This is a genomic window from Vibrio sp. T20 (assembly GCF_007858795.1).
Classification (GTDB): Bacteria; Pseudomonadota; Gammaproteobacteria; order Enterobacterales; family Vibrionaceae; genus Vibrio; species Vibrio satsumensis.
Genome location: NZ_VFEB01000219.1, coordinates 57,672 through 115,342, shown reverse-complemented (window position 1 = coordinate 115,342; position 57,671 = coordinate 57,672). Strand labels below are relative to the sequence as shown.

Annotated in this window: 53 protein-coding genes (2 of these 53 cut by a window edge); 25 read left to right on the top strand and 28 right to left on the bottom strand. The window is 45.7% G+C overall.

Features of this window, described 5'->3' with window-relative positions; genetic code table 11:
- The 10 genes from rpe to pilM all read right to left on the bottom strand — a co-directional run.
- A protein-coding gene (rpe, locus tag FTW16_RS21980) for a ribulose-phosphate 3-epimerase (protein ID WP_017068835.1) crosses the window boundary here: on the bottom strand, nt 1–249 show its 5' portion. The gene continues 426 nt to the left of window position 1, outside the view; the window shows 249 of its 675 coding nt (coding positions 1–249); its start codon is at nt 247–249; the stop codon falls past the left edge of the window.
- A gap of 204 nt (nt 250–453) precedes the next feature.
- Nucleotides 454–1,299: a Dam family site-specific DNA-(adenine-N6)-methyltransferase gene (locus FTW16_RS21975; RefSeq protein WP_017632098.1), complete on the bottom strand. Its 846-nt coding sequence runs from the start codon at nt 1,297–1,299 to the stop codon at nt 454–456.
- Between the two features lie 69 nt (nt 1,300–1,368).
- Complete coding sequence (locus FTW16_RS21970) at nt 1,369–2,886, bottom strand: SPOR domain-containing protein (protein WP_146492436.1); 1,518 nt, start codon at nt 2,884–2,886, stop codon at nt 1,369–1,371.
- Nucleotides 2,887–2,965: 79 nt separating this feature from the next.
- On the bottom strand, nt 2,966–4,054 hold the full coding sequence (aroB, locus tag FTW16_RS21965; protein WP_017061124.1) for a 3-dehydroquinate synthase: 1,089 nt from the start codon (nt 4,052–4,054) through the stop codon (nt 2,966–2,968).
- Nucleotides 4,055–4,079: 25 nt separating this feature from the next.
- Nucleotides 4,080–4,598, bottom strand: coding sequence for a shikimate kinase AroK (gene aroK / locus FTW16_RS21960; RefSeq protein WP_017061125.1), 519 nt, complete (start codon nt 4,596–4,598; stop codon nt 4,080–4,082).
- Nucleotides 4,599–4,774: 176 nt separating this feature from the next.
- A complete protein-coding gene (locus FTW16_RS21955; RefSeq protein ID WP_146492435.1) occupies nt 4,775–6,493 on the bottom strand; it encodes a type IV pilus secretin PilQ in 1,719 nt (572 codons plus the stop codon).
- A gap of 35 nt (nt 6,494–6,528) precedes the next feature.
- A complete protein-coding gene (locus tag FTW16_RS21950; RefSeq protein ID WP_146492452.1) occupies nt 6,529–7,047 on the bottom strand; it encodes a pilus assembly protein PilP in 519 nt (172 codons plus the stop codon).
- Complete coding sequence (locus tag FTW16_RS21945; protein WP_146492434.1) at nt 7,034–7,663, bottom strand: type 4a pilus biogenesis protein PilO; 630 nt, start codon at nt 7,661–7,663, stop codon at nt 7,034–7,036. Before FTW16_RS21945 ends, FTW16_RS21950 begins: the two co-directional genes overlap by 14 nt.
- Entirely contained in the window at nt 7,656–8,270 is a 615-nt protein-coding gene (locus tag FTW16_RS21940; protein WP_146492433.1) for a PilN domain-containing protein, read from the bottom strand. Before FTW16_RS21940 ends, FTW16_RS21945 begins: the two co-directional genes overlap by 8 nt.
- Entirely contained in the window at nt 8,254–9,279 is a 1,026-nt protein-coding gene (pilM, locus tag FTW16_RS21935) for a type IV pilus assembly protein PilM (protein WP_146492432.1), read from the bottom strand. Before pilM ends, FTW16_RS21940 begins: the two co-directional genes overlap by 17 nt.
- Before the next feature lie 151 nt (nt 9,280–9,430).
- Between pilM and FTW16_RS21930 the strand changes: the two genes are divergently transcribed.
- Nucleotides 9,431–11,992 carry a penicillin-binding protein 1A gene (locus FTW16_RS21930; RefSeq protein ID WP_186728101.1) on the top strand — a complete coding sequence of 854 codons (2,562 nt, stop codon included), beginning with the start codon at nt 9,431–9,433 and terminating at the stop codon, nt 11,990–11,992.
- A gap of 93 nt (nt 11,993–12,085) precedes the next feature.
- On the opposite strand, the gene oxyR is transcribed toward FTW16_RS21930, so the two are convergent.
- Complete coding sequence (gene oxyR, locus FTW16_RS21925; protein ID WP_146492430.1) at nt 12,086–12,979, bottom strand: DNA-binding transcriptional regulator OxyR; 894 nt, start codon at nt 12,977–12,979, stop codon at nt 12,086–12,088.
- A 220-nt stretch (nt 12,980–13,199) separates the two neighbouring features.
- Between oxyR and FTW16_RS21920 the strand changes: the two genes are divergently transcribed.
- Nucleotides 13,200–13,928, top strand: a complete 729-nt coding sequence (locus FTW16_RS21920; protein ID WP_048659171.1) for a glutathione peroxidase — start codon at nt 13,200–13,202, stop codon at nt 13,926–13,928.
- Between the two features lie 278 nt (nt 13,929–14,206).
- Nucleotides 14,207–15,673, top strand: a complete 1,467-nt coding sequence (locus FTW16_RS21915; protein WP_146492429.1) for a dihydrolipoyl dehydrogenase — start codon at nt 14,207–14,209, stop codon at nt 15,671–15,673.
- A 254-nt stretch (nt 15,674–15,927) separates the two neighbouring features.
- On the opposite strand, the gene FTW16_RS21910 is transcribed toward FTW16_RS21915, so the two are convergent.
- A complete protein-coding gene (locus FTW16_RS21910; protein WP_004729674.1) occupies nt 15,928–16,275 on the bottom strand; it encodes a RidA family protein in 348 nt (115 codons plus the stop codon).
- Nucleotides 16,276–16,362: 87 nt separating this feature from the next.
- Here FTW16_RS21910 and FTW16_RS21905 point away from each other — a divergent pair, with 87 nt between their 5' ends.
- Complete coding sequence (locus FTW16_RS21905) at nt 16,363–16,611, top strand: DUF3624 domain-containing protein (RefSeq protein WP_146492428.1); 249 nt, start codon at nt 16,363–16,365, stop codon at nt 16,609–16,611.
- Between the two features lie 254 nt (nt 16,612–16,865).
- Here the strand turns inward: FTW16_RS21905 and argH are convergent, their stop codons facing one another.
- The 4 genes from argH to argC form a co-directional block, all read right to left on the bottom strand.
- Nucleotides 16,866–18,740: an argininosuccinate lyase gene (argH, locus tag FTW16_RS21900; protein ID WP_048659175.1), complete on the bottom strand. Its 1,875-nt coding sequence runs from the start codon at nt 18,738–18,740 to the stop codon at nt 16,866–16,868.
- Nucleotides 18,741–19,087: 347 nt separating this feature from the next.
- Nucleotides 19,088–20,299: an argininosuccinate synthase gene (locus FTW16_RS21895; protein WP_146492427.1), complete on the bottom strand. Its 1,212-nt coding sequence runs from the start codon at nt 20,297–20,299 to the stop codon at nt 19,088–19,090.
- Nucleotides 20,300–20,412: 113 nt separating this feature from the next.
- A complete protein-coding gene (gene argB / locus FTW16_RS21890; RefSeq protein ID WP_146492426.1) occupies nt 20,413–21,201 on the bottom strand; it encodes an acetylglutamate kinase in 789 nt (262 codons plus the stop codon).
- A gap of 12 nt (nt 21,202–21,213) precedes the next feature.
- Nucleotides 21,214–22,218 (bottom strand): N-acetyl-gamma-glutamyl-phosphate reductase, encoded by a 1,005-nt coding sequence (gene argC, locus FTW16_RS21885; RefSeq protein WP_017063685.1) that lies wholly within the window; start codon nt 22,216–22,218, stop codon nt 21,214–21,216.
- Between the two features lie 153 nt (nt 22,219–22,371).
- Here argC and argE point away from each other — a divergent pair, with 153 nt between their 5' ends.
- The 3 genes from argE (at nt 22,372) to FTW16_RS21870 (ending at nt 27,285) form a co-directional block, all read left to right on the top strand.
- On the top strand, nt 22,372–23,508 hold the full coding sequence (gene argE, locus FTW16_RS21880) for an acetylornithine deacetylase (protein WP_009848891.1): 1,137 nt from the start codon (nt 22,372–22,374) through the stop codon (nt 23,506–23,508).
- A gap of 251 nt (nt 23,509–23,759) precedes the next feature.
- A complete protein-coding gene (gene ppc / locus FTW16_RS21875) occupies nt 23,760–26,396 on the top strand; it encodes a phosphoenolpyruvate carboxylase (protein WP_170960799.1) in 2,637 nt (878 codons plus the stop codon).
- Between the two features lie 349 nt (nt 26,397–26,745).
- On the top strand, nt 26,746–27,285 hold the full coding sequence (locus FTW16_RS21870; RefSeq protein ID WP_146492425.1) for a PadR family transcriptional regulator: 540 nt from the start codon (nt 26,746–26,748) through the stop codon (nt 27,283–27,285).
- A 153-nt stretch (nt 27,286–27,438) separates the two neighbouring features.
- On the opposite strand, the gene metF is transcribed toward FTW16_RS21870, so the two are convergent.
- The 3 genes from metF to FTW16_RS21855 form a co-directional block, all read right to left on the bottom strand.
- Nucleotides 27,439–28,338: a methylenetetrahydrofolate reductase gene (gene metF / locus FTW16_RS21865; RefSeq protein WP_004729683.1), complete on the bottom strand. Its 900-nt coding sequence runs from the start codon at nt 28,336–28,338 to the stop codon at nt 27,439–27,441.
- Between the two features lie 255 nt (nt 28,339–28,593).
- Nucleotides 28,594–31,005, bottom strand: a complete 2,412-nt coding sequence (locus FTW16_RS21860; protein WP_017632081.1) for a bifunctional aspartate kinase/homoserine dehydrogenase II — start codon at nt 31,003–31,005, stop codon at nt 28,594–28,596.
- 2 nt (nt 31,006–31,007) lie between these two features.
- Nucleotides 31,008–32,189, bottom strand: a complete 1,182-nt coding sequence (locus FTW16_RS21855) for an O-succinylhomoserine (thiol)-lyase (protein WP_146492424.1) — start codon at nt 32,187–32,189, stop codon at nt 31,008–31,010.
- A gap of 208 nt (nt 32,190–32,397) precedes the next feature.
- Between FTW16_RS21855 and metJ the strand changes: the two genes are divergently transcribed.
- Complete coding sequence (gene metJ / locus FTW16_RS21845) at nt 32,398–32,718, top strand: met regulon transcriptional regulator MetJ (RefSeq protein ID WP_004415993.1); 321 nt, start codon at nt 32,398–32,400, stop codon at nt 32,716–32,718.
- Between the two features lie 207 nt (nt 32,719–32,925).
- Here the strand turns inward: metJ and FTW16_RS21840 are convergent, their stop codons facing one another.
- Together FTW16_RS21840 and rpmE are read right to left on the bottom strand one after the other, a co-directional pair.
- A complete protein-coding gene (locus FTW16_RS21840; protein ID WP_146492423.1) occupies nt 32,926–34,233 on the bottom strand; it encodes a malic enzyme-like NAD(P)-binding protein in 1,308 nt (435 codons plus the stop codon).
- 332 nt (nt 34,234–34,565) lie between these two features.
- The gene (gene rpmE / locus FTW16_RS21835; RefSeq protein ID WP_076656772.1) at nt 34,566–34,784 is read right to left on the bottom strand and encodes a 50S ribosomal protein L31; all 219 of its coding nucleotides are present in this window, start codon (nt 34,782–34,784) and stop codon (nt 34,566–34,568) included.
- Nucleotides 34,785–35,115: 331 nt separating this feature from the next.
- Here rpmE and priA point away from each other — a divergent pair, with 331 nt between their 5' ends.
- From priA to rraA, 7 genes are all read left to right on the top strand, one after another.
- Entirely contained in the window at nt 35,116–37,317 is a 2,202-nt protein-coding gene (gene priA / locus FTW16_RS21830) for a primosomal protein N' (RefSeq protein ID WP_146492422.1), read from the top strand.
- Between the two features lie 240 nt (nt 37,318–37,557).
- The gene (cytR, locus tag FTW16_RS21825; protein ID WP_017103629.1) at nt 37,558–38,562 is read left to right on the top strand and encodes a DNA-binding transcriptional regulator CytR; all 1,005 of its coding nucleotides are present in this window, start codon (nt 37,558–37,560) and stop codon (nt 38,560–38,562) included.
- 122 nt (nt 38,563–38,684) lie between these two features.
- Nucleotides 38,685–39,224: an SPOR domain-containing protein gene (locus FTW16_RS21820; RefSeq protein ID WP_146492421.1), complete on the top strand. Its 540-nt coding sequence runs from the start codon at nt 38,685–38,687 to the stop codon at nt 39,222–39,224.
- A gap of 223 nt (nt 39,225–39,447) precedes the next feature.
- Nucleotides 39,448–39,996, top strand: a complete 549-nt coding sequence (hslV, locus tag FTW16_RS21815) for an ATP-dependent protease subunit HslV (RefSeq protein WP_004729692.1) — start codon at nt 39,448–39,450, stop codon at nt 39,994–39,996.
- 58 nt (nt 39,997–40,054) lie between these two features.
- Nucleotides 40,055–41,395: an HslU--HslV peptidase ATPase subunit gene (gene hslU / locus FTW16_RS21810; RefSeq protein WP_048605412.1), complete on the top strand. Its 1,341-nt coding sequence runs from the start codon at nt 40,055–40,057 to the stop codon at nt 41,393–41,395.
- 155 nt (nt 41,396–41,550) lie between these two features.
- Nucleotides 41,551–42,468 (top strand): 1,4-dihydroxy-2-naphthoate polyprenyltransferase, encoded by a 918-nt coding sequence (locus FTW16_RS21805; RefSeq protein ID WP_146492420.1) that lies wholly within the window; start codon nt 41,551–41,553, stop codon nt 42,466–42,468.
- Between the two features lie 73 nt (nt 42,469–42,541).
- Nucleotides 42,542–43,060, top strand: a complete 519-nt coding sequence (gene rraA / locus FTW16_RS21800; RefSeq protein WP_017071322.1) for a ribonuclease E activity regulator RraA — start codon at nt 42,542–42,544, stop codon at nt 43,058–43,060.
- Nucleotides 43,061–43,153: 93 nt separating this feature from the next.
- Here the strand turns inward: rraA and zapB are convergent, their stop codons facing one another.
- Nucleotides 43,154–43,396, bottom strand: a complete 243-nt coding sequence (gene zapB / locus FTW16_RS21795; protein ID WP_008219652.1) for a cell division protein ZapB — start codon at nt 43,394–43,396, stop codon at nt 43,154–43,156.
- A 324-nt stretch (nt 43,397–43,720) separates the two neighbouring features.
- Here zapB and glpX point away from each other — a divergent pair, with 324 nt between their 5' ends.
- The 3 genes from glpX to FTW16_RS21780 all read left to right on the top strand — a co-directional run bounded on the left by glpX (nt 43,721) and on the right by FTW16_RS21780 (nt 46,017).
- Entirely contained in the window at nt 43,721–44,728 is a 1,008-nt protein-coding gene (gene glpX / locus FTW16_RS21790) for a class II fructose-bisphosphatase (protein WP_146492419.1), read from the top strand.
- Nucleotides 44,729–44,926: 198 nt separating this feature from the next.
- Nucleotides 44,927–45,547, top strand: coding sequence for a helix-turn-helix transcriptional regulator (locus FTW16_RS21785; protein ID WP_146492418.1), 621 nt, complete (start codon nt 44,927–44,929; stop codon nt 45,545–45,547).
- A gap of 122 nt (nt 45,548–45,669) precedes the next feature.
- Nucleotides 45,670–46,017, top strand: a complete 348-nt coding sequence (locus FTW16_RS21780) for a DUF3135 domain-containing protein (protein ID WP_146492417.1) — start codon at nt 45,670–45,672, stop codon at nt 46,015–46,017.
- A 61-nt stretch (nt 46,018–46,078) separates the two neighbouring features.
- On the opposite strand, the gene FTW16_RS21775 is transcribed toward FTW16_RS21780, so the two are convergent.
- Nucleotides 46,079–46,507, bottom strand: a complete 429-nt coding sequence (locus tag FTW16_RS21775) for a DUF805 domain-containing protein (protein WP_060983409.1) — start codon at nt 46,505–46,507, stop codon at nt 46,079–46,081.
- A gap of 45 nt (nt 46,508–46,552) precedes the next feature.
- Nucleotides 46,553–46,900, bottom strand: a complete 348-nt coding sequence (locus FTW16_RS21770) for a 5-carboxymethyl-2-hydroxymuconate Delta-isomerase (protein ID WP_086715831.1) — start codon at nt 46,898–46,900, stop codon at nt 46,553–46,555.
- 249 nt (nt 46,901–47,149) lie between these two features.
- On the opposite strand from FTW16_RS21770, the gene tpiA reads away from it, so the two are divergent.
- Nucleotides 47,150–47,920 (top strand): triose-phosphate isomerase, encoded by a 771-nt coding sequence (gene tpiA / locus FTW16_RS21765; protein ID WP_146492416.1) that lies wholly within the window; start codon nt 47,150–47,152, stop codon nt 47,918–47,920.
- A gap of 151 nt (nt 47,921–48,071) precedes the next feature.
- Here the strand turns inward: tpiA and pfkA are convergent, their stop codons facing one another.
- The 3 genes from pfkA to FTW16_RS21750 form a co-directional block, all read right to left on the bottom strand.
- Nucleotides 48,072–49,034, bottom strand: coding sequence for a 6-phosphofructokinase (gene pfkA, locus FTW16_RS21760; protein WP_017061160.1), 963 nt, complete (start codon nt 49,032–49,034; stop codon nt 48,072–48,074).
- Between the two features lie 315 nt (nt 49,035–49,349).
- Nucleotides 49,350–50,258 carry a CDF family cation-efflux transporter FieF gene (gene fieF, locus FTW16_RS21755; RefSeq protein WP_146492415.1) on the bottom strand — a complete coding sequence of 303 codons (909 nt, stop codon included), beginning with the start codon at nt 50,256–50,258 and terminating at the stop codon, nt 49,350–49,352.
- A gap of 163 nt (nt 50,259–50,421) precedes the next feature.
- Nucleotides 50,422–50,931, bottom strand: a complete 510-nt coding sequence (locus tag FTW16_RS21750) for a CpxP family protein (RefSeq protein ID WP_146492414.1) — start codon at nt 50,929–50,931, stop codon at nt 50,422–50,424.
- Between the two features lie 178 nt (nt 50,932–51,109).
- Between FTW16_RS21750 and FTW16_RS21745 the strand changes: the two genes are divergently transcribed.
- The 4 genes from FTW16_RS21745 to trmL all read left to right on the top strand — a co-directional run bounded on the left by FTW16_RS21745 (nt 51,110) and on the right by trmL (nt 54,429).
- Nucleotides 51,110–51,799: a response regulator gene (locus tag FTW16_RS21745; protein WP_146492413.1), complete on the top strand. Its 690-nt coding sequence runs from the start codon at nt 51,110–51,112 to the stop codon at nt 51,797–51,799.
- Nucleotides 51,799–53,178, top strand: coding sequence for an envelope stress sensor histidine kinase CpxA (gene cpxA, locus FTW16_RS21740; RefSeq protein ID WP_146492412.1), 1,380 nt, complete (start codon nt 51,799–51,801; stop codon nt 53,176–53,178). The genes FTW16_RS21745 and cpxA overlap by 1 nt, the downstream gene beginning before the upstream one ends.
- Nucleotides 53,179–53,254: 76 nt before the next feature.
- Nucleotides 53,255–53,872 (top strand): superoxide dismutase, encoded by a 618-nt coding sequence (locus tag FTW16_RS21735; protein WP_146492411.1) that lies wholly within the window; start codon nt 53,255–53,257, stop codon nt 53,870–53,872.
- 77 nt (nt 53,873–53,949) lie between these two features.
- The gene (trmL, locus tag FTW16_RS21730) at nt 53,950–54,429 is read left to right on the top strand and encodes a tRNA (uridine(34)/cytosine(34)/5-carboxymethylaminomethyluridine(34)-2'-O)-methyltransferase TrmL (protein WP_060983415.1); all 480 of its coding nucleotides are present in this window, start codon (nt 53,950–53,952) and stop codon (nt 54,427–54,429) included.
- A 167-nt stretch (nt 54,430–54,596) separates the two neighbouring features.
- Here the strand turns inward: trmL and FTW16_RS21725 are convergent, their stop codons facing one another.
- Entirely contained in the window at nt 54,597–55,121 is a 525-nt protein-coding gene (locus tag FTW16_RS21725) for an FxsA family protein (protein WP_060983416.1), read from the bottom strand.
- A 284-nt stretch (nt 55,122–55,405) separates the two neighbouring features.
- On the opposite strand from FTW16_RS21725, the gene aspA reads away from it, so the two are divergent.
- Nucleotides 55,406–56,857, top strand: a complete 1,452-nt coding sequence (aspA, locus tag FTW16_RS21720; RefSeq protein ID WP_146492410.1) for an aspartate ammonia-lyase — start codon at nt 55,406–55,408, stop codon at nt 56,855–56,857.
- A 180-nt stretch (nt 56,858–57,037) separates the two neighbouring features.
- Nucleotides 57,038–57,671 carry the 5' portion of an anaerobic C4-dicarboxylate transporter gene (locus tag FTW16_RS21715; protein WP_017630904.1) on the top strand. It continues 674 nt past the right edge of the window, so only the first 634 of its 1,308 coding nucleotides appear in the window; it begins with the start codon at nt 57,038–57,040; its stop codon lies beyond the right edge, outside the window.

Here is a 57,671-nt window from a genome sequence, read left to right as displayed (position 1 = left end):
TTTTGCAAACTCAGGCACGATGCTGTCGACTGGTTTAACCATTAGGTGAACGTCGATAGGAGCAGTAATGCCGTAGTCGCGCAGCGCTTTACAGATAGGCGCGCCAAAAGTCAGGTTAGGTACGTAGTGGTTGTCCATCACATCGAAGTGCACAACATCAGCACCAGCTGCGAGTACTTTTTCTACGTCTTCACCAAGACGAGCAAAATCTGCAGACAAAATCGATGGAGCAATTAGAAAATCTTTCATACCAAACCTCTTAAGAGTGAGTAAATTGCGAATGTCACCGCCTTAGTGAGCTCTCATACACAAATACAAGACTCAAGCCCAAGACTATTTGGTGTGCAATTCTACCTAAGCACCTAAGCAGATCCTAGCAGTTCGAAAGATTAGTTTAAGAAAGTATCCGTTGGTCACTCAATTTAATGAGTTTAGCGGTGATTCTGACCAGTACTATTCCGCTGATACGTGTTGCTGGTTTTTCTCTTTATGGAAAAGCGCCAGTAACTCATCAACTTTATTACGCCCAGCGCCGTTACGGCTGATGGTGCGCTTCACCTTCACCACGTTCAGTTCCGCACCATGATATAAGCGACGCGTTAGTGTCGTATCGTGGTTTGAAATCAAAACTGGAATACCACGTTCCATTGCGGCTTTTTCAGCGACATCAGCCAAGGCTGCCTGATCATCTAAGCTGAAGCCATTACCTGCGTAAGAGGTAAAGTTAGCGGTATTTGATAGCGGTGCGTACGGAGGGTCACAGTAAACCACGCAGCCTTTGCGAGCACGGCTAAAGGTTTCATGGTATCCCTCACAGACGAAGGTGGCCTTTTTCGCTTTCTCAGCAAAAAACTCCAGCTCTGCTTCTGGGAAGTAAGGTTTTTTGTAAGAACCAAACGGAACGTTAAAACCGCCCTTCTTGTTGTAACGACACAAGCCATTGAAGCCAAAGCGGTTCATATACAAGAAGGCAAGCGAACGATACATGACGTTGTCGGTATCGTTGAACTGAGCACGAATATCTAGAAAGGCTTCTTTGCGATTGTTCTCAGGACAGAACCAGCGCTTCGCTTCCGTGATATAGGTTTCAGGATCGGTTTTAAGTAGATTGTACAGGTTGATAAGATCGGGATTGATATCAGCTAGTAGGTACTGTTCAAAGTCAGTATTCAGAAATACTGAGCCGGCACCGACAAACGGTTCTACCAATTTACGAGCAGGTGGCAGGTGACGTTGGATGTCTTCAACTAGGCCATATTTACCACCAGCCCATTTTAGAAAGGCACGCTGCTTTTTCATTTACTGCTCTATCTATCAACTCAAAAATAAGGCTGCGGAATGTAACATATTTTGAGGCTAAGCTCAGGGTTATTTCGCACGTTCTATCTCTCGATGTACTTGATTCATCGATTTTGCCCAAGGTTCCAACTGTTGAAGTGGTTTTGATAACGCACTTACCGCATCTCGCGCCACTTGAATCGTTGGGTAATCTTGATAAGTGATAATAAACCACTTGGTGTCGTTACGAAGTGTTGGGTAAATACGAACCTTGTTCTCAAGGTCATACTCTTCAATGAAAGATTGTACGTCTTCCAATGAAGTCATCGCACTCAACTGCAAGGTATACGCGCGCGGCGAGATAGCTTGCAACTCTTCACGAGCAAATGAGAAGGTGATCTTTTTGGTCGGCGGTGTTGAGTCAGTTAGGTCTGATTCTTCATCGACTGTTGGTTGTGGTTCGGCTTGTGCAGAATCAGGTTGCGCGCTAACCGCTGCAGCTGTGTTTTCTTCAACTGCAGCATCAATCGCACTGGTATCCGCACTCTCAGGTTTATCATCAAGCAGAGCATCAACCACGTCAGAGGTGATCACAACACGCTGCTGATCTTGTTCGACTTCTCCAACACTCGCGGTATCTTCAACGACAGTCGGTGGCAGAGACGAACTATCATCATCGGCACCTTGGTAACTCATGTCGGTTTCAGCTTCCGAATCAACAGAACCATCGACGCCAGTTTGTTCAGTGCCACTTTCCACTTCAAAGGTTGGAATAGCCGTCTGTTCAATCGGTGCGATAAGCGACTGCGCTTTATCGTCTGGTGTTGGTTGACTGAACATCCACCAATAACCACCACCAATTAACAACAATAACAAAGCCACCACGATCGCGATATTGATGGGTGAGCCAATGATTGAGCGAATAATAATCCTTTTTTCCACTTTCAATTCTCCTAAAGCCATTAACTCGCCGGGCAGAGGTTGCGCTTTACTAAACGCACGTCGCACGCGAGTTTCAGACTCATCATCAACATATCGAATCACCAGTGATTCAAAGAAATGTTCAGCTTCTGGTTGCGAAAGGTCATCGATCTCAAGATCGATAGGCTTGTGTTGTTGACCGTAACTCAAACGCGTTAACAACGTATCTAAGTGGCCAGGTTCCGAGAAGAGAACGATATTGATCGTCCATTGAGGGTTTGATTGAGCTTCTAGTACCAACATCCATAATTCGGATACCAATAGCTCAGAAAGTCGTTGGGCATCATCAACGACGATAACCACATTGCACGGCTCTCCATCCAGTAACCTTGTCAGGCTATCTGATAAAGAATCATGTTGATTAAACAGGGGGTCAGAAACAATTTGGCTAAGAATAAGTGCGCGACGTTGTTGATCGTCCTGGCTTGGATGACAAAGCAGTAAACACTGATTTTTTTCTGTCGACCATGCTTCAAGATAACGCTGAGCCAACCAAGATCGGCCAGAGCCAACTTTACCAGCAACCGTCACAAGGTTTGAACCAAAGTTAGTCAAAAGCTGTAAGCGCTCTAGCAGCTCAACTTGAGACTCTAACTCTAATACTCTTAATTCATGAGCCAAACTCATTGGGGATCCCTACTGATAAGATCGATCAGTAAAACGCTTCAGTTGCCTAGAGTTTAGCTAGGCAACCTCACAACCAAATTTAAAGAGTACGGCAGAAATCGATCGCTTGTTTAATGATGTCTTGAGGCACATCAGCAACCACTTCAGCAGTACCAATACTTGTTGGTAATACCAAACGTAACTGACCAGACAGCACTTTTTTATCGCGCATCATATGCTTCATAAAGTCTTCAAAAGACATGCTTTCTGGCGTATGGATTGGTAGTTTCGCATTCTTGAGTATAGAAATAATTCGCTCAAGTTGCTGCTGAGAGATCAGCCCCTGTAATTGAGCTGTTTTAGCTGCCATTACAGTGCCTGACGACACAGCTTCACCATGTAGCCAATTACCATAGCCTAGTTCTGCTTCAATCGCATGACCAAATGTATGACCTAGGTTCAATAACGCTCTGATTCCTGACTCTTTTTCATCTAGAGCCACCACTTCAGCCTTAATTGCACAACAACGAGCAATCGCGGTGATCAGTGCTTCTTCATCAAGTTGATAAAGTTTCTCTAGATTCTGCTCCAACCAATCAAAGAAGGCTTCATCGTAAATGATGCCGTATTTGATCACCTCAGCAATGCCCGCTGCAAACTCACGCTCTGGAAGCGTTGATAAACAGTTGGTATCGATGATCACAGATTTCGGTTGGTAAAAAGCACCGATCATATTCTTACCAAGAGGATGGTTTACTGCGGTTTTACCACCAACAGAAGAGTCCACTTGAGAAAGAAGGGTCGTCGGGATTTGAATGAAATCAATACCGCGTTGGTAACAAGAGGCAGCAAAACCGACCAAGTCACCGATTACACCACCACCTAAAGCAATCACCACCACATCGCGGCTGTAATTTCCTTCAAGCATGTAGCTCATCACTGAATTGAACGTTTCAAGGGTTTTGTACTGTTCACCGTCTGGCAGCTCGAGAAGAGATGTCTGACAGCCGACTTGATCCAATAGCGATAAAATTTTATCAGCATAAAGAGGCGCTACTGTCACATTACTGATAACAACAACTTTCTGCTTACCTGATAAAAAAGAAAGGTACGCCGGGTCTTCAAATAACCCGGCGCCAATAGAGATAGGGTAGCTACGCTCAGCTAGATTGACCGTAATCCGTTCCATGGGTTTGCTCTCCGAAAAAATGAACTTAACGTTCTTCTAGCATTTTTACGATCTGGTTGGCTACCACTTTTGCACTTTGGTCGTCAGTACGAACTGTGTAGTCCGCCACTTCTTCGTATAGTGCGTTGCGAGATACAGCTAGATCTTCTAGCACATCACGCGGGTTGTCTGTTTGAAGTAGAGGGCGTTTCTTGTCGCGGTTAGTGCGAGCAAGTTGCTTTTCAATTGTTGTCTCTAGGTATACAACAATGCCTCGTGCAGATAGACGGTTACGGTTTTCTTTGCTCAACACTGAACCACCACCTGTCGCAAGAACAATACCTTGTTCTTCTGTCAGATCATTGATTACAGATTCTTCGCGCTTACGGAAACCTTCTTCGCCCTCAACATCAAAAACCCATGCGATGTCTGCGCCAGTGCGCTCTTCGATCACAGTGTCAGAGTCTAGAAACTCCATATGAAGTTGGGAAGCTAGGTGTCTACCAATTGTACTTTTGCCGGCGCCCATTGGGCCAACAAGAAAAATATTGCGTTTCTCAGCCATGTTTTTAGCAGTAATTTACAACGTTAATTCAATGACATCGCCACAAGGTAGGTCAGTACAAGTACTGAAATTAAAAGGCCCGTGGCACCGATTCCTCACAGATAATTCGTGATAAGACCCGAAATTATCAAGGTTAGGTGCCACTAATGCAACTTTATTTTTAATCTAATTGTTCATTACTGAATCACAACTTTAGGTGTGACAAAAATAAGCAGTTCACTTTTACCCACATTTTCATAGCTGCGACGGAACAATGCACCCAAAACTGGCAGGTCTCCTAACAGAGGAACTTTATCCACCGTACTGCTCACGCTGTGTTGAAATATCCCGCCAAGCACGACAGTTTCACCATTATTAACAAGCACTTGCGTACCTATTCTTTGCGTATCAATTGCGACCGCCTCACCGGTTCCGGTTTTTACCACTTGCCCTGGTCTATCTTGAGTCACGCTCAAATCCAATACCAAACGATTGTCGGGCGTGATCTGCGGTGTCACCTTAAGACTCAACACGGCTTTCTTAAACGCGACCGACGTAGCGCCACTTGAAGAGGACTCTAAATAAGGAATTTCAGTACCTTGCTCAATATAGGCGGGCTTTTTATTGGTGGTGATTAAGCGTGGGCTCGAAATAATTTCAGCTTTCGACTCTTGTTGCAGTGCTGACAATTCAAGATCAAGCAAGGTATCCGAACCCAACTTGGCTACCTGAAACGCAATACTCGAAGCGTTCGGCGATGTTGCTCCTAAATTTACGTTGAGATAGTCATCAATCACGCTGCTGCCGCTATCGTCGTCATACGGCGTAATCGCTGATGGGTGGTTACCTTCAATTGAACCGCCAACGGTGAAGCTTCCGTTGGTTGATGAAACACCCCAGCGCACACCAAGCTCATCCAGGTTACCCTCGGTAACAGTGACGATACGCGCCTCTATCTGTACTTGCTTCACTGGAATGTCTAACGATTCAATGATGCCTCGGATCACGGCAATGTTTTCTTCCAGCTCACGAATGAGTAGTGAGTTGGTGCGCTCATCAATAGTAATTGAGCCACGATCGGACAACATACTGACCGCGCCTTCACCGCCAATCATGTCGGCAATGTCGGTGGCTTTAGCAAAGTTAATCTTGATGATTTCCGACTTAAGCTCCCCTAACTCCTCTTCCAAGCGAGATTTCTCTAACGCTTGTTGCTCTCGAAGATCGAGTTCCGCTTTCGGCGCGACCAAGATAACATTGCCATCAACACGCTTATCCAAGCCTTTAACTTGCAAGATAATGTCGAGAACTTGCTGCCAAGGTACGCCATCTAAACGTAACGTCAGGTTTCCGGCTACCGAATCAGACACCACGAGATTGAAATCGTTATAGTCGGCAATCAACTGCAGGACATTTCGTACTGGGATATCTTGGAAGTTAATCGATATCAACTTGCCCTCTTTCTCTAGAACGCTTTTTTCTTTGGTCACTTCATCAATAACCGGTTTGCTGATCACCACCTCAATAAAGCGCCCCTTTAGATTATATTCATACTGATAGTCATTGCTAATCGTCGCTAGAAGCCGAGTGCTTGGTGTCTCTTTGTAGACCTCAATACCTTCAACCAAGGTGGCGAAGTCTTTCACATCCAGTAGGTAAAGCTTGTCATCATCAACCTGAGTATTGATTAACTCGATACTTAACCCTTCCTGAGCACGTTGAACATCCACCACAGCGGTACTGGTCGCCAGCTCAATGATGATGACGGCGTCTTTATCCTTGTTCACTCTAAAATCAATATTCTCTAATTTATTAGGTAAGCTCTCGGCATAGCTGAGCACGCTAACAACCAACATCACAGACACAGCAAAACCTTGTAGAGCCTTGCTTACTAATCTACTTATTCCTTTAATCATATTTACATCTCATATCCACATCATGTGACATTGGTTTACTTCAGAGCCAGCCTAACGTTGCGCTTATGCCAACAACCTAAGCCATCTGGAAGAGTTTCATTAATCTGAACGTACTGGCTCGTCACCTTAGTAACTCGGCCATTGTTTAAGCCGATAAACTGGCCTTTCTTGACGTTTACCACGTTGCCTTTGGGTGTTTGCACTAAGCCAAATACACTTGTTCCGCTTCCCATAACGCCTCTTAAACGAAGCTTACTCAACGGGTACTTCTCTAACTTGCCATTGCGAGAACGGGCGCTGGGTTGCCAACAGTCTTTTTTCACCAAGGGTTGATTTTGCACAATGGCTTCTTTAGGCAGTTCAAAGGGAGGACGAAAAGCTTGGCGCTGATAGGTCGCCGCCGTGAATTCAGTTGCTGGGACAAGTTGCTCAACGTCTTTTCTGGCCTTGGCTTCAACTTGCGTGACAAAGTCTGGCAGTGAGTCTTGATTAGCCTTGCAGCCTGATAACGCAAGCAGCAACACGATTGAGTAAAACGCACTATTGGGTTTCATCATTGACCTCCGATTTAAACTGGTAGGTATAAGCTCGAACCCTAAAGTGCAGCGTGCTGCTTTCTTGACTGACTCGCTGCCAATTCACATCATCAAAGCTGATAATGCGCGGCAGCTTGGCGATGGCAGCAGAAAAGTCACCAATCTCGTGATAGTCACCTGTCAGCTCAATATTGAGAGGCAATCGATAGAGGAACTCCTTGTTCTGCTTTTGCCCCCAATCAATTCGCGTGAAGGTCAGCGAGTTATCCAAGCCGAGCTCATTCACTGAGGCCAACATGCTCGCCAACTCCTTTTGAACGGGCAGCTGCTCTAACAAGTAATCGTAACGGCTGGTTAACTCCTCTAATTGGCTCTGGAGTTTAGGTAAGGCTGCAACCTTATTCGCCTTTATTCGCAAGGTCGTTTTTAAGGTGTGCTCCTGTTGCTTCATCTGTTGCAGTTCATCGTCGAGCGGCAGCACATAAAGCCAAGTGCCAACACCTTGGATTAACACTATCAACACCAGAATCACGAGAAGCTGAGGCAACAATGGCCATTCGGTGATCTCATCAACATCGAGGTCTTGCAAGCTCATTCTATTTTGCCAACTAATCCTATTTTGAAGGTTAGCCATGATGTGCCCCCTTCTCTTTTCTGCTCGCGGCAGTGCTCTCTACGGTTGTGTTTTCTAAAGACACTGGGCTGAACACAAAAGAGACCTTGAAGGTCTGAAACTCTTTATTGAAGCGTTTGCGGTTATGAACGATAGAGTGCATCTCAACCCCTTTCAGAGAATCTGAACGCTCGAGGTTATCCAACATGGTAGCGAGACGAGCCGTACTGTCGCTGATGCCCGACATTTCAATCTCCTGACCATTCATCTTTATCTTATCGACATACACGCCCTCAGGAATCAGATCCGGCATCAAGTTCATAAAGTCGGTGGTCTTATTGCGGCCAAGCTGCAGCGACTCCACTACATCAAGTCGAGTCAGAATGGCTTTGTGCTCTTGCTCTGCGACTTTTAATGACTGAATTTGTCGGTCGAGCTCAGCGATGTACTGATTGAGGTAATTGAGGCGAGTTTGCTGCTTGGCTTGTTGGTCTTGAAAATAGTGGCCAACCGCCCATTGCCCTGTAAGCGCTATGATGACGCCAAGAATGACCAGATGGATAAAGCGCTTCTTGTGCTGAGCACGAATCTCATCACGCCACGGCAGCAGGTTAATTTGATGCAGCATGCTTTTCTCCCTGCCACTTGAGTCCATTCATCGCCATACCCGCGGCAATGCCAAAGTGTTGCAAGTCCATTGGCAGTCGACGTCTCTTGGCGACCTTGTTCTCAAACAGAGACAAAGGATTCAATGACTCACAGCTCAACTGAAAATGGCGCTCTAGCTCTTCGGTTACCATAGGAATGCTGGCACCCTCACCCATCAGCCAGATCCCAGAGATAGGTTGCTGCGCATTTCCCGATGAATAGAGCTGTAATTGACGCTTGAGCTTCTCAATCAAATTAACAATGAATTGATGGGTATCTTCAGCCGTGCCGAGCACACCTTCTGTATCACTTGGGTTATCCGAGCTACGAAGATCTTGAGTACCAAAAGCGATGTCTTTATAGAAAGGCGCTGAATTCTGCGGGATAACTCCTAGCGACGTTTGGTCGATGCCAACATCCACCAGCAGCCAGTTTTTCTTTTCGGGATACAGACGCGAGGCTAGTTGCCAGATATTGAGTAGCCCATGTGCCTGTGTATCTACCACCACAGGTTTAAAACCAGCCTTAGTTAATGCATAAGCTCGGCTATCCACCACTTCCTTACGAGTGGCGTATACCTGATAACTGCTTGTCGAACCTTTACCAAATCGTTTGTCTTCCAGCTTTACAAAATCTAAACTCAGCTCCTCGATAGGAAAGGGAGATTGATGGGCGAAGGTTTGATAGATAGAAAACTCTTTTTCTCTGTCTTCTAACTCAGTCTCTATTTGCAGTACTTTGCTGATCACCGTGTTATCAGGTACCGAAATGGCGACGTTGCGACAGCCAAAAGGCAGCCCTTTCCTAAGTTCTTTAAGTTTCTTAACAGTTTTCTGATACTCCAAAGTATGGTTAGCTGTAAAAATGTCGTCCGAAATCGGCAGCTCTTTGTATCCCACTAGGGCATACAACTTCCCCACGGGTTTTAGTACCACGGCTTTGATGCTGTGATGATTTATATCTATACCTGTAATTAATGATGAACCCATGTGACCTAGCTCCTGAAGTGCCAAGCATTTCGTTGATTATCTAGGGGTTGTGATTATTAGTTAAATAAGCGTTAATAAACGAAAGCTAAGTTTTTAGCCTAGAGTACAAGGGTTTGCTGCTTATCAGCCTTAACTAATCAGGGATTATCCGGTGAAGTTCATAAAGCGATTATTCATATTTACATTGATTTGCATGATTCTTGGAGTCAGTACAATTTTCGGGTTTTATTATTACGTAAAACCAGAGTTGCCTGATGTTGCCACTTTGCGCGACGTAGAACTCCAAACGCCGATGCAGGTCTTCAGTCAAGACGGTAAGTTGATCTCTCAATTTGGCGAAAAGCGTCGTAACCCGGTGACTTATGACGAGATTCCTCGCCACTTAGTTGAGGCTCTGATTGCCACCGAAGATAGCCGTTTCTATGAACACCCAGGTATTGACCCAATCGGTATCACACGTGCAGCACTCGTGGTTGCCATGTCGGGTTCAGCAAAACAAGGTGCGAGTACTATTACTCAGCAGCTTGCGCGTAACTTCTTCTTATCTAATGAGAAAAAGATTATGCGTAAGATCAAAGAGATCTTCATTGCAATCCACATTGAGCAGCTTCTTAGTAAAGAAGAGATCATGGAGCTTTATGTAAACAAGATCTTCCTTGGTCACCGTTCGTATGGTTTTGGCGCGGCAGCACGTGTTTACTTCGGTAAGGATCTTCCTGATCTAACGCTAAGTGAAATTGCGACGCTTGCGGGTATGCCAAAAGCACCTTCTACAATGAACCCTATTTATTCTGTCGAGCGCGCGACTAACCGTCGTAACGTTGTATTACGTCGTATGTTAGACGAGAAATACATCACTCAAGCAGAGTTTGATGAAGCTCGCAGTGAAAAGCTGATCTCGAAGTACCATGGTGCAGAAATAGAACTGAGCGCACCGTATGTTGCAGAAGTTGCACGTGCTTGGATGGTGGAACGCTATGGCGAAGCCGCTTATACATCAGGTATGAAGGTCTACACCACCGTTGATTCAAAACTGCAAAAAGCAGCGAACCAAGCAGCGATTAAGAACCTGCTTGGCTACGATGAGCGTCACGGCTACCGTGGTGCTGAAAAAGTCTTATGGCAAACCGAGCAATCAGCTTGGGACCACGACAAGATCGTTAAACACCTTAAGTCTCAGCCAACCTATGGTGACCTAGTCCCTGCGGTTGTAACTTCAGTTGACTCGAAAAGCGCTCAGGTTTGGGTTAAAAACCAAGGTGAAGGCACAATTGAATGGCAAGGCATGAACTGGGCACGTAAGTTCCTAACAGACAATCGCCAAGGCCCTGCTCCATCTCAAGCAAAAGAGATTCTAGCTGTTGGTGAGCAAGTTTGGGTTCGCCATGAAGCCGTAACAGGCGACGAAGTCTCTGAAGAGCCGACAGAAGAGTCAGCAACGGCAGAATCAAAAGCGCCGATTGTATGGCGACTAAGCCAAGTACCTAATGCGAATACCGCATTTGTTGCAATGAACCCGAACAACGGCGCGGTATTGTCGATGGTCGGTGGCTTTAACTTTGTTCACAACAAGTTCAACCGTGCAACGCAATCTATTCGTCAGGTGGGTTCTGGTATCAAACCATTTATCTACTCAGCAGCGATTGAGAAAGGCTTAACGCTAGCCTCACTAATCAACGATGCACCGATTAACCAATGGGATAAGAGCCAAGGTACTGCATGGCGACCAAAGAACTCGCCACCAACTTACGTTGGCCCTACTCGCTTGCGTATTGGCTTAGCTCAATCGAAAAACGTGATGGCGGTACGTGTACTGCGTGAAGTTGGCTTAGATGACACTCGTAACTACCTAACTCGCTTTGGTTTTGATATCGATGAAGTGCCTCGTTCTGAAACAATTGCGCTAGGTGCTGGTAGCTTAACGCCAATGAAAGTAGCGCAAGGTTACTCAGTATTCGCTAACGGTGGTTACTACGTTGAACCTTTCTACATCAGCCGCGTTGAAACACCATTTGGCGAGACTGAATTTGAAGCAACACCAAAAGTTGTCTGTAAAGAAGATTGCAAACAAGCCATCACGACCGATCCAATGGCGGATGAATTTGCCGAGCAAGATGTGGATGCGAAAGTTCAATACGCTCCTCAAGTTATCTCTGAGCAGAACGCATTCCTAGTTCGTGAAATGATGTACAGCAACATCTGGGGCGGCGGTGATTGGAGTGCGGGTACAGGCTGGAACGGTACAGGTTGGCGTGCTCAACCACTGAAACGTCGTGATATTGGCGGCAAGACCGGTACTACCAACGACTCGAAAGATACTTGGTACAGCGGCTATGGCCCAGGCATGGTTGCAACGGTATGGGTTGGCTTTGATAACCACAACCGTAACCTAGGTCGTACTAAAGCGAACTCTAACCTTGGTAAGAACCAGATTACTGGTGCGGAAGCTGGCGCGAAAACAGCAGAGCCTGCATGGGTTGATTTCATGGGCACAGCACTCGCAGGCGTTCCGGCGCAACGCAAAGAGATTCCAGAAAATATCGTTCGCGTTCGTATTGACCGTGATACAGGCTTACTGACCAACAAGTTCGATAGCTCATCAATGTTTGAGTACTTCGAGAAAGGCACAGAACCTACTGAGTACATCACTGAGCGTTTCAATGATGATATCTACTCCACCTCTTCAGGTGAAACGGTAGAAGAACTGTTCTAGATAGTTTTTTTGAACCTAACGACATGAGCAAATAAAAAGGGTTGATATGAATTCATATCAACCCTTTTTTGTATCTGCTATACGGAGATGAAGCTAAACGACCTTTTCCAATTGAGTGCGAATCGTCTCCGCCAGTTGCTCAAAGCGTCCTTTCAATGGAGAGCCCGGACGGTACGCAACCACAATACGACGTGAAGGCGTTGGGTTCACCGCAGGCACGTAACACACACCGTCTTTCTGCTTCTCTTTCGGTACTGATAACTGTGGAAGCAAAGTAATACCCGCCCCTGCCGCGACCATGTTGCGTAGCGTTTCTAAGCTGGTCGCTTTAAAGCGCTCGTCATCTTTTGCACCTGCAGCAAAACAGAAGCCTAAGGCTTGGTCTCTTAAGCAGTGGCCATCACCTAGCGCCAGTACTGTTTGCCCATTTAACTGCAACATATCGACGGTGTCCTGCTGAGCCCACTCATGGTCACATGGAACCGCGACACTTAATGGTTCGTCATACACATCAATCTCTTTAAACGCCGCAGTCTCATCAACCGCAGCCAGTACCAAGCAGTCCAGCTTTCCATCTTCCAATTGGCTCACTAATTGATGAGTTTGGGCTTCATGCAGGTACAGCTCTAACTCAGGAAAGCTCTCTTTCAGGTGAGGGACAATCTTAGGCAGAATGTAAGGACCCACGGTTGGGATGAAACCAATGTGCATTGGTCCAGTCATCGCTTCACCGTGTCCACTCGCCATATCCTTAAAAGTCTTCACTTCGTTGAGAATACGCTTAGCTTGTTCAACAAGTTGTAACCCTGATTCTGTAAATATGACCTTCCTTGGACTACGCTCGGTTAACTGAAGTCCGATTTCATCTTCTAGTTTGCGTATTTGACCGCTTAGTGTCGGCTGACTGACAAAGCACGCTTCTGCCGCTTTTCGGAAGTGTTTGTGCTCTGCGAGCGCCACCAAGTATTCAAAGTCACGAATGTTCATGATCAGTCTCTTACCTCAGGTTTAATAAGAACAGGGGTTTTCATAGCAACATTTAAAAGAAAATGCTCTTGATAGAATTTACCTATCAAAACCATAACATCAAACGATTAGAGCTATCAAAGAATTTATCTAATAATGGGCTCAACAAAACGAAACAGAGCAAAGAAAAACGTTAAGCTCTGATAGAACAAAATTAAAAATACTATTTAAGGAAATCAATATGTTTGCATCTAAAGAAGGTCAATCAATCCCTCAAGTAACATTCCCAACTCGCCAAGGTGATGCATGGGTTAACGTAACGACTGAAGAGCTATTCAAAGACAAAACAGTTATCGTATTCAGCCTACCAGGCGCGTTTACGCCAACTTGTTCGTCAAGCCACCTTCCTCGTTACAACGAACTACATTCAGTGTTCAAAGAGAACGGTGTTGATGACATCCTTTGTGTTTCTGTAAACGACACGTTCGTAATGAACGCATGGAAAGCAGACCAAGAAGCGGAAAACATCACATTCATCCCAGACGGTAACGGCGACTTCACAGACGGCATGGGCATGCTAGTTGAGAAAAACGACATCGGCTTCGGCAAACGTTCATGGCGCTACAGCATGCTGGTTAAAAACGGCGTGGTAGAAAAAATGTTCATCGAAGAAGACGTACCAGGTGACCCGTTCAAGGTTTCAGATGCTGATACTATGCTTAACTACCTTGCTCCTGAGCACAAAGAGCAAGAGTCAATCACAGTATTCACTAAGCCAGGTTGCCCATTCTGTATGAAAGCAAAACAGAACCTAATCGACAAAGGTCTGAACTACGAAGAAGTCGTACTAGGCAAAGACGCAACAACAGTAAGCCTACGTGCAATCTCTGGTCGCACAACAGTTCCTCAAGTTTTCATCGGTGGCAAACACATCGGTGGCAGCGAAGAACTAGAAGCTTTCCTAGGTTAATTACTTAGGAGCTAACATCTGCTAACCCACCCTCTTGTGGGTTAGCGATTCCAAACCACTCTCACGTGAGCTTTGGAAAAGAATATAGCTTGTGACTCGCCCGTCTTTAACTAACCTATAGTTAGTAACAAGAAGCAGTTAGTAACAAAAAGCAGAACCACAAGCTAAACCTAATAAAACAGAATCACAAAACAGACCCGTTATCCTGACTCTCAAAAAAATCACCAGAGTTGGAGGGGTTCGTTCAAACTAAATTTAGCCATTGCGAGAAAATTATTATGAAACAAGTCAATGTAGATGTAGCAGTTATCGGGGGCGGTACGGCAGGTCTAGGTTCTTACCGCGCTGCAAAAGCACACACTGACAGTGTCGTGATGATTGAAGGCGGCCCTTACGGTACTACCTGTGCTCGCGTTGGTTGTATGCCATCTAAACTGCTTATTGCAGCCGCAGAAAGCGTACACCAAATCGAGAAAGCTCCGGCTTTTGGCGTTCACCCACAAGGTGATATCGTGATTAACGGCCGTGAAGTGATGGACAGAGTAAAGTTTGAACGTGACCGTTTTGTTGGTTTTGTTTTAGAAGGCGTTGATGAAATCCCAGAGCAAGACAAGATCTCTGGTTACGCAAAATTTTTAGACGACAACACGCTGAAAATTGATGACCACACGATTGTCACCGCTAAGCGTATTGTTATCGCGACCGGTTCGCGCCCTGCATACCCTGCAGTTTGGAATGAACTTGGCGACCGTCTGATCATTAACGATGATGTGTTCAGCTGGGATGACTTACCAGAATCGGTTGCCGTATTTGGCCCTGGTGTTATTGGCCTTGAGCTTGGTCAGTCACTACACCGCTTAGGTGTGAAGACCAAACTGTTCGGTTTAGGTGGTCAAGTTGGCCCAATAACCGACCCAGAAATCATGGCGTATGCAGATAAAGCCTTCAATGAAGAGTTCTACCTAGATGCCGACGTGAAAATCGAAAGCATGAAGCGTATTACCACTGAGTCAGGTGAACCACGTGTCGAAATCCAGTTCATCAATAAGCAAGGTGAGCTAGAAACTAACGTCGTTGAGTACGTACTGGCAGCAACAGGTCGTCGTCCTAATACAGATAAACTTGGCCTAGAGAATACCTCTCTTGAGCTTGATGAACGTGGTGTTCCTATCGCTGACCACTACACGCTTCAAACATCACTACCATCAGTATTTATCGCTGGTGATGCAAGCAACCAACTGCCTCTACTGCATGAAGCAGCAGACCAAGCACGTATTGCGGGTGATAATGCAGGTCGCTTCCCTGAGATTCGCGCAGGCTTGCGCCGCTCTAAAATCTCTGCGGTATTCTCTGACCCACAAATCGCGATGGTTGGTGAAACATACAAAGAGATCATAACCCGCTTAGGCACATGTGGTTGTTTCGCAACGGGTGAAGTGTCTTTCGAGAACCAAGGTCGTTCACGAGTGATGCTACGCAACAAAGGTATTCTGCACGTTTACGGCGAGCAAGGTACAGGCCGTTTCCTTGGTGCTGAGATGATGGGACCAAACGCAGAACATTTGGCTCACTTACTCGCATGGGCACACCAGAAAAAGATGACGGTTTCTGAAATGTTGGATATGCCATTTTACCACCCAGTAATTGAAGAAGGTGTACGAACAGCGTTACGTGACCTCAATGCGAAACTGCACCTTGGTCCAGAGATGGTGAAACACTGTCTAGATTGTGGCCCTGGTTGTTAATCTCAGGTCATTGAGACAGGTAGCAGTTTGATCTGTAAACAAAGACTAGATACTAAAAAGGAAAGCCATTGGCTTTCCTTTTTGTTTTTGGTAACGAGCAAATAATAGATTCCCGACCACGCTCCTTCGTCACTACCGGGAATGACGTTGATTTATTTATGCATCTAAACCAAAACTTAATCCGTCATTCCAGCACTGAGGGACGAAGTATCTGGAATCTCTTAAACCGTTACTTATTGCTAAATGCGAGAGAATTACTTCTCAGCTGCAATCACAGAGATCTCAACCAGTAGTGCCTCACGAGCCATGTCGCCAGTCACACATGCGCGAGCTGGGGCGTGACCTTCTGGAACCCATGCATCCCATACTGCGTTCATTTCTTGGAAGTCTTTCATGTCTTTCAAGTAAATGGTTGCTGACAGCATGTGCTCTTTGTCGCTGCCTGCTTGCTCAAGTAACGCTTCTACTTTATCCAGCATCGTCTGTGTTTGTTCTGTGATGTCTTTGGTTGCATCCGCACACACTTGGCCACATAGGTAGATAGTACCGTTGTGTTTAACAATACGGCTCATGCGTTGCTTGGTTTCTTGGCGCTCAATCATCGATCTTCTCTCTCTATGTCACCGTGATCCAATATCTTGTGACGTGGTATTATCAGGGCAATAAGCATAACGCGAATCAAGCCCAAGATGACATGTCTTCATTGCAATAAAAATGAAAAAATCTTCAACAAACTCGGTCGTTGCCAACGTTGTATGAATCAGCTCACGGTGTTGTCGATATTAAGTTGGGGAGTATGGTGGCTGTTTTTCAGGGAAGACCCAAAAACCATCAACGCCATCGCTTTGATGATGGCAGCTTTCGCATTCAGTGGCTTATTGTCGTTGCATTGGATAATGAAGTTTTTGGTGCTGCCTTTAAGGAACAAAAAGCGTTAGCAGCGGTGTTTGTTAGATAGGCAATAATGGTTAGATGATAGGTTCAATACTCCGATAATTGGTCACAACAATCGAACGAGTATAATTTCCCAAACAGCAGATAGAAAAAAGCCCCAGAACCAATCGATTCTAGGGCTTTCTTAGAAAATTCTAAGAAAAAGCAGTGGTACTTTAATAGACCGAGCTTTTCTTAGTTTGTTCCCAAAAAAGATCAGATTTTTGATCTTTTTTTTAGGGACTATAAAATCAATGCCTTATGCAACATTCACCTTAGCAATTATCTGCTCGACCAAGTTCACTTCCAACGCCACTTCATCACACGCATGTTGACGAGGGCACTGGTCACAATCTTTCAATACCTTCTCAGGTAGCAGAGATTTCGATGTCGGTAAGAAGTCATGCTTCATAAAGAACTCAGGAGTACGAGTCAGTACGAACACTTTCTTGATTGCCATTTGGCGAGCCTTCTCAACAAGGTGCTGCACGATTGCAGTCCCCTGCCCTTGACCTTGCCAGCCAGCTTCAACACCCAACGAACGAATTTCCGCTAAGCCAGAGTCATACACATAAAGTGATGCACAACCTGTCACTTCACCATGATGTTCTGCGACAGCGAATGAGCCAATATCACGCACCAGTTCATTACGAGAGCGAGGCAGGTTTTCACCCATGTTCGCCCAGTAAGCCACCATGCCTTCCAATGCTTCAATGTCAGTCAAACGAGCAGGACGAACCTTAACGATAGAGGTGTCACGCTGCGCCAAACGTTTCTCAGCTTGGTCTACTGCGTAAGCCACTTGCTGTGGTGATACACCACCTAGTGCGCTACGTTTTTCAAGACACGATTCAATGGTCAGGATGTCATATACATCCTCTTCAATCACCTCAGAGAACTCTTTCATCTCTGCGATGGTTAATTCTTCTAATGCGCAGCCTTTCGCAATCGCCGCCACTACCGTCACACCAACAATATGGTGAGCTTCACGGAAAGGAATGCCTTTCGCTACTAAGTAATCAGCCAGTTCCGTAGAGTTCGCATAACCTTGCTTCGCTGCTTCAAGTGTACGTTCGCCGTTCACTTTAATGCCGTCAAAACAAAGTGCAGCCATTTCCATACAATCATTCCAAGTATCTAAAGCGTCGAACAGACCTTCTTTATCTTCTTGCATGTCTTTATTGTACGCCAAAGGCAGAGCTTTTACTGTCATCATCATTGCAGCTAATGAACCGTAAACACGGCCCGTTTTGCCACGGATAAGTTCTAGCGCATCCGGGTTTTTCTTCTGTGGCATCAGAGATGAACCTGACGTCACGGTGTCTGCTAACTCGATGAAGTTTGATTCACCAGAGTTGTAGAAAATCATATCTTCTGCAAGACGCGAAAGGTGAAGCATAGAGATAGAAGCGATCGACATCAGCTCCATCACATGGTCACGGTCAGATACAGAATCTAGAGAGTTGCGCGTTGCACGACGGAAACCTAAGTTGTGAGCTAACTCTTCACGGTCCATCGGGTAAGCGGTTCCTGCAAGGGCACCAGAACCCAGCGGACATGTATCTAGACGCTTAATCGCATCATTCAAACGTGAATAGTCACGCTCAAGCATTTCAACGTAAGCCAAGCACCAGTGAGCAAAAGTTACTGGCTGGGCACGTTGTAAGTGAGTGTAGCCAGGCAGAACGGTTTCTTGATGCTGAGAGGCAACGTTCACCATTTGGCTCTGCAGGCGATCCAACGCCAATAGCAGTTGGTTACCTTGCTGACGACACCATAGTTTCAGGTCTGTCGCCACTTGGTCATTACGAGAACGGCCAGTGTGAAGCTTTTTGCCCAAGTCACCGACTTTGCCGATAAGTTGTTGCTCAACCCAGCTGTGAATATCTTCTGCATCAGAACGTAGAATCTGTTCAGGATCTTCCATCACCTCAAGTTTTAGCTCATTCAGCGCTAACTCAAGCTTCTGTTGCTCTTCTTCTGTTAATACGTTGACCGACAATAGAGCTTTAGACCAGGCAATTGAGCCCACAATGTCTTGCTCAGCCAATCGGTAATCAAAACGAAGAGAATCGTTAAAATCTTTGAACCGGGTGTCTGCTGCTTGGGTAAATCTACCGCCCCATAATGCCATTGTGTATCTCCTAATTGCACAGTGCTCACTGTTTTTGCAAATGATAATTCTGATTAAGATTCAGTATTTTTCTGATGGTTTAAACTTACGGCAATTCAAAATGAAAATAAAGTATTAATTCATTATTTTCACATATTTATTCACCGCAAATTGAATCCATTGATTATTTTCAGCGTGGAGCGCGAATTATATGCCATCACATAGTAAAAACCGAAGCTGATTTATTAGACGATTAGAAAGTAAAAAGCCCACTCACTAATCAATAGTGAATGGGCTTTGCATAATCATGTCTGTTTACTGGCCTTCAACCTTTCGCTAAAGGCTAGCTCACTAACTCATTGTTAGGATTACTTTTGGCTATTCAGGGCACGAATACGGCTTGATAGCGAGTAAAGACGGATGAAGCCTTCAGCGTGGCTTTGGTCGTAAACTTCATCTTCACCAAAGGTTGCAAACTCTTCTGAGTACAGGCTGTTGTCAGAACGCTTCTGAGTCACCGTTGCATGGCCTTTGTAAAGTTTGATAACCACTTCACCATTCACGTCTTGTGCTAGCTCTTCTGTCGCTGCAAGGATTGACTTACACAGTGGAGTGAACCAACGACCGTCGTATACAAGGTGAGAAGCTTTAACACCCAGCTCTTCACGGAATTCGAATGCCGCTTTATCAAGAACCAGTTGCTCTACTGCGCGCAGTGCTTCCATCATGATTGTGCCACCCGGAGTTTCGTAACAACCACGAGACTTCATACCAACAAGACGGTTCTCTACGATATCGATACGACCAACACCGTGCTTAGCGCCTTTCTCATTTAGGTAAACCAGTGCGTTGTATGGCGTCATTGTTTCACCATCTACCGCTACCACTTCGCCTTTTTCAACTTTAAGCGTCACTGTTTCAGATTCGTTTGGCGCTTGCTCTGGGTCTACAGTCCAAGCCCAGCAATCTTCGTTAGGTGCATTCCATGTGTTTTCAAGAACGCCACCTTCTGTTGAGATGTGCCATGCGTTTGCATCACGCGAGTAAATCTTAGTAAGAGAAGCCGTACAAGGGATGTTACGCTCTGCTAGGTAATCTAGACACTCTTCACGACTCACTAGATCCCATTCACGCCAAGGTGCAATTACGTGTAGGTCCGGGGCTAGTGCAGCGAATGCGCCTTCAAAACGAACTTGGTCGTTACCTTTACCTGTACAGCCGTGACACAGTGCGTCTGCACCTACTTTACGTGCAACTTCAACCTGTGCTTTCGCGATGATTGGACGAGCCATCGACGTACCTAGTAGGTATTTACCTTCGTAGTAAGCGCCCGTTTTCAGCGTTGGGTAGATGTAGCCAGCAACCATCTCTTCTTTAAGGTCTGCGATGTAACACTCAGATGCACCAGACGCTTTTGCTTTCTCTTCGATACCAATCAACTCTTCGTCGCCTTGACCAACATCAGCAACAAACGCAACCACTTCACACTCATAGTTCTCTTTCAACCATGGAATGATTACGGATGTGTCTAGACCGCCAGAGTAGGCTACTACAACTTTCTTTACGTTAACTTTGCTCATTTTCTTTCTCCTAGTTTCCATACTGCACATGGCGGTCAGCGTTGGAAATGACTTCATAATTATATGTTTATTTAATTTGTCTAAATTCTTTAAGCAGTGACTCGTTGTGAGACCTACTGAGGTAAAAACTGTGTTCCTATGCTTTTACCTGAAAACAGTTGTGTTAGCTTTTCTGGGTATCGCCAAGTGGCAACTTCGATTGGTCGTCCAAGGTCGTTAGCGGCTTCTAGTGCGGCTTGAACCTTAACGATCATGCCATCGGTAATCACTTTGCCTGTAATAAGGTCATCAGCTTGCTGTTGATTAAGGCTTGGAATGAGGTGGCCTTTGCCATCCAACACACCACTTACATCAGAAAGAAGCACCAGTTCAGCATCAAGTGCGCCAGCAACGGCAACCGCAGCTTGGTCGGCATTGACGTTCATCAGTTGGCCTTGTTCAGTTAGGCCAATTGAACTGATGATTGGCAGTGCGCCAGCATTAAGAATCGCTTGCAGGACGGTTGAGTCGCCCGGCTCCGCTTTTCCTACTGCGCCCAGCTCAGGGTTCAATTCGCTCACTTTGCATAAACCACCATCTGCAAGGCTCAAACCAACGGCATTGATACCATCTTTAATTGCCTGACCTTGAAGTAGTTTGTTGGCCGTGCCCGCTAGTGCACCAGCGATCACAGGGATCTGGTCATAAGGAGTAACACGTAGCCCTTCTTTCTTAACCGTTTTTAGGTTTAGCTTACTCATCAAATCATCAACAAGGTAACCACCACCGTGAACGATCACGATAGGACGCTGTGCCTGCTGTTGGTAAGCTGAAATAGCACCAAATAACTTGCTGAGTGTTTCACCACAAGATAGCGCAGCGCCACCTAACTTTATGATTAATGGTTGATTATTAAGGCTCATATCTAGATTCCTTTACACTAACGCAGTTAATGGCGCAAAACCATAACGTAAATTTAAACACTGCATCGCTTGGCTAGATGCACCCTTTAATAAATTATCAATCGCTGAAACAACGATGATGTGCTGACCTTGGACCTTCCAACCTAAGTCGCAGAAAGGCGTCTGTTCTACATCTTGAATTCTTGGCAGTGTCTCTTCGAGTAACCTCACTGCAGGTTTACCTTGGTAAGCTTGCTCAAAGGCATCTTGTATCTGTTGTTCTGTCACGCCTTCAGCCAGTTTCATGGTGATGGTCGCTAAAATACCGCGCTTAAAGTTGCCGAGGTGCGGAGTGAAAATCACATCACACCCTAAATGTGCGGCCATTTCAGGTTGATGACGGTGATTGAAGACGCCATAAGCTTGCAGGCTCACTTCGCAGAAGCTGTTAACCATGGTCGCCTTACGACCTGCTCCTGTAACACCACTGGTTGCGTTAATCACAGGCCATTGGTTCTCGTCCAGTAACTTAGCTTCAACTAAAGGCTTAATCGCCAGTTGTGATGCCGTTGGGTAACAACCTGCGACTGCAACAAGCTGAGCTTCTTTTATTTCTTGTTCGTTCCATTCAGCTAAACCGTAAGCTGCTTTGTCTAACCATTGTTCGTGTTGATGTTCAAAACCGTAGAACTCTTGGTAAAAGTTCTCGCCTTTAACTCTGAATGCACCCGATAGGTCGAACACTTGGCAATCGTTCTCTAGAAAGATTGGCGCTAGGTCATGACTGACCTCATGTGCCGTTGCTAGAAAAATCACATCGGACTGTTTAGCCACTTCTTCCGGATTCGTTAGCGGTTGTACTGGCATATCAATCAAACCAGCTAACTTACCGTGCAACGCCGCAATAGGTTTACCTGCGTCTACACTATTGGCTGAGACATACAAACCTGATAGCGTGAGCTCAGGGTGTCTGTTTATCATTAGAGCCAGTTCTGCTCCTGTGTAGCCGCTTGCGCCAATGATCGTGGTTTTCAACATCTCAACACATCCATTCTTGAGGTAAGTTATATTTCAATTTTGACTATTCATACTTAATTTTTAGCTATATTTGATTTCTTATGCATTAAATATGATTTAATATGTGTTTTACCGACTTATGGTTTTCCTGTCAATAGTAGAAGTGAAGATATTATGCAATTACCGAGTTTCCTTGAGGTCTATAAAGGCCTAATTTCCACCGACTCCATTAGCTCAACAGATCCAAGCTGGGATCATGGCAACGAGAAAGTGATCGAAAAAATGGCTCAATGGTTTAAAGACGTAGGCTTTAGCGTTGAGGTCGTGGAAGTCGAACCCGGCAAGCATAATATGGTCGCAAAGATGGGTTCTGGCGAAGGGGGCTTACTGCTTGCAGGACACAGCGATACCGTGCCATTCGATGAAGGACGTTGGAACTTCGATCCTCACGCATTGACAGAACACAACAACCGCTTCTACGGATTAGGCACCGCCGATATGAAAGGCTTTTTTGCCTTCGTTTATGAAGCTGCTAAGAAAATGGATTGGAGCAAGCAAACCAAGCCGCTTTATGTTTTAGCAACGTGTGACGAAGAAACCACTATGCTAGGTGCACGTCATTTCACTGAAAATGCGCCGTTTAAACCGGACTACTGCATTATTGGTGAGCCGACCAGCCTAGTGCCTATTCGCGGTCATAAAGGTCATGTCGCCAACGCAGTGCGAGTAACGGGTAAATCAGGTCACTCTTCGGATCCTGCATTAGGCGTTAACGCCATCGAGATCATGCATGAAGTGCTGTTTGCTTTAATGCAGCTGCGTGACAAGTTAGTCAAAGAGTACCATCACCCGGGTTTCGCGATTCCAAGCCCTACTCTAAATCTTGGGCATATTCACGGAGGAGATAGCGCTAACCGAATCTGTGGTTGTTGTGAATTACACTACGACGTTCGTCCTTTACCGGGCATCAGCTTAGATGGTTTGGATAACATGCTGCGCAGCGCGCTCAAGGAAGTAGAAGCAAAATGGCCGGGCAGGATTGAGATTACTCCGCTACATGAGCCGATTCCGGGTTACGAGTGTCAGCACGATCATCCATTTATCGGTGGCATGGAATCGGTGTGTGAAACCGAATCTCAAACTGTGAACTATTGTACTGAAGCACCTTTTCTTCAGGAGTTATGTCCAACCTTAGTTTTAGGCCCAGGCTCAATCGACCAAGCTCACCAACCGGATGAGTTCTTAAGCTTCGATTTTATTGACCCTACAATTGATGTTCTGAGTAAATCGATCCGTAAATATTGTTTCTAGTTATTACTTTCCTTCCGATATTTTCGTATAAAAGCCACCCGAAAAGGTGGCTTTTATTCTGTTATCCCTGACACAGCCCGATCTTGTAATTAAATTTCACTTTTTCCCTAAGTTTTGAAAAATTTACTTCTCCCGCATTTTTAAACCTAATAATTGCAAACTTAGAATGCTTTATTTGACTAGATACAGCACTTTTCGCTAGATTGTGTACTTAACAAGGAACAATGGATGTAATTTTTTTACGAGGCAGGATGACAATGAACGAGAAATACGCCGCTCTCAAGAGTAACGTAAGCATGCTAGGACGCTTGCTAGGTAACACAATCCAAGATGCACATGGTGACGTTATCTTAGAGAAAGTGGAGACTATCCGTAAACTTTCCAAATCCGCCCGCGCAGGCAACAAAGCTGACCGTGACAGCCTAGTTGAAGAAATCAAAAACCTGCCGAACGAACAACTCACTCCTGTTGCTCGTGCATTTAACCAATTTCTCAACCTCACCAACATGGCAGAGCAATACCACACCATCTCTCGCCACTGTGAGGAGCATGTTTGTGAACCAGACGTGCTGCAATCTCTATTTTCCAAATTAAACCAAAACGACATCAGCAAGCTAGACGCAGCTCAAGCTGTTCGCGACCTGAACATCGAACTCGTTTTGACTGCTCACCCAACAGAAATCACTCGTCGCACCATGATCAACAAGTTGGTTAAGATCAACGAGTGTCTGTCTAAATTAGAATTAAGCGACCTATCACACAAAGAGCGTGTGAAAACCGAACGTCGCCTAGAGCAGCTTATCGCTCAAGGTTGGCACTCTGATGTGATTCGTCAGCAACGCCCAACACCACTTGATGAAGCTAAGTGGGGCTTTGCGGTTGTAGAAAACTCTCTTTGGGAAGCCGTGCCTGATTTCCTACGTGATATGGATGGCCGACTAAAAGGCTACCTTGGTGAAGGCTTACCAATCGATGCACGCCCAGTACACTTCTCATCTTGGATGGGTGGCGACCGCGATGGTAACCCATTCGTAACGCACACCATCACTAAAGAAGTACTGCGCCTATCTCGCTGGAAAGCCGCTGATCTGTACCTAGGTGACGTGAACGAGCTGATTACCGAACTGTCGATGACCAAGTGTAATGATGCCGTTCGTGAGCTAGCAGGTGATGAGCATGAAGCTTACCGTGCAATCCTAAAGAGCCTACGTACTCTGCTGAACAACACATTAGAAGTGCTTGACGCAAAACTGCACGACGCTGAAGTACCGAAGAAAGAAACACTACAGAACATCGACCAACTTTGGACACCACTTTACGCGTGTTACCAATCGCTGCACGAATGTGGCATGGGCGTAATCGCGGATGGTTCTCTGCTTGATACCCTACGTCGCCTAAAAGCATTCGGTGTGCATTTAGTTCGTCTCGATGTTCGTCAAGAAAGCACACGTCACTCAGATGTCCTATCTGAACTGACTCGCTACCTAGGCATTGGCGATTACGACCAGTGGAGCGAGCAAGACAAGATCGCTTTCTTAACCAATGAATTAAGCTCAAAACGCCCACTGCTTCCTCGTGATTGGGAGCCATCTGAACAGGTTAAAGAGGTTTTAGACACCTGTAAGGTCATTGCAGCTCAACCTCGTGAAGCGTTTGGTGCTTACGTTATCTCTATGGCTCGTACTGCATCGGATGTACTGGCTGTTCACTTGTTGTTGCAAGAATGTGGTTGCCCATACCGCATGGACGTATGCCCGCTGTTCGAAACGCTAGACGACTTGAACAACTCAGAAGCAGTAATGAAGCAGCTAATGAGCATCGACTTGTACCGTGGCTTTATCCAGAACCACCAAATGGTGATGATTGGATACTCTGACTCAGCAAAAGATGCTGGCGTAATGTCTGCAGGCTGGGCTCAATACGATGCGATGGACAAGCTGGTTAAGGTTTGCGACGAAGAAGGCATTGAACTGACTCTATTCCACGGCCGTGGCGGTACGGTTGGTCGTGGTGGTGCTCCAGCGCACGCTGCTCTTCTTTCTCAGCCACCTAAGAGCTTGAAAGGCGGTCTACGTGTAACTGAACAAGGTGAAATGATCCGCTTTAAACTTGGCTTGCCAGATGTTGCGGTAAACAGCTTCAACCTATACGCAAGTGCGATTCTAGAAGCGAACCTTCTGCCGCCACCAGAGCCTAAACAAGAGTGGCGCGACCTAATGGAAGTGCTGTCTCAAGTCTCTTGTGAGGCTTACCGTAACGTGGTTCGTGGTGAAGAGAAATTCGTACCTTACTTCCGACAAGCGACGCCTGAACTGGAGCTAGGTAAACTGCCTCTTGGTTCTCGCCCTGCTAAGCGTAACCCGAACGGCGGCGTAGAAAGCCTACGTGCGATTCCATGGATCTTCTCTTGGAGCCAAAACCGTTTGGTACTTCCTGCATGGTTAGGCGCGGGTGAAGCGATTCAGTACTCTGTAGACCAAGGCCATCAAGCTCTGCTTGAAGAGATGTGTCGCGAGTGGCCGTTCTTCTCTACCCGTCTAGGTATGTTGGAAATGGTGTACTCGAAGTGCAACATGGAAATCGCTAAGTACTACGACCAACGTCTTGTTGACGAAGAGCTATTACCGTTAGGTGAATTGCTGCGTGAACAGCTGCAAAAAGACATCAAAGCAGTGCTGAATGTAGAAAATAACGAGAACTTGATGCAGAGCGACCCTTGGGGACTTGAATCAATTCGCCTACGTAACATCTACGTTGAGCCACTAAACATGCTTCAAGCAGAGCTGCTTTACCGTACTCGTAAGTGTGAAACACCACCAGCAGAGCTAGAAGAAGCGCTAATGGTGACGATTGCAGGCATTGCAGCAGGCATGCGAAACACTGGTTAATTAGTGATTCCTACTATTCAATAGACAAAAGGTCGCCTAGTGCGACCTTTTTATTTCACAAAATAAGCAATACTGAGTTTTTTGTCAGTTTTTTGGGTTATTTTGTCCATGTATTCTACTTTATGCTTATTATTTAGATATACTACTGCTCCGCTGCGGAAACACTCCAAAAAAATAATCTGCAGCAACTTGACCAATAAACTGGTCAACCTAGGTGATAAACGGCTTTGTAAGGTGACATAACCAACCGATGAGTTGGTGCTACTTAGACATAACCAATATAACGTGCCATTAGAAGCACACTTGTTGTTTAAGTATTTGTTTACTGTTTACCATTTGGATTTCAGACATGTCATTACCACACGTAATTCTAACCGTTTTAAGTACACGCGATGCTACTGGTTACGATATCACAAAAGAATTCTCCGCAAGCATTGGTTACTTCTGGAAAGCTAGCCACCAACAAGTTTACCGCGAGCTAAATAAAATGGCTCAGAACGACCAGGTAACTTGCGTGCTTGAGCCTCAAGAAGGCAAACCTGATCGTAAAGTTTACTCTATCACCGATGCTGGCCGTGCCGCGCTAGGTGAGTGGTTTGAACAACCAACTGCACACCCAACAGTTCGTGACGAGTTCTCAGCTAAGCTAATGGCTTGTGCTGTACAACCTTCTGACGCTTACCGTGTACAACTTGCTGAACTAGTAGAAGAGTCTCGCAAACTGGTTTCTCACTACAAAGAAATCGAAGCAGCTTACTACGCAACGCCATCGACACTAGATAAGCAAGCACGTCTTGAACGTCTAACACTTCGTCGTAACCTACTTATCCGTGAAGCATGGATTGTATGGGCTGAAGAAGTACTGCTTGAACTTGGCGCTCTAGCTTAAGCTAAGCTAGAAGCTAGAAGCTAGAAGCTAGAAGCTAGAAGCTAGAAGCTAGAAGCTAGAAAAGCAAAAGGCTTGAACTCTATGAGTCCAAGCCTTTTTTGTATCTATAGGATTTGAAAGTTTGCAGCCAGAGGCTGTTTACAAACGCTTTAATTACAGCGCAGCAACCTGTGGGCGAACGCCTAACGTATGGCAAAGTGCGTAGGTCATTTCTGCACGGTTTAGCGTGTAGAAGTGGAAATCTTTCACACCTTCACGGCTCAGCGTACGAACCATATCGATCGCTTGGCTAGCACCAACTAACTGACGAGTGGTTGGATCATCATCCAAACCTTCAAATTGCTTCGCCATCCAACCTGGTACTTTTACGTTGTTCATCGCAGCAAAGCGCGACGCTTGCTTAAAGTTAGACACCGGTAAGATGCCCGGTACAATCTCAACATCCACACCAGCCGCTACACAACGGTCACGAAAACGTAGGTAGCTTTCTACATCAAAGAAGAACTGAGTAATTGCACGGTTAGCACCGGCATCCACTTTACGCTTTAGGTTAATAAGATCCGATTGAGCGCTTTTTGCTTCAGGGTGAACCTCAGGGAATGCCGCTACTGAGATATCAAAATCGTGGCGAGATTTAAGTAGCTCAACTAAGTCAGATGCGTACATCTCGGGTGCACCACCGCCTGCTGGAATATCACCACGCAGCGCAACAATACTTTCAATACCATTTGCCCAGTAATCGTCAGCGATTTGAATCAGCTCTTCGCGGCTCGCATCAATACACGTTAGGTGTGGTGCTGCCACTAGGCCAGTTTGGTTTTTAATTTCTTTAATGATTGAGTGGGTGCGGTCACGTTCACCCGAGTTTGCACCGTAAGTTACCGATACAAATTTTGGTTGAAGTGTTTTAAGACGGTGAACAGAGTTCCACAGGGTCTCTTCCATCTTCTCACTGCTTGGTGGAAAAAACTCAAATGACACATTGATGTTGTCAGAAAGCTCAGCGATATTCTGATTTAAAGCGTCGATATGACTAGCGTGTGTGTATCCCATCTTACTCTCCCTGTGGCAAAAGCAACCACTAAAAACTCAAATCCTTAAACGACGTTTAGACGTCTATATGTCTGTAGAATGTATTGAATACGATTTAATGTCAACAGATCCATTATGAATTTTTCTCAAGTAGATCGTGAGTAAAACTCAAGTAGTTAGATGGCTCGCAAAGCAGAAATAATGTAGAAAAAAGGCTGAAAAACACATCGTGCTTCCAGCCTCATTTATCTTAGTGAATAGTATGCTATTTAGGATTTAAAACAGGCTAGACATTCTGTTTAGGTCCGATTGAATTGCACCTGCCGTTACTTCACGACCTGCACCCGGGCCACGAATAACCAACGGATTATCTTTGTACCATTTGCTCTCAATTGCAAAGATGTTATCGCAAGGCAGTAAGTTCGCCAGTGCGTGTTCTTTAGATAGAGCTTCAACACCTACGGTTGCCTTACCATTCTTCTCTAAACGCGCTACGTAACGCAGAACCTTCTGCTGAGAATGTGCTTTCTCTAAACGCTCGGCTAACTCTTCACTCAGCACAGAAGCCTTATCAAAGAAGTCATCCACCGACAGGTCTTGCAACTCTTCAGGTACCAGCGATTCCACTTTTACGTTTTCAGGTTCAATATCTAAACCCGATTCACGAGCCAATATCACCAGCTTACGCATTACATCTGAACCATCGAGGTCAGCTCGTGGATCTGGTTCTGTCAGGCCTTGTTGCCATGCTAAATCCACCAGCTCGCTGAACGGCACCGTACCATCAAACTGTTGGAACAACCAAGACAGCGTGCCCGAGAAAATACCTGATAACGCAATAATGTCATCGCCACTTTCACGCAGGTCGCGTACCGTGTGGTTAATCGGCAAACCAGCACCCACTGTCGCGTTGTACAACCAATGACGGCTGATCTTAGCAAACGCATCTTGTACCTGATGGTAATACTCGCTTGATGCCGAACCTGCCACCTTGTTCGCCGAGATAAGATGAATACCTTGTTGTGCGATTTGCAGGTATTTTGCCGCAAGTACAGGGCTCGCAGTCACATCCAGCACCACCGCTTCATCGTAACCCTGAATGGAGCCTAAACGCTCTAACCAGTCGTTTCCATTATTGGCAATCGCTTCGTCGTCAAAGCGTTTACCTACCGAAGTCGCATCAATGCCTTGGTCATCGAACCAATAGGTTTGGCTATCAACCACCGCAACCAATTCAAAGTTCATTCCACGACGCTTTTCGAGTTCCGCTTTTTGCTCAGCAAACAGGCTTAACCAACTTGAACCAATGTTGCCTTTGCCACATAGAGCAATCGCAACACGCTTCTGCGCTTGGAATAGTTGGGAGTGAATGCCTTTCACTAGGCTTGATGTTTCACTCTTACGAATCACAGCCACTAAGCTCAAGCCAGAGTTTGCTTCTGAGATGAACTCAACTGGCGAGCTCTTAAGCTGTTGGTAAAAACCGTAGCAATGGTTCGGGTTCTTAGTCACACCAGCCCCCACGGCAGCAATCAAAGAGAAACCCTCTTTAAGCTTAATCTCAGCTTCTATCGCGTGATCTTGTAAATATTCTAGAGCACCACCAGCGATCTCTTCTGTATAAGCAAGGCGCAAACAGTGTTGATCAGGTTCAAGCTCATAAGCCAGCGGCTCGAGTTGAGCGCGCTTAAGCCCTTCAAGCACTTCACTCTCTAGACGGTCGAAGTCATGTCCGTGACCAAAGGTCAGCTGCACGATAAGTACTTCATCTAAAGAGGTAATGATTTTCGCGCCACGACCTGATGCCAGTACTCGCTCTATCTGTGTAGAGCCCGCTTCAGGCTGATAGCTGCAACGTAAGCTTAAGTCCATCGCACTTTGAGCCACAGGCTGTAGCGTTCGGCTGTGAAGTACTGGAGCCGCTAAACGAGCTAACTCACTCGCTTCATCAAGGCGAAGCAGAGGCAATAGACACGCATCCGATACCAAACGAGGGTCTGCGCTGTATACACCAGCTACGTCACTCCAAATTGTTACGCGTTCAACCTCAGCCAAAGCACCAATTACAGTTGCTGAGTAATCCGAACCGTTACGGCCGAGTAGAACCGTTTCACCCTCAGTATTTTGAGCCATAAAGCCAGTAATAACGACACGGCAATGGGCATGCTGCGCCAAAGCTTCTTTAATCAGAGGATAAGAACGTGCGCGGTCAACTTCAGGTTGAGCACCTACTTCTGCACGCAAAAAGGCACGAGCATCTTGAGCAACCGCTTGTAAATCATGTTGGCACAACAAAGCGGCTAATAGACGTGAAGACCAAACCTCACCGTGTCCTAGCACTTGTGCTTTTTGCGCTTCGCTTAGAGGAGCCGTTAACTCACCCAAAGCAGTAAATTCTTGCTGAATAGTGGCCGTTAGCTGAGCCGCAGACTCACCTTCAAGCAGCGCTTCAATCAGCTCAAGTTGGAACTGACGAAGTGCTTGCAAACATTCGTGAGCGATACGACCATCTTTATCGAGCGCTTCAACAAACTCAATCAAGCGGTTAGTTGTTTTACCCGCTGCCGACACCACGACCAAGTCAGTGGCTGATGAGTATTCTCTAAGAATGTTGACCACGCGCTGGTAACACTCAGGATTCGCTAAGCTGCTACCACCAAATTTATGTAGCTGGCGAAAGGTTGCCATTATTAACCCTCCCCTTCAGCAATAAAGCCTTGTGTCTTTTCAAACGCTTGCTTGAGGTCATCAATCAAGTCTTCTGCATCTTCAAGACCAACAGAAAGACGCAGTAACTGTTGAGAAACACCCGCTTCTGCCAGCGCTTCTTCGCCCATTGCACGGTGAGTCATCGACGCAGGGTGACAAATCAAGCTTTCCACACCACCCAGCGATTCCGCCAAAGAGAACAGCTCTAACTTATCAACAAAGTATTTAAGCGCCTCGAATGAGCCCGCAAACTCAAAGCTCAGCATTGAACCAAAGCCAGACTGCTGCTTCTTCGCGATATCATGACCCGGATGTTCAGGAAGGCTTGGGTGGTAAATCGTGCCGACGAGCTCTTGCTGCTGCAGAGACGCCAGAATTTCACGTGAGCTTTCTTCGTGAACTCGCATACGCGCACCTAGCGTACGAATACCACGTAGAGTCATGTAGCTATCAAATGGTGTGCCGGTCGCACCAATACAGTTGCCCCACCATGCTAGCTCTTCAGCGTGCTCTTCAGTTTTCGTGACGACAACGCCACCAATAACGTCCGAGTGTCCGTTGATGTACTTGGTGGTTGAGTGGATAACAAAATCCGCACCCAGTTCTAAAGGCTTTTGGAACACTGGAGTCAAAAACGTGTTATCGACAGCAACCAGAGCACCAACCTCTTTCGCTTTATGGCAAGTTTCTGCAATATCAACCACACGAACCAAAGGATTCGATGGTGTTTCAATTAAGATCAACTTTGGCTTAAGCGCGATCGCCGCATCCAGCGCCGCTTGATCCGATTGATCAACGAACAGAACTTTAAAGTCACCTTTGAGTGAGCGAGTGTTAAACAGACGGTAAGTACCGCCGTAGCAGTCGTGTGGTGCGATAATAAGATCATCGCCGCCTAGGAAAGCAGAAACCCATAAGTTAAGCGCCGAGGTACCACAATTAGTGACAACCGCGCCTTTACCCGATTCAAGCTCAAACAGTGCCGTTTCTAATAAACCGCGATTTGGGTTACCAGAACGGGTGTAATCGTACTTTGGCACTTCACCAAAAGCGGGAAACCCATAGTTAGTCGAAAGATAAATAGGTGGGACAACGGCATGGTGTTGCGTGTCTGACTCGATACCAGTACGTACTGCGATGGTTGCTGGCTTCCGGCTGCTCATAGGTGCTTCCTTACAAGTTTTGCGTCTGAGAATCACAGCTGCTTGTCGGCATTTTGCGGCTGTGTTAGATATATGTTATTCACTTTACTTTCATAAACGTGAGACGTCAACACTTCTAGACGTCTATATGTCTTTGCTTATGGCGGTAAATCCCGCTAAAATCACCACTATTAATTTATTCTAACAACTAAAGTGATGAAGGTACGCAATGGCCGACTGGAATGGTGAATACATAAGCCCATATGCTGAGCATGGAAAGAAAAGCGAACAAGTAAAGAAGATTACAGTTTCTATCCCTCTAAAAGTGTTAAAGGTTCTAACTGACGAGCGTACTCGCCGCCAGATTAACAACCTACGCCATGCAACAAACAGTGAGCTACTGTGCGAAGCCTTTCTACATGCGTACACAGGCCAACCACTACCAACGGATGAAGACCTTCGTAAAGACCGTCCTGACGATATCCCTGCTGAAGTGAAAAAGCTGATGACAGAAATGGGCATCGAGTTCGAAGCGTTTGACGAAGAATAAAAACAACTCAGTCACTGCCTTCATTATTGATTCGCTCTAGCTGAACCCTATTTATCACACCGCGCATTGTTTTTTATGACTGCGCTGTGAATGATAGACATAAAAAAACCGACTCCAGATGAGTCGGTTTTTTATTATTCTTTTCGTCTCGATAACGAAACGACGATACCAGAAGATTATGTCATCCAGTCTCTATGCCATATGCTTCTATGCCATGTAGTTAGCAGGCATCTCGATACGAGCTACGCCAGATTCAACAGCCGCTTCTGCTACTGCTTTTGCTACGCGAGGAAGTAGACGTGGGTCCATTGGCTTAGGAATGATGTAACCCTTACCGAACTCCAGTGCAGTCTCGCCCGCAGCTGCTAATACTTCAGCTGGAACTTCTTCTTTCGCCAGTTCACGAATCGCTTTAACCGCCGCTAGCTTCATTTCGTCATTGATTTCGCTCGCACGCACGTCTAGTGCACCACGGAAAATGAATGGGAAACAAAGTACGTTGTTTACTTGGTTAGGGTAATCACTGCGGCCTGTACCCATGATAAGGTCAGAACGAACTTCGTGAGCAAGCTCTGGCTTGATCTCTGGATCTGGGTTTGAACATGCAAACACAACTGGCTTATCAGCCATCAGCGTTAGAGCTTCTGCTGGAAGCAGGTTAGGACCCGATACACCCAAGAACAGGTCAGCGCCTTCGATAACATCTTCAAGCGTACGCTTGTCGGTATTGTTTGCGAACAGCTCTTTGTATTCGTTTAGGTCATCACGACGAGTGTGGATCACACCTTTACGGTCAAGCATGTAGATTTTTTCACGCTGAGCGCCACACTTAATCAGTAGTTCCATACAAGCAACCGCAGCTGCGCCAGCACCTAAACAAACGATCTTACACTCTTCAAGTTTCTTACCTTGAAGTTCGATCGCGTTCAGCATACCCGCTGCTGTCACAATCGCAGTACCGTGTTGGTCATCGTGGAATACCGGAACATCACAACGTTCAATCAGGCGACGTTCAATCTCAAAACAGTCTGGTGCTTTGATGTCTTCCAGGTTAATACCGCCAAATGTATCTGCGATATTCGCAACCGTATCAACGAACTCATCGATTGTGCGGTGTTTTACTTCAATATCGATAGAATCTAAACCAGCAAAACGCTTAAACAGGAGCGCTTTACCTTCCATAACAGGTTTAGAAGCAATAGGACCAAGGTTACCTAGGCCAAGAATCGCTGTACCGTTAGAGATAACTGCAACCATGTTGCCTTTACCTGTGTACTTATAAACGTTATCGACGTTCTGTGCGATCTCGCGAACAGGCTCGGCTACGCCTGGGCTGTATGCAAGTGCTAGGTCTTCTGCAGAGTTTGCAGGCTTCGTCAGTTCTACGGCAATTTTGCCAGGAATTGGGAACTCATGGTAATCAAGAGCTTGCTGACGGAATTGTTCTTGAGGCGATAACGATTTTTCAGATGATAACGCTTGAGAGGATTGAGCTTGGCTGCTGTCTTCAGACATAGGTGTAGGTTCCTAGGATATTATTATTTGGGGGATCTTGTTCATGTTAATGGATGTACTTCAAAGTTCCTAGGTGGTTGAAGCCTCTGTCTCATTAAAAAACGAGATTTCACTACTAATAAGACCAGTGAGCAGTTGAAATTACTGTCGCTTGTTGAACTTTCGAGCTGAATTTGGTGAAGAGAGGTACGCAAGGAATTGCCCTGCAATAGAAAGGTAGGCACCTTATCGTTAGGCGGGATTGAAGCTTGAATGAAAGTCACTGCTTTCTCAAATTACAGGCAACAAAAAAGGACACCGAAGTGTCCTTTTTCATGTCTAAATAGCGAGAATTACTTCTTGCTAGAAAGAGCACCGAAACGCTTGTTGAAGCGATCAACACGGCCGCCAGTATCTACGATACGTTGCTTACCAGTGTAGAACGGGTGACATTTGTCACATACGTCTAGGTGGATTGATTCTTTTGCTAGCGTTGAGTTGAACTCAAATGTGTTGCCGCAAGAACAAGTTGCAGAAACTGCTTTGTATTCTGGGTGGATTCCAGCTTTCATGGGATAACCTCAAGTAGGCCGTGTCGCTATACGATTCTAAGCCGCACACCACACGTAGTTTAAAAAAGAAATAAAGACACCGCATCGACACAAAAGAGTGATGAAGCCATACCTTTAAGGCGCAGTATAGTAATGAATCTAAAAGGCAGGATCAACTGATTTGATACATTTTTCACCAATTCTCTCTTTATTTCCTTTATCGCCCTGAGATTTCGAGCTGTCGTTGTCTGTATACGTTAACTCACCGCCTTCATCCAAACTGCTTCTCGAATTTAACCGCCTTATCCTTTAGACTGTTCGCTCTCGTCAACTCAGATAAAGCCGTCCCTTTATGCGTCCAATGATTGCCCGCGTGGCACTGCCTGTTCCACTCGACAAGCAGTTCGATTACAAGATTCCTAGCCACCTATTCCCAATTATTGGTGGACGAGTCTCTGTGCCCTTTGGACGACAAACCTTAACCGGTATTGTAACGGCTCTGGTTAACGAATCAGAATTCGATCTAGACAAACTCAAACCCATTAAAGCCCTATTAGATAATCAGCCAGTTTGGCCGGAATCTGTCTATTCACTATTAATGTGGTGCAGTCAGTTTTATCAGTACCCACTTGGCGAAACCTTTGCTAACGCCCTACCAAGCGCTTTACGTAAAGGCAAAGCCGCAGACTTCGCAACTTTGGTTGAGTGGCAGTTAACGCCATCAGGCAGAGACCAGCTGATGCAGGGCTTTGGTCGCGCGGTCAAACAAGCCAAAGTAATGCACATGCTTGAGCACGGCCCAGTTCCTCATCAAGAGTTCATTGATGAAGAGGTTGGCAGCGCAGTCCTCAAGACGTTAGAAGAGAAAGGCTGGATTGAATCGGTAGAGAAGAAACCGAAACGTCAGCCGTGGCCAGTGGATCTTGAAAACGACCAAGACAAACCTAAGCTCAATGCTGAGCAAGCTATTGCGATTGCGACCGTAAATAGCCAGACCGCCTTTGGTTGTTTCCTGTTAGAGGGCGTTACTGGCTCAGGTAAGACTGAAGTTTACCTGAATATGATCAAACCGATTCTCGACCAAGGTAAACAAGCGTTAGTGTTAGTGCCCGAGATTGGCCTAACCCCTCAAACGATTAATCGCTTTAAGCGACGCTTCAATGTGCCTGTTGAGGTTATCCACTCCGGTCTCAACGATTCAGAGCGCCTAAATGCGTGGCTCTCGGCTCGCGATAAGATTGCCGGCATAGTGATTGGTACCCGTTCAGCTCTGTTCACGCCGTTTGCAGACTTGGGCATTATCATTGTTGATGAAGAACACGATGCCTCTTATAAACAGCAAGATAGTCTGCGCTACCACGCTCGTGATGTCGCTATCATGCGTGCTCATAAAGCGCAGATCCCGGTTGTGTTAGGCTCGGCGACTCCGGCCTTTGAAACTCTGCACAACGCTCAGATAGGCAAATACAGTTATCTTACTCTTACTTCACGTGCAGGTGTCGCACTGCCGACCACCAATAAGGTGTTGGATGTTAAGGGTGAATATTTAGAAAGTGGCTTGTCTGCGTCGTTGATTGCAGAAATGCAAAGACACCTCAAAGCAGGCAACCAAGTGATGCTGTTTCTCAACCGCCGAGGGTTTTCTCCGGCATTGATGTGTCACGATTGTGGCTGGACAGCCGAATGTAAACGTTGTGATGCTTACTACACCTATCACCAATACAGTAATGAAATGCGCTGCCACCACTGCGGTTCCCAGCAGCATATCGTGCACAATTGCCAAGGTTGTGGTTCAGCGAACTTAGTAACGGTAGGTGTCGGTACCGAGCAATTAGAAGCCCAACTTGGCCAACTATTCCCTGAATACAAAACCATTCGCATTGACCGCGACAGCACCCGCCGTAAAGGCAGCTTAGAAAGCGCACTAGAGTCGATTCGTAAAGGTGAATACCAAATTTTAATCGGCACACAGATGCTCGCTAAGGGCCACCACTTCCCTGACGTGACACTTGTGGCGTTATTGGATGTCGATGGCTCTTTATTCAGCAGTGACTTCCGAGCGTCTGAACGTCTTGCCCAACTATTCATCCAAGTAGCTGGACGCGCAGGGCGAGCAAGTAAGCCCGGAGAGGTGATCTTACAAACTCACCACCCAGAACATGGGTTACTGCAAGCCTTGCTTCACAAAGACTACAACCACTTTGCTCAGACCGCACTGGCAGAGCGTAAGCAGGCAATGTTACCGCCTTATACCTTTATGACTCTGTTTAGAGCAGAAGCGAATGACACACGCTTGGTGGAAGAGTTCTTGCGTCAGGTTCGTCATACACTGGAGTCACACCCACTGTTTGACCAATATTGCATGGTGTTAGGGCCAACCCCTGCACCACTGGCGAAGCGAGCGGGCAAATCTCGCTGGCAATTGATTTTACAAACACAAACTCGTTCATTAATGCAGAAGCTATTAATGAGCGCTAAGCCGGCAATTAATATGTTACCCGCCGCGAAAAAAGTTCGTTGGTCACTCGACATAGAGCCGCAAGATTTAAGCTAAACCCCTCCGGGTTAAAACTAATGATAAGTTTGTTCACAAATATTTCATATTTCTCGTGAGCAACTTCACACTAGTCATGTGATTTTTGTTAATCTAGCCGTAACTTTACACGGATTAAACGAATAAAATATTGCAATAAAAAAAGTGTTAGCAACACTTTCATAATATCTATTCGATTACATTTATTATTCACGCCTTAGATACTTAGGCGATAAAGGAACTTAAAAGAGGGTTTAATTTATGGCGACAATGAAGGATGTTGCCCAGCTAGCAGGCGTCTCAACAGCCACAGTATCACGTGCATTGATGAACCCTGAGAAAGTCTCAGTTTCAACTCGAAAACGAGTCGAAACAGCCGTACTTGAAGCTGGATACTCACCCAATACATTAGCTAGAAACTTACGTCGCAACGAATCAAAAACCATCATCACTATCGTTCCTGATATCTGTGACCCTTATTTCGCCGAGATCATTCGTGGTATCGAAGATGCCGCTGTAGAAAATGATTACCTTGTTCTACTGGGTGATAGCGGCCAGCAAAAGAAGCGCGAGTCTTCATTTGTTAACTTAGTTTTCACCAAACAAGCTGACGGCATGCTGCTGCTTGGCACTGACCATCCGTTTGATGTCAGCAAGCCTGAGCAAAAGAATTTACCGCCGATGGTAATGGCGTGTGAGTTTGCCCCTGAGCTTGAACTGCCTACGGTACACATCGACAACCTGACATCTGCATTCGAAGCGGTTAACTACCTCGCTCAGTTAGGTCATAAACGTATCGCTCAAATTTCAGGACCAGTATCAGCAACGCTGTGTAAGTTCCGCCAACAAGGCTACCAACAAGCCCTGCGTCGTGCCGGAGTATCGATGAATCCAGCTTACAGCACAGTCGGCGACTTCACCTTTGAAGCGGGCGCTCAAGCGGTTCGCCAATTACTGGCACTTCCTGAACAGCCAACCGCTATTTTCTGTCACAACGATGCGATGGCCATTGGTGCAATTCAAGAAGCGAAGAAGCTAGGCTTACGCGTTCCTCAAGACCTGTCGATTGTCGGCTTCGATGACATCCAATTCGCTCAATACTGCGATCCACCGCTAACCACCATATCTCAACCTCGTTACGAAATTGGACGTCAAGCGATGTTGATGATGCTAGATCTACTGAAAGGCAATGATGTGCAAGCAGGTTCGCGTCTGCTTGAAGCTAAATTGGTCGTTCGAGGCAGTACAGCGCCACCTCGAATGTGACCCTCAGAAATACCCTCATAAATCTGCGGCACATTTTGATGTGCCGCTTCCATTTCTGCACTATTATCCTCGCGCAATCTGGATTACCATGAGGACAGAATCAGCAACTATTGAAATGTCTTGTGGCTAATAGAGATTATGTAAAGCGCGGTCGTGGCACCAAAAAGCCGACCAAAAAACAAGCCCCTCGCCGTAAACCTTGGCGCAGTGGTCTTTTGGCGATCCTCCTTGCCGGTGGTTTTGGTTACGGACTTTACCTATTGAGTAATGATCCTGAGCCGCCAGCACCAACACCTGTGGCTACCAAACCAAAACCTAAGCCAAAACCAGCGAAAGTGATTCCACCGCCTCCCGAAGAGAAGTGGGACTACGTTGAAACGCTGCCAAGCCGCGAAATTGAAGTAAAAGCCAAAGAACAACAGATCTCTAAGATCCCTTACGTGATGCAGTGTGGCGCTTACAAAACGTCAACACAGGCAGAAACGCGCAAGTTAGATATTGCCTTCCAAGGTATCTCGAGTGAAATCCGTAAAAAAGACGGCAGTAGCTGGTACCGTGTGGTTCTAGGGCCATACAAGTTGAAGCGTGACGCAGAACGCGATCGCCATAAGCTGCAACGAGCAAAAATCGAACCTTGTGCTATTTGGAAAGACACCGAGTAGTTTTGAGTTCAGCGTCAGTCTCTGTCTTAGTAAAAGCCAAAACCAAACACCGAAAACCTCCCATTGTGGAGGTTTTCTTTTATCCCCCTCCCCTTTAGCCAAATTTCCTTACAACTTCCACCGATAAGTTGCACGACATCACTCCCCCTTCCTTGAATTATCCGAGCACCATCCTCATATACTTTTTATACCCAAAGATAAGAAATATTAAGAGGCCCTACTCGTGACTACCATTGTATCTGTACGTCGTAATAATAAAGTCGTCATCGCGGGTGATGGACAAGTATCTCTAGGCAATACTGTAATGAAGGGCAATGCCCGTAAAGTACGTCGCCTATACAACAACAAAGTACTGGCAGGTTTTGCTGGCGGTACCGCTGATGCTTTCACGCTATTCGAAAAATTTGAAAGCAAGCTGCAAATGCACCAAGGCCACCTGACCAAAGCTGCCGTTGAGCTAGCGAAGGATTGGCGTAGCGACCGTGCTCTACGTAAGTTAGAAGCACTGTTAGCAGTAGCGGATGAGACCGCTTCACTGATCATCACAGGTAACGGTGACGTAGTTCAACCTGAGAACGACCTGATTGCGATCGGTTCAGGCGGTAACTTTGCTCAAGCAGCAGCTACTGCACTATTAGAAAATACTGATTTAGATGCGCGTGAAATCGCAGAGAAGTCGCTGAACATTGCAGGCGATATCTGTGTCTTCACCAACCATCACCACACTATTGAAGAACTAGAAAGCACTGTTGAACTGCCAAAGCCAGAGTAACGACCGCTTCCATCAATAACGTTGTATTCAACAGTGATTAAAGAATTAAGGAAAAACCATGTCTGAGATGACTCCTCGCGAAATTGTTCACGAACTCAATCGCCACATAATCGGCCAAGACAACGCTAAACGTTCAGTTGCCATCGCTCTGCGTAACCGCTGGCGTCGTATGCAGCTTGAAGAAAGCCTGCGTGTTGAAGTATCACCAAAGAACATCCTAATGATTGGCCCAACGGGTGTGGGTAAAACTGAAATTGCTCGCCGTCTAGCGAAACTAGCAAACGCGCCTTTCATCAAGGTAGAAGCGACTAAGTTCACCGAAGTTGGCTACGTTGGTAAAGAAGTTGAGACCATCATCCGTGATCTAACGGACGTTGCAATCAAGATGACACACCAACAAGCGATGGAAAAAGTACAATACCGCGCTGAAGAACAAGCGGAAGAACGCATTCTTGATGCCCTTCTACCACCTGCTCGTGATGCGTGGGGTCAGAACGAGCAATCAACTGAAGACACCACCTCTTCAAACACTCGTCAGATTTTCCGTAAGAAACTGCGTGAAGGTAAGCTAGACGACAAAGAGATCGAAGTTGATGTAGCTGCACCGCAAATGGGCGTTGAAATCATGTCACCTCCAGGTATGGAAGAGATGACAAACCAGCTGCAAGGTATGTTCCAAAACCTAGCGGGCGACACCAAGAAAAAACGCAAGATGAAAATCAAAGACGCATTCAAAGCACTGACGGAAGAAGAAGCTTCAAAGCTTGTGAACCAAGAAGAGCTAAAAGAGAATGCGATCTTCAACGCAGAAAATAACGGTATCGTCTTCATCGATGAGATCGACAAAATCTGTAAGCGTGGCGACAGCTCAGGCCCAGACGTATCTCGCGAAGGTGTGCAACGTGACCTACTGCCTCTTATTGAAGGCAGCACAGTATCAACGAAGCACGGCATGGTTAAAACTGACCACATATTGTTTATCACATCAGGCGCATTCCAAGTGGCTAAGCCATCTGATCTGATCCCTGAACTACAAGGTCGTCTGCCAATCCGCGTAGAGCTTGAAGCGCTTTCAGCACATGACTTCAAACGCATCCTGACTGAACCAAAAGCATCTCTAACAGAGCAATACATTGCCCTAATGAAAACAGAAGATGTCAGCATTGAGTTCACTGAAGATGGCATCAACCAGATTGCGGACGCAGCATGGCGCGTAAACGAAACCACTGAGAACATCGGTGCGCGTCGTCTACACACTGTAATGGAGCGCCTAATGGATGAGATTTCATTCGAAGCAACAGACAAAGCTGGCAGCAAGCTAGTGATTGATGAAGCTTACGTAACATCAAAACTTGGTGAGTTCGTAGAAGACGAAGACCTAAGTCGCTTCATCCTGTAGCACACCAAACTCCAACTTATTGCTCTATCTCAAAGAAATAGCAGCTAATAAGCGAATTCAAGGCCCACTTTCGAGTGGGCTTTTTATTACCCGAAAAATGGGCGTATACTCAAATCACAGTATGAAACGAAGACTTACAAAGAATTAGACCTACGATGAAACAATCTCTACTGATTTGGCTTGATGCCGCACGACCAAAAACTCTGCCTCTCGCACTTGTCTCTATTCTTACAGGAAGTAGTTTAGCGTTCGCCGGTGGTCAGTTTTCTTTATCAATAGCATTACTGGCTTTTTTAACCGCCACCCTATTACAGATTCTATCGAACCTCGCCAATGACTATGGCGACGCCGTAAAAGGCACAGACAACAAAAACCGTCTGGGGCCTACACGTGCCATGCAATCTGGCGCGGTAACAGCGAAAACCATGAAGCAAGCGATCATCCTCAACATCGTGTTTACCGTGATTGCCGGGCTGATTCTTATTTTTCATGCGCTGAGCTCGCTCGAAAGTATCTTATCTTTCATTGCGTTAGGCATATTGGCTATTGTTGCAGCCATCGCTTACACCGTCGGTAACAAACCTTATGGCTATATTGGCCTTGGTGACTTATCGGTGTTTATCTTCTTCGGTTTGTTAGGTGTTTCAGGGACTTACTTCTTACACACTGGCCATGTTGAACCCAGCCTGTTTTTGCCTGCTTTAGGCTGCGGACTGATGGCGGTGGCGGTACTCAATATCAACAACATGCGTGATATCGAAAACGACAGCGAATGCGGTAAGCGCACCATGGCGGTTCGCCTAGGACAGCGCAAAGCCAAGCACTATCATTTTGCACTGCTTGGCCTCGCCCTTGCGTCTTTCGCTATCTACCTACTTATTCAAGAAAAACCGGCCTGGATCAGTCTGCCGTTTTTACTGAGCATTATTATCGTTTATAAGCATGGTAAGGCTGTTTGGGAAACCGAAAAACCAGCACAGATCGCACCAATGATGCCTGTGATTGTGAAATGTTCATTGGTCACTAACCTATTGTTTGCAGGGGTTGTCGTAGCTCAAACTCTATTGAGTTAATTGAGACTAATCATTGCAAAGGGATCAAGCACCGATATACTCAAAGTAAGCTCATTGTTCAAAAGGTATACGAATGGAATACAACACTTCAGCACTGTGCGACATATATTTGGATCAAGTTGATGTCGTGGAGCCAATGTTCAGCAACTTCGGTGGACGTGCATCCTTCGCAGGACAGATCACGACATTAAAGTGTTTTGAAGATAACGCTTTAATTCGCTCCGTATTAGAACAAGATGGTCTAGGGCGTGTACTGTTAATCGATGGTGGCGGATCACTACGCAAAGCGCTGATCGATGCTGAAATTGCCTTACTTGCCGAAGACAATGAGTGGGAAGGGATTGTAGTTTACGGCTGCGTTCGTGAAGTCGATGAGCTTGAAGACATGAACCTAGGCATCCAAGCCTTGGCTTCTATCCCTGTTGGAGCGAGCCAAGAGGGTGTCGGTGAGTTAGACGTTCCTGTGAACTTTGGCAGCGTGACCTTCTTACCCGAAGATTACCTCTACGCAGACAACACCGGCATCATTCTTTCAGCAGAACCTTTGGACGTAGAACTCGATCTGGATGTTGAAGAAGAAGAGGTCGAGTAATTCACTCGGCTTTGAATAATAAAACAAAGATTAAGAACAAACAAAAACGCCCGCTACTGAGTAGCGGGCGTTTTTTTAAACCTGAAGAGTCGATTACTCTACTTCATCCATTTTACCAAGAAGGTTACGGATGCGATCTTGCCATGCTGAATGCTCTTCCTGCATTTGCTGAGTTTTTTGCTCTAGCTCGTGACGGCTTGCTTTAAGCTCACCAGCTTCTGTTGCTAGTGCTTGTTTCTCTTCTTTAAGCTCTTCCACTTCCATTTGAAGAAGTGCAATTGTATCTACTGCTGTTTGAATTTTTGCTTCTAGCTGCTCTAGTACTTCAAAAGACATTCTGGCCTACCTTTAAGTTATCCGTTTGATGGTGAAGGTTCACTCCACTTATTTCCCCATTCTACTCAGCAGAGCAAGGATAAACACTCAATATATTCGATATTTTGCGCCATTCGATGAAAAAAACAGCGCTTTTTACCGAATATTGACGTGAATGATTACCACCACAACGGCAAACCGATTATTTTGATGAATAATAACTGTTTTCCACTGCGAATTGATCGAGAGCAATCTCCAAAAAACAAAAAGGCAAACGTTTCCTTTTGGATATGGTAAAATTCGCCGCGAAATTTCTATTCCCCCTTTGAAAATTTTGGAGTCCGCATGAAACGCGATTTAGCAATGTCATTCTCTCGTGTCACAGAAGGTGCAGCACTAGCTGGTTACAAGTGGCTTGGCCGTGGCGATAAAAACGCTGCAGATGGCGCTGCTGTAGAAGTAATGCGTAGCCTATTAAACAAAACCGAAATTAGCGGCGAGATTGTTATCGGCGAAGGTGAAATCGATGATGCACCTATGCTGTACATCGGCGAAAACGTAGGTGTAGGCGGCGACGCTGTCGACATCGCAGTTGACCCAATTGAAGGGACACGCATGACAGCAATGGGCCAATCAAATGCATTGGCTGTATTGGCGGCAGGCGAAAAAGGCAGCTTCCTTAAAGCGCCTGATATGTACATGGAAAAGCTAGTTGTTGGCCCTGGCGCTAAAGGCGTGATTGATCTAGAACTGCCACTCACAGAAAACCTAGAAAACATCGCTAAAGCACTAGGTAAAACACTCGATACTTTAGTAGTAACCACACTTGCGAAGCCTCGTCACGATCAAGTAATTGCCGATATGCAAGCCATGGGCGTTCGTGTATTCGCAGTACCAGACGGTGATGTTGCAGCGTCTATCCTAACCTGTATGCCAGACAGCGAAGTAGACGTCATGTACTGCATCGGCGGCGCACCTGAAGGTGTGGTTTCTGCTGCGGTAATTCGCGCACTCGACGGCGACATGCACGGACGTCTTCTACCTCGTCATGAAGTTAAAGGCGACACAGAAGAAAACCGCAAGCACGGTGAACTTGAGCTTGAGCGTTGTGCTGAAATGGGCGTAACGGCGGGTATCGTGTTGAAGATGGAAGACATGGCTCGCAGCGACAACGTTGTGTTCTCAGCAACGGGCATCACTAAAGGTGACTTGCTAGAAGGCATTTCTCGTCAAGGCAATATCGCGACAACAGAAACCCTGCTTATCCGTGGCCGCTGCCGTACTATTCGTCGTATCAAGTCTATTCACTACCTAGAGCGTAAAGACCCAGAAGTGCTTGGTCACATCCTGTAAACCTAAATTAGGTTCAACAGAACACGCGAAGGCTGATACCAAGTATCAGCCTTTTGTTTTATTAGCGCACCAGAATCTGACCATGGCTGCCAATAGAGTAAAACGCTAGCTATAGAGTAAATCCCCATCAATATAGTAAATAGTTTGCTTTATAAACACCTTACCTCATAATAGTAAGGCTCATAAGGTAGGGATAGTATGAAAACAAGCGACAAAATCTTACAGACCATCAAACGTCAAGGTGCGGTAACCGCGAAACAACTGTCAGAAGAGTTTGGCATGACGACAATGGGTGCAAGACAACATCTGCAAAGCCTGGAAGATGACGGTATTCTTGCGTTTCATGATGTGAAAGTAAAAGTGGGTCGCCCGACTCGCCACTGGTCCCTGACGCAACAAGGTCATAGTCAATTTTCCGACCGACATGGTGAACTCACCATTCAAGTGATTGATGCTGTAGAAAACCTATTTGGTAAAGAAGGATTGGCTAAGGTTGCTGCCGAACGTGAACAACACACACTCAAGCAGTATCAAACTGCGCTGTCTGATTGCGACTCACTCATCAGCAAACTTAAAAAACTCACCCAACTTCGTGAAAACGAAGGCTACATGGCAGAACTTCAAGAGCATGACGATCACTACATCTTGATCGAGAACCACTGCCCTATCTGCAAGGCTGCGACTCGTTGTCCTAGCCTGTGCCAATCTGAGCTCAATGTGTTTACTGAGTTACTCAAAGATGAGTGTCATGTGAGCCGTACAGAGCACATCATTGCTGGCGAGCGACGCTGTACTTATACCTTAACACCCACGCTTTGATCATCACGGTAAGCGGTTAATGATGTCTCAATATTGAGAAAATATAAATAGATTAAAATTCGTACAAATTTCTTTCTTAAGCTTATAGCATATGAAACACGCTTAATGCTAAGGAAGGAATCATGGCATATCCGCAACCCGCTCAAAAACTGCCACCCTTTGATGAACTGGTCCAACTCGCAAAAAGCGATCCTAAAGCATTCAACCAATTCAAACACGAGATGTGCGAGCAGATGATTTGTTCGGCTTCTGAAGCCATGCAAGACAGGCTACGCGCTCAGCAAAGTCACATCGACTTAGTGGTTAGCCGTTGTAAAAACCCACACCATGCCAATGTTGTGCTCATGCAAGAACTTCGTTGTCAGGTATGTAAATTCCAAGATGCACTCGAAGGACGTTGCAGATTCGAAGAATCTCTACCTGAGAATGTTGTGCCCTTCAGGCCGAATACAGAGCCAAAAATGTACTGAAAGTAGAATAGTATAAAAAAGAAAAAGGGGAGCGCGATGCTCCCTTCTTATCTATTCCTTGTTAATACTTACACGGGTCTTCGCCGTAGTCGTTGCGGCCTTCTGTACCTTTCAACAAGCCACACTCAATAAGAATCCATAAACCACACACTAATGCCGCAACGGTTGCCGCCATATGAACTGGCGATACCGACTCTGTGGTAGTCGCAGCCATTGGTGAAGCTAAGCGACCCAGAACTAGAGGCACATTTAACAATAACCAGTAATTCGACTTATTGCGATCGTGCCAGCGCTTAGCGGTAACCGCTAGATCTGGGATCACTAGCAGCAATAGGAAGATTGGTAGCAGGATATAAGAGTAAGCAGGGAACAATACAGAGATACCAGAAGCAAAACCAGTAATCGCTATATAGTAGAAAATATTCCAAATCCAGTAAGTCTTACGACCAATTCTCCCCTTGAAAGAGAGCAGTAATTCTTTCATCGACATCTTAAATACTCAAATTTATACGCCACTAAAAGTCAGCAGCAATGGTTAGTTTATTACTTTTTGAAAGCAACTTTTATCCATATCACGAATATTCACCGTTAAGCTTCTTACATGACTCGCTTGTTCTTGCAGGGTCTGCATTAACGATCGTGACAATTCTCGCTTTTGCTCTTCCGTTCGTCCCGAAAGTAACTCAAAGCTGATATGAATAAAGTCTACACTATCTTCCTCATCACCGACCAACCAATTATGGCAACGCAGTGAGCGAGACTTCACTGACGGCACATCAAACAAGCCACATGTGAGAGCGACTTGATGGAGATCTTCCAGTAAGCCTTGGATATTTACTCGCTCATCCACTGAATTGGAGTACTCAAGAACTAGATTCGGCATTGTTACTTCCTGTTGTTAACGCAATCGTTTGTCCCTTAATAGCAACTAACGGTGAAAAATCCGAGAAGTTAGCTATTATTCTGTCTGCCGGATCACTGATATATGCTCAAAATCTACTCTGACCATTGAGTAAGATCCAAGAAAGTCATGACCACAGTCATGATCTGTTGATATTATTCTGTTATATTATTTCGTAATAAAGTTTACTTTTTTACATTCGATTTATTTAAATACTTTGGAGATATTCCTATGCGTCATCCTGTAGTTATGGGTAACTGGAAACTAAACGGCAGCAAAGAAATGGTTGTTGAACTACTAAACGGTCTTAACGCTGAACTTGAAGGCGTAACAGGCGTAGACGTAGCAGTTGCTCCACCAGCACTTTTCGTTGATCTTGCTGAGCGTACGCTTACTGAAGCTGGTAGCGCGATCATCCTAGGTGCTCAAAACTCTGACCTAAACAACAGCGGTGCATTCACTGGCGACATGTCTCCAGCAATGCTTAAAGAGTTCGGCGCATCTCACATCATCATCGGTCACTCTGAGCGTCGTGAATACCACAACGAATCAGATGAGTTCGTAGCTAAGAAATTCGCATTCCTAAAAGAAAACGGCCTAACTCCAGTTCTTTGTATCGGTGAATCTGAAGCACAAAACGAAGCAGGCGAAACTGTTGCAGTATGTGCTCGTCAACTTGACGCTGTTATCAACACTCAAGGTGTTGAAGCTCTTGAAGGCGCTATCATCGCTTACGAACCAATCTGGGCTATCGGTACTGGTAAAGCAGCTACAGCTGAAGATGCACAACGCATCCACGCTCAAATCCGTGCACACATCGCAGAGAAATCTGAAGAAGTTGCTAAGAAAGTTGTTATCCAATACGGCGGTTCTGTTAAGCCAGAAAACGCAGCAGCTTACTTCGCACAACCAGACATCGACGGTGCTCTAGTTGGCGGTGCAGCTCTAGACGCGAAAAGCTTCGCAGCTATCGCTAAAGCAGCAGCTGAAGCAAAAGCTTAATTTAAACGTCACCGTTTAGATTAGATGAAAGGTCAACTTAGGTTGGCCTTTTTTATTGCCTGTAGTTTTTGAAACCTCAAACGACAGGTACAAAAAAACCGCTGATAAATCAGCGGTTTTTAAATATTTTCAAGCGAACGCTAAGCGTGGCTTAGAACAACTCTTCTGCAACGCGGAATAGCTCAGAACGGTCTGGGTTCTGCATGTTCTCGATACAATCGATAATGTCGTGGTGAACAAGTTCTTCTTTCTCGATACCAACACAACGACCACCGTGGCCTTCTTGAAGAAGGTGAACAGCGTAGTTACCCATGCGAGAAGCCAGTACACGGTCAAATGCAGTAGGACGACCACCACGTTGGATGTGACCAAGAACCGTTGCACGAGTTTCACGACCAGTTGAAGATTCGATCTCTTTAGCCAGTTCGTTCGCATCCATCATTAGCTCAGTTAGAGCGATGATTGCGTGCTTCTTACCTTTAGCAATACCATCTTGGATGTTGCTGATAAGCTGTTCTTTATCTAGGCCAGTCTCTGGAGTAATGATGTACTCACAACCACCCGCGATTGCTGACATAAGCGTAAGGTCACCACAGTGACGGCCCATGATTTCAACAATAGAAATACGTTGGTGAGAAGAAGACGTGTCACGTAGACGGTCAATTGAATCGATAACAGTGTTAAGCGCTGTTAGGTAGCCGATTGTGTAGTCAGTACCCGCGATATCGTTATCGATTGTGCCTGGAAGACCGATACATGGGTAACCCATTTCAGTCAGTTTCTTAGCACCCATGTAAGAGCCGTCACCACCGATAACAACTAGTGCTTCGATACCGTGCTTCTTAAGGTTCTCGATGCCTTTCTCACGAACAGCAACGTCTTTGAACTCAGGGAAACGTGCAGAACCTAAGAAAGTACCACCACGGTTGATTACGTCAGATACGCTTGAACGGTCAAGCTTTTCGATACGATCTTCAACAAGGCCTTGGTAGCCATCGTAAATGCCGTAAACTTCAATGCCAACTGATAGTGCAGTACGAACTACGCCGCGAACTGCTGCGTTCATGCCTGGAGCGTCACCACCACTGGTCAAAACACCGATCTTCTTAATCATGCTCACCCTCGATTTTTGGGAATCTATTATTCAATTCTTTTGCTTGCTGACTGTATATCAACAAGATTTTAAATCTATATTTGTGCTTTATGTTACATTTCCTCAAAGGGAATAGCACTTAAATCGCGTAAATTTATGTAACATTTCTACTTCTGTAAGAGTATTACAGTTTTACTCAATAACTTTGTTGATTCACATCAGAATCAACATTAATTGTTATCAGCTGTATTTTGTCTCACCAAAGAGCTAGCAATTTTTACTCACTTTAGTTCAAAAGCCACTCACTTACCATTTGCTACCCATTTTTTAGCACGCTTACCATGAGTGGGATTTCTGCTGCTTCTCTGGTCCAAATACGACCGAGTATGGATCTTGATGAATTAATACATCAGCATCAGGGAAAACAGAGATAAGCTTGTCTTCTACTTCGTCAGAAATGCGGTGCGCTTCAATAAGTGGGATATTATCTTCGAGTTCTAAATGTAATTGAATGAACCGAACAGGCCCTGAACGGCGCGTTCTTAGTTGATGCACACCCAATACCCCTTCCACACTCAACGATGTCTCTTTAATTAGCTTGAGCTCTTCATCAGGCAACTTCCTATCAAGCAGAGATTGAATCGCTTCCATCGCCATTTGATAAGCGCTGTAAAGAATGTAGATACCGATACCAATCGCGAATACTGCGTCTGCTTGACCGATGCCAAACCAACTAAGTGCCAATGCCAGCATGATCGCCGCATTCATATAAAGATCAGACTGATAATGAAGAGAATCGGCAGCTATCGCCTGGCTACCTGTTTGGCTCACAACGTACTTTTGGAATCGAACCAAACCAAAGGTCATTACAATCGCGAACAAGCTGACATAAATACCAACTTCTGGAGAATTCAGCTCATGTGGTCGGAAGAAACGCTCTATACCATTGAGAATAAGGAAACAAGCGGAACCAGAAATAAACATCGCTTGTGCTAATGCGGCAAGAGATTCAGCCTTACCATGGCCAAAGGTATGCTCTTTATCAGCGGGTTGCAGAGAGTAGCGAACGACGACGAGGTTGACTACAGAAGCGGCGATATCCAACAGTGAATCAACAACAGAAGCTAATAAACTGACTGAACCTGTCACCCACCACGCTGCAACCTTCACAACCAATAATATGGTAGCAATGATGGTGGCTGCCCAAGCGGCGAGCGTAACTAAACGTGCATATTTTTGTTTCATAAATTGGCTATAAAGTGACTGATAGCACAAAGTATAACCCGCAAACAACCGATTGAATATGACAGCCATGATGTAAAATATTCATTTTTAAGGATCAAAAAAAGCGGCACACAGCCGCTTCTTTGCAAACACCTTCATTCAACTAGGTTTTTCAAACCATGAATTACTGATTTTTGTTCATGCGTTTTTCCATTTTGTCCGCACACTTCGCCATGCGCTCTTGCTGAATTTCTTTCAGTTGAGTCTTTTGCTCAGGTGTTAGTACGCTCATCATTTGATGTTGTTTCTTAAGCATTGCTACGCGACGCTCAGTTTGCTTCTCAACCATTTGGCTTGCTAGGTCGTTTGCTGCCGCTTCGTCAAAGTTGTCTGCAAGTACCAATGCTTGAACTTTCTCGTGATGCGCTTTCATTTGCGCGATCTTGTCAGCTTTATTGCCTGAATGTTTTGCTTTCATCTCAGCGCGATTCGCTTCACGCATCTCTTTTAGTTTTGCTTTTTGAGCATCCGTTAGGTCTAGCTGACGCATCACTTTCTTATCGAAGCCGCCACATTTGCCGTGCATACCTTTGTGGTCGCCTTTATCACCACCACCGTAAGCATACGCGCTTGCTGTACCAAACATTAGTGGAAGTGCCGCAGCTGCTAGTACAAGTTTCTTAGTCATTTTCATAATTGTTGCCTCAATTCGGTATAATAAGTCATGTGTTGCGTCTGTTTCTCAGCGCTTGAATATAGATTAGTCTTTCCCTCGTAAAGTGACGTTTAGAAAGCGTAAAGAATCGTAAAGAGTGAAAGTTGACGAATAATTAGCAGTATTATTAACCCAACTAAATGATTAAGGCTTCCCAATGGCGAACATTCTTCTTATTGATGACGACACCGAGTTAACCAGCTTACTCAAAGACATTCTGAGCTTTGAGGGCTTCACTGTTTCCGAAGCCAATGATGGCTACGCGGGGCTCGAGGCGATCAATGATGAGATTGATTTGATTCTTTTGGATGTGATGATGCCGCGTCTTAATGGCATGGAAACACTAAAGAAGCTGAGAGAAAATTGGGAAACACCCGTGCTCATGCTGACCGCAAAAGGCGAAGAGATCGACCGTGTGATTGGCCTTGAACTTGGCGCGGATGATTACCTACCTAAGCCTTTCAGTGACCGCGAATTGTTAGCGCGTATTCGAGCTATCTTGCGCCGAACGCAGACCACTGCGGCACCTAAAACCACCAGCGATAAGGTTCAATATCAAGACATCGAGGTATTCCCTGGCAAACAAGAAGCTTATTGTAATGGCCAGCTTATCGACCTCACCACTACCGAGTTCGCCCTGCTGAGCCACCTAATCCAGAACCCGGGGCAAGTGATCACCAAGGAAACGTTGAGTTTAGATGTGCTCGGTAAAAGACTAGCAGCATTTGACCGTGCGATAGACATGCACATATCCAACCTGCGTAAAAAAATTCCTGAACGCAGTGACGCCAAACCTCGCATCAAAACCTTACGAGGCCGTGGTTACTTATTGGTAGAGGAAGATTAATGCGTATCCCTAAAATCACCAGCTTATATGGACGTATCTTTGCTATCTTTTGGTTCACCATGTTACTGGTGCTTTTGTCGGTACTGTCGCTTCCCCATTTAGACCCGCGTGTAGCACGCGATGTACCCGCGGATCATCTCAATAAATTAGAGCGTATCGCTAAATTCACAGAGAAACGCTACGCCAAAGAACCGAATCTGGGCAAAATTGTATTCCAACTTGAGGCACCACGTAGCCGCAAGGACTCACGAGCTCGCATCTACTTAACCGACCTTGAAGGAGCCGTCCTTACCTCTAAGAGACATTCAGACTACAAGTTGAAGGCAATTCGCAACTTTGTGACCTCAATTGAGAACCCTGAAGTGCCGAAACAAAAGCTCTACGGACATTACATGGTGGCCGGTCCAGTACCGATCAAACTGGCAGGTGAAGAGTTGTTGATGTATGCCGGAGTGAAATGGAATCAACCACCGCCATTCTTGTTACGCCTATTTGATAGACCTTTACAGCTATTGCTTGCTGTCATGTTAGCGAGTACTCCGCTATTACTTTGGCTAGCTTGGGCACTGAGTCAACCAGCTCGCAGGCTAGAACGCGCTGCGCAACGTGTAGCGAAAGGCCAGTTTGAGGTAGACCCAACACTTGAAAAAGGTACCTCTGAATTCAGACAAGCGGGTGAAAGCTTTAACCAAATGGTCGAAGCGGTAAACCAGATGATTTCGGGGCAACAGCGACTACTCTCTGATATATCACACGAACTCCGCTCACCACTGACTCGTCTGCGCATGGCGAATGCGCTGGCAATTCGTAAACAAGGTGAGAGCCAAGAACTTGAACGTATTGATACCGAAGCACAACGTCTTGAACAGATGATCAGTGAGCTACTGACGTTATCTCGTATGCAAGTCGACAGCCACATTACTCGTGAGGTTCAGCCTATCTCGAGCCTATGGGAAGAGATCTTGAAAGACGCACAGTTTGAAGCCGAACAGATGGGCAAACAACTGACGTTCTCAGAGATCCCTGAGCGTTCTATTTCGGGTAACCCTAAGCTGCTGATGAGCGCGCTAGACAACATTACACGCAATGCGATCTACTACGGCAAAGACCAAGTGGATGTGCAATTCCATGTGGTTCAGGATCAGCTAACAATTTGCGTCAATGATAATGGTGATGGTGTACCAGAGGATGAACTGGATTCTATCTTCAGACCTTTCTACCGTGTTTCTACCGCTCGTGACCGTAATTCTGGTGGCACTGGGCTTGGGCTGACTATTACCGAAAGTGCGATTCGTCAACATAGTGGAGCGATTACCGCGAGCCGCAGTAAACTCGGTGGATTACAGCTCGAAATTACTCTTCCTATCCTGCCACTGTAATACCCCCACAAAGATCGCAGTTGATAATGATTGTTATTATCATTATGGTGAATCCTCTAATTAAGGAGGATTTACCATGTCTCACATTTTCCCTGAACTGCCCTACGCCTACGATGCTCTAGAACCCTACATCGATGCAAAAACGATGGAAGTGCACTACAGCAAGCATCATAGAACATACTATGACAAGTTTGTTGCTGCGGTGTCTGGTAGCGAGCTTGAACAGCAATCTCTCACTGAAATCTTCGCTAATATTTCTCAACACAGCCCCGCCGTGCGCAACAATGGTGGCGGCTACTACAACCATATCTTGTATTGGAACTGCATGTCTCAAGACGGCGGTGGCGAACCAACTGGCGAGCTTGGTGAGGCGATTAAAAGCACATTTGGAGATTTTGCAGCATTCCAAGATCAGTTCGCTCAAGCGGCAATCAACACCTTCGGCTCTGGCTTCGCTTGGTTAGTAGTAGAAGAAGGACAACTGAAGATCATCTCAACCTCAAACCAAGATAATCCTTGGATGGATACAGTTGCCAGCGATGGTGAGCCGATTCTCGCGCTCGATGTTTGGGAACATGCTTACTACATCAGCTACCAGAACCGTCGTCCTGATTACATCAATGCATGGTGGAACGTGGTGAATTGGAATGCAGTATCAGAAAACTACGCACAAGCATTAGCGAACAACGCGTAAGCTGATGGTGGCGAACTGTACTCACTCAGCTTGCCACCGTATACTCTGGCTATCTTTGATTATTCTTGTGAACCAACATGTTTGATATCGCTTTATACGAACCAGAAATTGCACCCAATACGGGTAACATCATCCGCCTATGTGCTAACTGCGGCGCAAACCTTCACCTTATCGAACCGCTTGGCTTTGATTTTGAAGAGAAGAAAGTTCGTCGTGCAGGCTTGGATTACCACGACCTAGCGCGAGTTAAACGTCACAAGAACCTAGAAGCCTTCCTTGAGTATCTAGAAAATGAGCGCGAGGGTGGTTTCCGCATCTTTGCTTGTACCACTAAAACAACAGGTCACCACGTTGATGCAAAATTCCAACAAGGTGATGTGTTGATGTTTGGCCCAGAAACACGCGGCCTGCCAGCTGAGTTCATCGAAAGCATGCCGATGGAACAACGTATTCGCATTCCAATGATGCCAGACGCACGCAGCCTGAACTTATCAAATGCTGTAGCAATCATCGCGTTTGAAGCATGGCGACAAATGGGATTTGAAGGCGCGGTATAATGCCAATCGCAGTAAATAACCGCTCATCCGCCCTGTTATTTATTACTTGATATCACGAGTAAGTAATACTCAATAAAAAAGGCTGTTACCGTTATCACTTTCTGACGAAGGATAAAGGTAACAGCCTTTTCTGTTTTTCCCTCTATATAAAGAAGAGGGAAAGTGGATTAGTTTAGTCGGTTACGATCATTATCGTCGTCTTTCTTCTCAAACTCACCTTCAAAGGTGTTGCCATCTTTTGACTGGTCAAATGGGTCACGATTGAATGGGTCTTGTCCAAAAGGACTCTGACCAAAGCCAGTTTGCCCACCCGCATGGAAACCACCAGACATATTTTTAACCACCATTTTTTCCATCATTTTCTTGGCAATCATCGCTCTTGGTGCTGGTAGCAACACCAACATACCCAGCGCGTCTGTCATGAAACCCGGAGTCAGCAGTAATACGCCTGCAACCGCAAGCATCACGCCTTCAAGAATCTGTTGTGCCGGCATTTCGCCTTGTTGCAATCGACCTTGAACAGACATAAGTGTCTGAATACCTTGGCTACGAACAAGAGATGCACCAACAAATGCAGTAATCAAAACCAACGCAATAGTTGGCCACAATCCTAAGAAGCCACCAACTTGAATAAATAGCCCAATCTCAATGATGGGTACGAAGATAAATAGTAATAATAAGATAGGAAACACACGCCCTCCTTTGTTACTTGCAGTTTACGCTGAAAGCCCTACCAATCTCAAATTTATCCTGTAAATGAGCGTGTTTATTGACCCGGAATAAGTTTGCTGAATATTGACGAAACAAAACCGAAAAAGGTGATCAACTTAATATTTTTATGCGCTAAGTACAGTATCATGTGCCACATAAGTCAGGACGGATTTATCAGCCCAATATTCTAGCGAACGGAGTATTTGCACACAGAATAGGCTAATAACTAACTATATAATCAGAATAATTCTCTAAGGATCCTGTTATGGCTACTCAATCAGAAGCTCAAATTGAAGCTCCTCAAGCTACTCGTCTCGAAGAAGATCTATTAGGTCAACGTCATGTTCCGGCTGATGCTTACTACGGCATCCACACTCTACGCGCAGTTGAAAACTTCAACATCTCAAATGTAACGATCTCAGATGTACCTGAATTCGTTCGCGGTATGGTAATGACCAAGAAAGCGGCGGCTTTAGCAAACAAAGAGTTAGGTGTAATCCCAAGCGAAGTGGCTAAATACATCATCCAAGCTTGTGACCTAATCCTAGACACAGGCAAGTGCATGGATCAGTTCCCATCGGATGTTTTCCAAGGTGGTGCTGGTACTTCTGTAAACATGAACGCGAACGAAGTTATTGCGAACGTGGCACTTGAACTGATGGGCAAAGAAAAAGGCCAATACGAGTTCATCAACCCAAATGACCATGTAAACCGCAGCCAATCGACAAACTGTGCTTACCCAACTGGCTTCCGTATCTCTGTTTACAACAGCGTTCGTAAACTGATCGACGCTATCGAATACCTAAAGGGCGCATTCGAGCTTAAGAGCCAAGAATTCAATACAATTTTGAAGATGGGTCGTACTCAACTTCAAGACGCAGTTCCAATGACGGTTGGCCAAGAGTTCCATGCTTGGGCAGTAACCATCAATGAAGAAATCAAAAACCTAGAATACACTTCAAAACTACTGCTTGAAGTAAACCTAGGCGCAACAGCTATCGGTACCGGTCTAAACGCAGCACCAGGCTACCAAGGTCTTGCAGTGAAACACCTAGCAGAAGTAACTGGTCTTGAATGTGTCGCGGCTGAAGATTTAATCGAAGCAACGTCTGACTGTGGCGCATACGTAATGACGCACGGCGCACTTAAGCGTCTAGCGGTTAAACTGTCTAAGATCTGTAACGATTTACGTCTACTTTCTTCTGGCCCACGTACTGGCCTGAACGAACTGAACCTACCTGAACTACAAGCTGGCTCTTCAATCATGCCTGCTAAAGTAAACCCAGTTGTACCTGAAGTAGTAAACCAAGTTTGCTTTAAAGTTCTAGGTAACGACAACACGGTTTCTTTCGCTGCAGAAGGTGGTCAACTGCAACTGAACGTTATGGAACCTGTAATCGCACAAAGCATGTTTGAGTCTCTAGACATCCTAACAAACGCATGTGTGAATCTACGCGACAAGTGTGTAGACGGCATTACTGTAAACAAAGAAGTATGTGAATCACACGTATTTAACTCTATCGGTATCGTAACTTACCTAAACCCATACATTGGCCACCACGAGGGTGACATTGTCGGTAAGATCTGTGCTGAAACAGGTAAGAGTGTACGTGATGTGGTTCTAGAGCGCGGTTTATTAACCGAAGAAGAGCTTGATGACATTTTCTCTGTTGAAAATTTAATGCATCCTCAGTATAAAGCAAAACGCTACGAATAACGTTAGCGAAAAAGGGCTCCAAGCGGAGCCCTTTTTTAGGCTCCAATACGGTTAACCCTGCTTATTATGTGGATTTCCATTGGTTGCGTTTTTGCTAAATTGAATCTAAACCATAGAACTATTATGTGAACATTCCATCGGCGAATGTTCACATAATAAAATCTAAATGAGGTGTTACTTATGATTGCAGTAGAACTATTTATCGTCCTGCTCTTTATCTTTTTGGGGGCCAGAATTGGCGGTATCGGTATTGGTTTTGCCGGTGGTGCTGGTGTTATTGCCCTTTCACTTATTCTTGGCGTTCCAACAAGCCAATCTTTCATCCCGATCGACGTAATCTTGATCATCATGTCGGTTATTACCGCTATTGCTGCAATGCAAGTTGCTGGCGGTATGGACTGGTTGGTGCAAATTGCAGAAAACTTTTTGCGTAAACACCCTGAACGCATCACCTTTTACGCGCCGATTGTGACCTTTGTAATGACACTAATGGCGGGGACTGGTCACACAGCATTCTCTACGCTTCCTGTTATTGCAGAAGTAGCGAAAGGCCAAGGTGTTCGTCCTTCGCGTCCACTGTCTATCGCAGTTGTCGCTTCTCAAATTGCCATCACAGCTTCACCAATCTCGGCAGCGGTTGTGGCTTTCGCAGCAATGCTGGCACCATTTGGTGTTGATTACCTAACGCTATTGATGGTTTGTATCCCAACAACCTTCATCGCTTGTATGGTTGGTGCTGTTGTTGCGAACTACATGGGTAGCGAACTGAAAGACGATCCTGTTTACCAAGAACGTCTAGAGAAAGGTCTAATCA

Bases quoted from the DNA above. Each gene is read 5' to 3' on its own strand.
- ppc (WP_170960799.1), top strand. From the start codon at position 23,760: ATGACAATGAACGAGAAATACGCCGCTCTCAAGAGTAACGTAAGCATG.
- priA (WP_146492422.1), top strand. From the start codon at position 35,116: ATGCGTCCAATGATTGCCCGCGTGGCACTGCCTGTTCCACTCGACAAG.
- FTW16_RS21750 (WP_146492414.1), bottom strand. From the start codon at position 50,931: ATGAAAATGACTAAGAAACTTGTACTAGCAGCTGCGGCACTTCCACTA.
- FTW16_RS21920 (WP_048659171.1), top strand. From the start codon at position 13,200: ATGTTTGCATCTAAAGAAGGTCAATCAATCCCTCAAGTAACATTCCCA.
- metJ (WP_004415993.1), top strand. From the start codon at position 32,398: ATGGCCGACTGGAATGGTGAATACATAAGCCCATATGCTGAGCATGGA.
- hslU (WP_048605412.1), top strand. From the start codon at position 40,055: ATGTCTGAGATGACTCCTCGCGAAATTGTTCACGAACTCAATCGCCAC.
- trmL (WP_060983415.1), top strand. From the start codon at position 53,950: ATGTTTGATATCGCTTTATACGAACCAGAAATTGCACCCAATACGGGT.
- FTW16_RS21840 (WP_146492423.1), bottom strand. From the start codon at position 34,233: ATGTCTGAAGACAGCAGCCAAGCTCAATCCTCTCAAGCGTTATCATCT.
- rraA (WP_017071322.1), top strand. From the start codon at position 42,542: ATGGAATACAACACTTCAGCACTGTGCGACATATATTTGGATCAAGTT.
- aroB (WP_017061124.1), bottom strand. From the start codon at position 4,054: ATGGAACGGATTACGGTCAATCTAGCTGAGCGTAGCTACCCTATCTCT.
- FTW16_RS21860 (WP_017632081.1), bottom strand. From the start codon at position 31,005: ATGGCAACCTTTCGCCAGCTACATAAATTTGGTGGTAGCAGCTTAGCG.
- cytR (WP_017103629.1), top strand. From the start codon at position 37,558: ATGGCGACAATGAAGGATGTTGCCCAGCTAGCAGGCGTCTCAACAGCC.
- FTW16_RS21910 (WP_004729674.1), bottom strand. From the start codon at position 16,275: ATGATTGAGCGCCAAGAAACCAAGCAACGCATGAGCCGTATTGTTAAA.
- metF (WP_004729683.1), bottom strand. From the start codon at position 28,338: ATGGGATACACACACGCTAGTCATATCGACGCTTTAAATCAGAATATC.
- cpxA (WP_146492412.1), top strand. From the start codon at position 51,799: ATGCGTATCCCTAAAATCACCAGCTTATATGGACGTATCTTTGCTATC.
- FTW16_RS21870 (WP_146492425.1), top strand. From the start codon at position 26,746: ATGTCATTACCACACGTAATTCTAACCGTTTTAAGTACACGCGATGCT.
- fieF (WP_146492415.1), bottom strand. From the start codon at position 50,258: ATGAAACAAAAATATGCACGTTTAGTTACGCTCGCCGCTTGGGCAGCC.
- FTW16_RS21785 (WP_146492418.1), top strand. From the start codon at position 44,927: ATGAAAACAAGCGACAAAATCTTACAGACCATCAAACGTCAAGGTGCG.
- FTW16_RS21780 (WP_146492417.1), top strand. From the start codon at position 45,670: ATGGCATATCCGCAACCCGCTCAAAAACTGCCACCCTTTGATGAACTG.
- argE (WP_009848891.1), top strand. From the start codon at position 22,372: ATGCAATTACCGAGTTTCCTTGAGGTCTATAAAGGCCTAATTTCCACC.
- FTW16_RS21770 (WP_086715831.1), bottom strand. From the start codon at position 46,900: ATGCCGAATCTAGTTCTTGAGTACTCCAATTCAGTGGATGAGCGAGTA.
- FTW16_RS21915 (WP_146492429.1), top strand. From the start codon at position 14,207: ATGAAACAAGTCAATGTAGATGTAGCAGTTATCGGGGGCGGTACGGCA.
- FTW16_RS21970 (WP_146492436.1), bottom strand. From the start codon at position 2,886: ATGAGTTTGGCTCATGAATTAAGAGTATTAGAGTTAGAGTCTCAAGTT.
- oxyR (WP_146492430.1), bottom strand. From the start codon at position 12,979: ATGAACATTCGTGACTTTGAATACTTGGTGGCGCTCGCAGAGCACAAA.
- FTW16_RS21745 (WP_146492413.1), top strand. From the start codon at position 51,110: ATGGCGAACATTCTTCTTATTGATGACGACACCGAGTTAACCAGCTTA.
- FTW16_RS21945 (WP_146492434.1), bottom strand. From the start codon at position 7,663: ATGGCTAACCTTCAAAATAGGATTAGTTGGCAAAATAGAATGAGCTTG.
- argB (WP_146492426.1), bottom strand. From the start codon at position 21,201: ATGAGCCTTAATAATCAACCATTAATCATAAAGTTAGGTGGCGCTGCG.
- FTW16_RS21775 (WP_060983409.1), bottom strand. From the start codon at position 46,507: ATGTCGATGAAAGAATTACTGCTCTCTTTCAAGGGGAGAATTGGTCGT.
- FTW16_RS21805 (WP_146492420.1), top strand. From the start codon at position 41,551: ATGAAACAATCTCTACTGATTTGGCTTGATGCCGCACGACCAAAAACT.
- FTW16_RS21905 (WP_146492428.1), top strand. From the start codon at position 16,363: ATGACATGTCTTCATTGCAATAAAAATGAAAAAATCTTCAACAAACTC.
- FTW16_RS21955 (WP_146492435.1), bottom strand. From the start codon at position 6,493: ATGATTAAAGGAATAAGTAGATTAGTAAGCAAGGCTCTACAAGGTTTT.
- rpmE (WP_076656772.1), bottom strand. From the start codon at position 34,784: ATGAAAGCTGGAATCCACCCAGAATACAAAGCAGTTTCTGCAACTTGT.
- FTW16_RS21855 (WP_146492424.1), bottom strand. From the start codon at position 32,189: ATGAGCAGCCGGAAGCCAGCAACCATCGCAGTACGTACTGGTATCGAG.
- pfkA (WP_017061160.1), bottom strand. From the start codon at position 49,034: ATGATTAAGAAGATCGGTGTTTTGACCAGTGGTGGTGACGCTCCAGGC.
- aspA (WP_146492410.1), top strand. From the start codon at position 55,406: ATGGCTACTCAATCAGAAGCTCAAATTGAAGCTCCTCAAGCTACTCGT.
- tpiA (WP_146492416.1), top strand. From the start codon at position 47,150: ATGCGTCATCCTGTAGTTATGGGTAACTGGAAACTAAACGGCAGCAAA.
- pilM (WP_146492432.1), bottom strand. From the start codon at position 9,279: ATGGGTTCATCATTAATTACAGGTATAGATATAAATCATCACAGCATC.
- FTW16_RS21950 (WP_146492452.1), bottom strand. From the start codon at position 7,047: ATGAAACCCAATAGTGCGTTTTACTCAATCGTGTTGCTGCTTGCGTTA.
- zapB (WP_008219652.1), bottom strand. From the start codon at position 43,396: ATGTCTTTTGAAGTACTAGAGCAGCTAGAAGCAAAAATTCAAACAGCA.
- FTW16_RS21940 (WP_146492433.1), bottom strand. From the start codon at position 8,270: ATGCTGCATCAAATTAACCTGCTGCCGTGGCGTGATGAGATTCGTGCT.
- FTW16_RS21975 (WP_017632098.1), bottom strand. From the start codon at position 1,299: ATGAAAAAGCAGCGTGCCTTTCTAAAATGGGCTGGTGGTAAATATGGC.
- FTW16_RS21735 (WP_146492411.1), top strand. From the start codon at position 53,255: ATGTCTCACATTTTCCCTGAACTGCCCTACGCCTACGATGCTCTAGAA.
- aroK (WP_017061125.1), bottom strand. From the start codon at position 4,598: ATGGCTGAGAAACGCAATATTTTTCTTGTTGGCCCAATGGGCGCCGGC.
- argH (WP_048659175.1), bottom strand. From the start codon at position 18,740: ATGGCATTATGGGGCGGTAGATTTACCCAAGCAGCAGACACCCGGTTC.
- glpX (WP_146492419.1), top strand. From the start codon at position 43,721: ATGAAACGCGATTTAGCAATGTCATTCTCTCGTGTCACAGAAGGTGCA.
- argC (WP_017063685.1), bottom strand. From the start codon at position 22,218: ATGTTGAAAACCACGATCATTGGCGCAAGCGGCTACACAGGAGCAGAA.
- FTW16_RS21895 (WP_146492427.1), bottom strand. From the start codon at position 20,299: ATGAGCAAAGTTAACGTAAAGAAAGTTGTAGTAGCCTACTCTGGCGGT.